Here is a 57,671-nt window from a genome sequence, read left to right on the forward strand (position 1 = left end):
CGCCGCGATCTGGCACAACTTCCAGACCGGGCAGGCGGTCAGCCGATCACTGACCGCCTATGACCACTGACCGTATTCGGAAAGACTCGTCTAGGACTCTCCCGCCTGTTCGCGGATCCGCTCGGCGATCTGCGGTGGCATCGGCTCGTGCCGCGCGTACGCCCGGTCGAAGCGGGCGGTGCCGTGCGACAGGGAGCGCAGGTCGATCGCGTACCGGCCGATCTCGAACTCGGGCACCTCCGCGCGGACCAGGGTGCGTCCGGAGCCCACCTGTTCGGTGCCGAGCACCCGGCCGCGCCGACTGGACAGGTCGCTCATCACCGAGCCCACGTAGCCGTCGGCTACCAGCACCGTCACCTCGGCCACCGGCTCCAGCAGATGGATCCGGGTCTCGGCCGCGGCCTCACGCAGTGCCAGCGCGCCCGCCGTCTGGAAGGCGGCGTCGGAGGAGTCCACCGAGTGCGCCTTGCCGTCCAGCAGCGTGACGCGCACGTCCACCAGCGGATAGCCGGCGGCCACTCCCTTGGCGGCCTGCGCCCGCACCCCCTTCTCCACGGAGGGGATGAACTGGCGCGGTACGGCGCCGCCGACCACCTTGTCCACGAACTCGATGCCCGAGCCGCCCGGAAGCGGCTCCACCTCGATCTCGCAGATGGCGTACTGGCCGTGCCCGCCGGACTGCTTGACGTGCCGGCCGCGCCCGGCGGCCTTCGTCGCGAACGTCTCCCGGAGGGAGACCTTGTGCGCGACGACGTCGACCTGGACGCCGTACCGGCTGCGCAGCCGCTCCAGGGCGACGTCCGCGTGGGCCTCGCCCAGGCACCACACGACCACCTGGTGCGTGTCCTGGTTCTGCTCCAGGCGCATCGTCGGGTCCTCGGCGACCAGGCGGGACAAACCCTGCGAGAGCTTGTCCTCGTCCGCCTTGCTGTGCGCCTGGATGGCGAGCGGCAGCAGTGGGTCGGGCATCTGCCAGGGCTCCATGAGGAGCGGGTCGTCCTTGGCCGAGAGCGTGTCCCCGGTCTCGGCTCGGCCGAGCTTGGCCACCGACACCAGGTCGCCCGCGACGGCGTGCGTCACCGGGCGCTGCTGCTTGCCGAAGGACATGGACAGGGCACCGATCTTCTCGTCGACGTCGTGGTCCTCGTGCCCCCGGTCGGCCAGGCCGTGCCCGGAGACGTGCACCGTCTCGTCGGGGCGCAGGCTGCCGGAGAACACGCGGACCAGGGAGACGCGGCCGACGTACGGGTCGGAGGAGGTCTTCACGACCTCGGCGACCAGCGGGCCGTCCGGGTCGCACGCCTTCAGCTCGCGCGGCTTGCCGTCGATCGTGGTGACCCCGGGCATGGGGTGCTCGAACGGGGTCGGGAAGCCGCCGGTGATCAGTTCCAGCAGCTCGACGGTGCCGAGGCCCTGCCTGGCGCCGTCGGCGGCGGGGGCGGCCGCGAGGACGGGGAAGAAGGTGCCGCGCGCGACGGCTCGCTCCAGGTCGTCGACGAGCGTCTTGACGTCGATCTGTTCGCCGCCCAGGTAGCGGTCCATGAGGGTCTCGTCCTCGCTCTCGGCGATGATCCCCTCGATGAGCCGGTTGCGGGCCTCCTCGATGTCCGGCAGCTGGTCCTCGCCGGGCTCGGACTCCTTGCGCTCCCCGGTCGAGTAGTCGAACAGCTTCTGCGACAGCAGCCCGACCAGCCCGGTCACGGGCGCGTGCCCGTCGGGGCCCTCCGGCCCGCGCAACGGCAGGTACAGCGGCAGCACGGCGTCGGGGTCGTCGGCGCCGAAGGCCTCCGCGCACACCCGGGTCATCTCCTCGAAGTTGGCGCGGGCGGCCTCCAGGTGGGTGATCACGATCGCCCGGGGCATGCCGACGGCCTGGCACTCCTCCCAGACCATGCGGGTGGAGCCGTCCACCCCGTCCGAGGCCGAGACGACGAAGAGGGCCGCGTCCGCGGCGCGCAGACCGGCCCTCAGCTCCCCGACGAAGTCGGCGTACCCGGGGGTGTCGAGGATGTTGATCTTGATGCCGTCCCATTCGACCGGCACCAGGGAGAGCTGTACCGAGCGTTGTTGCCGGTGCTCGATGTCGTCGTAGTCGGAGACGGTGCCGCCGTCCTCCACGCGGCCCGCCCGGTTCACCGCCCCCGCGGTCAGCGCGAGGGCCTCCACCAGAGTCGTCTTGCCCGACCCGGAGTGGCCGACCAGCACCACGTTCCGTACGGACGTGGGGTGGTCGGCCGTCAGAGCCCTGCCGGCGGCCCCAGGGTGTGTTTGCGCCTTGTCGCCCATGATCCTGCCTCCCGTGGACGGTGAGGTCACTGTGGGCGCGGACACGCGGCACCGCGTGCACTGGCGGCTCCGGCGACGCCCGCGGTCCTTCGAGCTTTCCACTCCCGTCACGCTGCGTCCATACGAAGGACCATGAAGGGCTCCTGAGGACTACGAAGGACCACAACGACTGCGAAGGTCCACAACGACTGCGAAGGGCTGCGTAACTGCGAAGGGCTGCGTGAGGACCGCGAAGGAGCGCCAAGGACGGAACGGGCACCGCGGGACGCCGATCGCGCCACGCGTGCGCCCGGCGTGCCGGTGTGCACCGGATCGTGGCACGGCTGCGGGTGCCCGCCCGTCACGCACACGCACGCGTGGCTACGATGGGCCAGCCGGTGGCCATCAGGGCCGCGGCGACACCGACCGTCGGGAAGGCCATGCTGAACAAGTACGCGCGTGCATTTTTCACGCGTGTCCTCACGCCGTTCGCCGCGTTTCTCATCCGCCGGGGCGTCAGCCCCGACACGGTCACGCTCGTCGGCACGGCCGGTGTGGTCGCGGGCGCGCTGGTCTTCTACCCCAGGGGCGAGTTCTTCTGGGGCACGATCATGATCACCCTGTTCGTCTTCTCCGACCTGGTCGACGGGAACATGGCCCGCCAGTTGGGCCGCTCCAGCCGCTGGGGCGCCTTCCTGGACTCCACGCTGGACCGGGTCGCCGACGGCGCGATCTTCGGCGGCTTCGCGCTGTGGTACGCGGGCAACGGCGACGACAACGTCCTGTGCGCCGTCTCGATCTTCTGTCTGGCGAGCGGCCAGGTGGTGTCGTACACCAAGGCACGCGGCGAGTCGATCGGGCTTCCGGTGGCCGTCAACGGGCTCGTCGAACGCGCCGAGCGGCTGGTGATCTCGCTGGTCGCGGCCGGTTTGGCGGGCCTGCACAAGTTCGGCGTGCCCGGCATCCAGTGGCTGCTGCCGATCGCCCTGTGGATCGTCGCCGTGGGCAGCCTCGTCACGCTGATCCAGCGGGTCGTCACCGTTCGCCGCGAGTCCGCCGAGGCCGAGGCCGAGGCCGCGGCCGCGGCCGCGCCGAACACGTCCCAGGGGAGTGAGGCGGCGAAGTGAGCACCGCCGACCGGCTCAGCGACGCGCTGTACGGGCTCGGCTGGAGCACCGTCAAGAAGCTCCCCGAACCCGCCGCCGTCCGTCTCGGCCGGACCATCGCCGACCTCGCCTGGAAGCGGCGCGGCAAGGGCGTGCAGCGCCTCGAGGCGAACTACGCGCGCGTGGTGCCCGGCGCCGGTCCCGAGCGCCTGGCCGAACTCTCCCGCGCGGGCATGCGCTCGTACCTGCGCTACTGGATGGAGTCGTTCCGGCTCCCGGCCTGGAGCGCCGAGCGCGTGCGGACGGGCTTCGACGCCAAGGACATCCACCGCCTGACCGACGCCCTGGCCTCCGGCCAGGGCGTGGTCCTCGCGCTGCCGCACCTGGCCAACTGGGACCTGGCCGGCGCCTGGGTCACCACCAAGCTCCACACGCCGTTCACCACGGTCGCCGAACGCCTCAAGCCCGAGACGCTGTACGACCGCTTCGTCGCCTACCGTGAGGGCCTCGGCATGGAGGTCCTGCCGCACAGCGGCGGCTCCGCCTTCGGCACCCTGGCCCGGCGGCTGCGCGACGGCGGCCTGGTCTGCCTGGTCGCCGACCGCGACCTGTCCGCCTCCGGCGTCGAGGTCGACTTCTTCGGCGAGCGGGCCCGGATGCCCGCCGGCCCCGCCCTCCTCGCCCAGCAGACGGGCGCCCTGCTGCTGCCCGTCACGCTCTGGTACGACGACTCGCCCGTCATGAAGGGACAGGTGCATCCGCCGATCGAGGTCCCCGAGTCAGGCACCCGGGCCGAGAAGACGTCTGTCATGACACAGGCGCTGGCCGACGCCTTCGCCACCGGGATCGCCGACCATCCGGAGGACTGGCACATGCTCCAGCGCTTGTGGCTCTCCGACCTCGACCCCGCGAAGGGACCCTCGTGAGAATCGGGATCGTCTGCCCGTACTCCTGGGACGTGCCCGGTGGCGTCCAGTTCCACATCCGCGACCTCGCCGAGTACTTCATCCGCCTCGGCCACGAGGTCTCCGTCCTCGCGCCCGCCGACGACGACACCCCGCTGCCGGCGTACGTCGTCTCGGCCGGCCGCGCGGTGCCGGTGCCGTACAACGGCTCGGTGGCCCGCCTCAACTTCGGCTTCCTGTCGGCCGCGCGGGTGCGGCGCTGGCTGCACGACGGCGAGTTCGACGTGGTCCACATCCACGAGCCCACGTCACCCTCGCTGGGCCTGCTGACCTGCTGGGCGGCCTCGGGTCCGATCGTGGCCACCTTCCACACCTCCAACCCGCGCTCGCGCGCCATGATCGCCGCGTACGCGATCCTGCAGGCCGCGCTGGAGAAGATCAGCGCACGGATAGCGGTCAGCGAGTACGCCCGGCGCACCCTGGTCGAGCATCTGGGCGGCGACGCGGTGGTCATCCCCAACGGGGTCGACGTCGACTTCTTCGCGAAGGCCGAGCCGAGGCCGGAGTGGCAGGGTGACACGCTCGGCTTCATCGGCCGTATCGACGAGTCCCGCAAGGGCCTGCCGGTGCTGATGAAGGCCCTCCCGAAGATCCTCGCCGACCGTCCGCAGACACGCCTGCTGATCGCGGGACGGGGCGACGAGGAGGCGGCCGTCGAGGACCTGCCGAAGGAGCTGCGCTCCCGCGTCGAGTTCCTCGGCATGATCAGCGACGAGGACAAGGCGCGCTTCCTGTGCAGCGTCGACCTGTACATCGCGCCCAACACCGGCGGCGAGAGCTTCGGCATCGTCCTGGTCGAGGCGATGTCGGCGGGCGCTCCTGTCCTCGCCTCCGACCTGGACGCCTTCGTCCAGGTCCTCGACCAGGGTGCGGCCGGCGAGGTCTTCGCCAACGAGGACGCGGACGCACTGGCGGAGGCGGCCGTACGCCTGCTGGCGGACCCGGCCCGGCGGGCCGAACTGCGGGAGCGGGGGAGCGCCCACGTCCGTCGCTTCGACTGGTCGACCGTCGGCGCGGACATCCTGTCGGTGTACGAGACGGTCACGACCGGTACGGCGGCGGTGGCAACGGACGAGAGATCGGGGCTGCGGGCGCGGTTCGGGCTGGCGCGGGACTGACCCGGTACGGGGATTCCGGCGGGTTCGGGCCCCCGATAACCTTCGCCCGTGACCGCAACCCTCATCTGGATCCTCGTCGCGCTGGTCGCCATCGGCCTGTACCTGAGCTGGACGGCCGGGCGGCTGGACCGGCTGCACGTGCGGATGGACGCCGCCCGGGCCGCGCTGGACGCTCAGCTGCTGCGCCGGGCCTCCGTGACCCAGGAGCTCGCGACCTCGGGCGTGCTGGACCCCGCCGCCTCGATCCTGCTCTACGAGGCAGCGCACGCAGCCCGGCAGGCCGAGGAGGATCAGCGGGAGGTGGCGGAGAGCGAGCTGAGCCAGGCCCTGCGCGCGGTCTTCGAGGACCCGCAGCAGGTGGAGGCCGTCAGGGAGGCCCCGGGCGGCGAGGAGGCGGCCCGTGAGCTGGCCGAGGCCGTACGCCGGGTCCCGATGGCCCGCCGCTTCCACAACGACGCCGTAGGGGCCGCCCGCAGGCTCCGGGAGCACCGCAAGGTGCGCTGGTTCCGGCTGGCCGGGCACGCCCCGTTCCCGCTGGCCTTCGAGATGGACGACGAGCCCCCCGCGGCCCTGGTGGAGCGGGTCTCCTGACGTCGGCGGGCCTCCGCGGAGCCAAAAGGATCCACCGGCTTCCCATTGGCCCTTGCTGTGGCCTGGTCCACTCGCGTTTCCTCGATGCTGCACAAACTCTCTTTCACCTTCAGCGAGGTCACCCGTGTCCACCATTGAGAACCAGGCTCCCGAGACCGGCACCGCCCGCGTGAAGCGCGGCATGGCCGAGCAGCTCAAGGGCGGCGTGATCATGGACGTCGTCACGCCGGAGCAGGCGAAGATCGCCGAGGACGCGGGCGCCGTCGCCGTCATGGCCCTGGAGCGGGTCCCGGCCGACATCCGCAAGGACGGCGGCGTGGCCCGCATGTCCGACCCGGACATGATCGAGGGCATCATCGACGCCGTCTCCATCCCGGTCATGGCCAAGTCCCGCATCGGCCACTTCGTCGAGGCCCAGGTGCTGCAGTCCCTCGGCGTGGACTACATCGACGAGTCCGAGGTCCTCACCCCGGCCGACGAGGTCAACCACTCCGACAAGTGGTCCTTCACCACTCCGTTCGTGTGCGGTGCCACCAACCTGGGCGAGGCCCTGCGCCGTATCGCCGAGGGCGCCGCGATGATCCGCTCCAAGGGCGAGGCCGGCACCGGCAACGTCGTCGAGGCCGTCCGCCACCTGCGCCAGATCAAGAACGAGATCGCCAGGCTGCGCGGCTTCGACAACCACGAGCTGTACGCCGCCGCCAAGGAGCTGCGCGCCCCGTACGAGCTGGTCAAGGAGGTCGCCGAGCTGGGCAAGCTCCCGGTGGTCCTCTTCTCCGCCGGTGGCGTCGCCACTCCGGCCGACGCCGCCCTGATGCGCCAGCTCGGCGCCGAGGGCGTGTTCGTGGGCTCCGGCATCTTCAAGTCCGGCGACCCGGCCAAGCGCGCCGCCGCCATCGTGAAGGCCACCACCTTCTACGACGACCCGAAGATCATCGCGGACGCCTCCCGCAACCTCGGCGAGGCCATGGTCGGCATCAACTGCGACACCCTTCCCGAGACCGAGCGCTACGCCAACCGCGGCTGGTAAGGCACTGGAACACATGAACACACCCGTCATTGGCGTCCTGGCCCTCCAGGGCGACGTACGGGAGCACCTCATCGCCCTGGCCGCGGCCGACGCCGTGGCCAGGGCGGTGCGGCGCCCCGAGGAGCTCGCCGAGGTCGACGGCCTCGTCATACCCGGCGGCGAGTCCACCACCATCTCCAAGCTGGCCGTCCTCTTCGGAGTGATGGACCCTCTCCGCGCGCGCGTACGCGGTGGCATGCCCGTCTACGGCACCTGCGCCGGCATGATCATGCTCGCCGACAAGATCCTCGACCCGCGCTCGGGCCAGGAGACCATCGGCGGCATCGACATGATCGTGCGCCGCAACGCCTTCGGACGGCAGAACGAGTCGTTCGAGGCAGCGGTCGACGTGCAGGGCGTCAAGGGCGATCCTGTGGAGGGCGTCTTCATCCGCGCCCCCTGGGTCGAGTCCGTGGGCGCCGGGACCGAGGTGCTCGCCGAGCACGACGGCCACATCGTCGCGGTCCGCCAGGGCAACGCGCTCGCCACGTCGTTCCACCCGGAACTGACCGGCGACCACCGCGTGCACTCCCTGTTCGTCGACATGGTGCGCGCCAACCGGACACCGGAGTCCTTGTAGGATCTCTGGAGTCGGTGCAGAGATGGGTTACGCGAAGGAGACAGGCAGATGTCCGGCCACTCTAAATGGGCCACGACGAAGCACAAGAAGGCCGTGATCGACGCCAAGCGCGGCAAGCTCTTCGCGAAGCTGATCAAGAACATCGAGGTCGCCGCGCGCATGGGCGGCGTCGACCTCGAGGGCAACCCGACGCTCTACGACGCCGTCCAGAAGGCCAAGAAGCAGTCCGTCCCGAACAAGAACATCGACTCCGCCATCAAGCGCGGTGGCGGTCTCGAGGCCGGTGGCGCGGACTACGAGACGATCATGTACGAGGGCTACGGTCCCAACGGTGTCGCGGTCCTCATCGAGTGCCTCACCGACAACCGTAACCGCGCCGCTTCCGACGTCCGTGTCGCCATGACCCGCAACGGCGGCTCCATGGCCGACCCGGGCTCCGTGTCGTACATGTTCAGCCGCAAGGGCGTCGTCATCGTCCCCAAGGGCGAGCTGTCCGAGGACGACGTGCTCGGCGCGGTCCTGGACGCCGGTGCCGAGGAGGTCAACGACCTCGGCGAGACCTTCGAGGTCATCAGCGAGGCCACCGACCTGGTCGCGGTCCGCACCGCCCTCCAGGAGGCCGGCATCGACTACGACTCCGCCGAGTCCAGCTTCGTCCCCTCCGTCCAGGTCGAGCTGGACGAGGAGGGCGCCAAGAAGATCTTCAAGCTGATCGACGCGCTCGAGGACAGCGACGACGTGCAGAACGTCTTCGCCAACTTCGACGTCAGCGACGAGATCATGGAGAAGGTCGACGCGTAGCGCCGCCGCGGTCTTCGCGGGTTCTCACGGGCCGACGGGACAACCCGTCGGCCCGTCGCCTTGCCGGGCGTCGGTGCGAGGCGCTGTCAGTGGCACCCGATAGCCTGCACGAACTGGGGAACCTCCCAGCGGTGGCTGGGGTGATCGAAGGGAGGGGCGCGTGCGGGTGCTGGGGGTGGACCCCGGACTGACGCGATGCGGTGTCGGCGTCGTCGAAGGGGTCGCGGGCCGACCGCTCACCATGCTCGGGGTGGGGGTCGTACGGACGCCCGTGGACGCCGATCTCAGCCTCCGGCTGCTCGCCGTCGAGCAGGGCATCGAGCAGTGGCTGGACGAGCACCGGCCCGAGTTCGTCACCGTGGAGCGCGTCTTCAGCCAGCACAACGTGCGCACCGTCATGGGCACCGCGCAGGCCAGCGCCGTCGCGATGCTGTGCGCCGCCCGGCGCGGCATCCCGGTCGCCCTGCACACCCCCAGCGAGGTCAAGGCGGCCGTCACCGGCAACGGCCGTGCCGACAAGGCCCAGGTCGGGGCCATGGTCACCCGCCTGCTGCGGCTCAGCGCCCCGCCGAAGCCGGCCGACGCGGCCGACGCCCTCGCCCTCGCCATCTGCCACATCTGGCGCGCCCCCGCCCAGAACCGGCTCCAGCAGGCCGTGGCCCTGCACACCGCCCACGCAACGAAAGGCCGTACGGCATGATCGCCTTCGTCAGCGGCACGGTCGCCGCGCTCGCCCCCGACGCAGCGGTCGTCGAGGTCGGCGGCGTCGGCATGGCCGTCCAGTGCACGCCCAACACGCTGTCCACGCTCCGCATCGGGCAGGCCGCCAAGCTGTATACCTCCCTGGTCGTCCGCGAGGACTCGCTGACCCTGTACGGCTTCGCGGACGACGACGAGCGCCAGACCTTCGAGTTGCTGCAGACCGCGAGTGGAGTCGGCCCCCGCCTCGCCCAGGCGATGCTCGCCGTGCACACCCCGGACGCACTGCGCCGCGCCGTCGCCACCGGTGACGAGAAGGCCCTCACGGCCGTCCCCGGCATCGGCAAGAAGGGCGCGCAGAAGCTGCTCCTCGAGCTGAAGGACCGGCTCGGCGCACCCACCGGCGCCCCCGTGGTCGGCGCCCCGGTCACCCAGGGCTGGCGCGACCAGCTGCACGCGGCCCTCCTCGGCCTCGGCTACGCCACCCGCGAGGCCGAGGAGGCCGTCGCCGCCGTGGCCCCCCAGGCCGAGGCCGCCGGCGGCACACCGCAGGTGGGCGCGCTGCTGAAGGCCGCCCTGCAGACCCTGAACCGAGCCCGCTGACCCCAACCACTGTCGAGGCACATTCATGAACTGGGACGACACGACCGACACCTCCGCCGAGGAGCGGCTCGTCGGTGCGTCCGCCGACCGGGAGGACCAGGCCGTCGAGGCCGCCCTGCGCCCCAAGGACCTCGGCGAGTTCATCGGCCAGGAGAAGGTCCGCGAGCAGCTCGACCTGGTGCTGCGCGCAGCACGCGCGCGGGGGGCCACAGCCGACCACGTGCTGCTCTCCGGCGCCCCCGGCCTGGGCAAGACGACCCTGTCGATGATCATCGCGGCGGAGATGGGCGCCCCCATCCGCATCACCTCCGGCCCCGCCATCCAGCACGCCGGGGACCTCGCGGCGATCCTCTCCTCCCTCCAGGAGGGCGAGGTCCTCTTCCTGGACGAGATCCACCGCATGTCCCGGCCCGCCGAGGAGATGCTGTACATGGCCATGGAGGACTACCGCGTCGACGTCATCGTCGGCAAGGGCCCGGGCGCCACCGCCATCCCCCTCGAACTGCCCCCCTTCACCCTGGTCGGTGCCACGACGCGCGCGGGCCTGCTGCCGCCCCCGCTGCGCGACCGCTTCGGCTTCACCGCGCACATGGAGTTCTACGAGCCCGCCGAGCTGGAGCGGGTCGTGCATCGCTCGGCGCACCTGCTGGACGTCGAGATCGAGGCGGAGGGCGCCGCCGAGATCGCCGGCCGCTCCCGGGGCACGCCGCGTATCGCCAACCGCCTGCTGCGCCGCGTGCGCGACTACGCCCAGGTCAAGGCCGACGGAGTGATCACCCGCGAGATCGCCGGGGCCGCCCTCGCCGTCTACGAGGTCGACGCGCGCGGCCTGGACCGCCTCGACCGGGCCGTCCTGGAGGCGCTGCTGAAGCTGTTCGGCGGCGGTCCGGTCGGTCTGTCGACCCTGGCGGTCGCGGTGGGGGAGGAGCGCGAGACGGTCGAGGAGGTCGCCGAGCCCTTCCTCGTGCGGGAGGGCCTGCTCGCCCGCACTCCGCGGGGCCGGGTCGCCACCCCCGCCGCATGGGCGCATCTCGGCCTGACCCCGCCGCGCTCGTCAGCCGGGGGAAACGGACAACAGGACCTGTTCGGGGCCTGATGGCTTCGTGACGGCGAGGGCATTGGCCGGGGCAGGAACCCAGGTGCCATGCTGAGCGTTGTTCCATGCGCGCGGACTCGCTTAGACTCCGCCGATGCCGTCCTTGTGGGCGGCGCCGACCCACCCCCATCCAACAGGCCGCTCACCGCGCGGTCGCGCGAAGGAAATGCCGTCCCGTGAATGCCTTTACCCTTCTCCCCTTCATTGTGCTCATCGCGGCCATGTTCCTGATGACGCGCTCGGCCAAGAAGAAGCAGCAGCAGGCCGCCAACATGCGGAACGAGATGCAGCCCGGCTCGGGCGTGCGCACGATCGGGGGGATGTACGCGACGGTCAAGGAGGTCAATGAGGACACCGTCCTCCTCGACGCCGGGCCGGGCGTCGATCTCCTCTTCGCCAAGAACGCGATCGGCGCCATCCTCTCGGACGACGAGTACAACCGCATCGTCCACGGCATCGAGCACGACCTGAAGTCCGATGCCGGCATCGTCCCGGACGACGCCTCCTCCCTCACCGAGACCGACACGACGGACGAGCCTGCCGCCGCTGCCGCCGCCTCCGACGACAAGGCCGTCGACCTCGGTAAGAAGGACGCCGCCGCGGACAAGACCGACGCGGCCGACGCCGCCGAGGCCAAGGCGGAGGAAGAGCCGAAGAAGACCGACGGCGACACCGACGCGAAGTAGTCACGTCCCGGGGTGCGCGGCGCGGCAGTGATCGCGCCCCGCGCACCCCGGGCATGTCTGTTTTCCGCACGGGAGCCCGACACCATGTCATGGCCGACCGCGCCGACCGGGCGCGGGGCGGCCCGAGAGGGAGTACGAGAAGGTGGCAGCACCTAAGAAGGGCCGGAGCGCGAGCGCCCAGAGCAAGCCAGGGCGCTCGCTGGCCCTCATTCTGATCGCCATCGTGGCGCTCACCGGAGGGATGTTCGCCTCCGGGCACACCACTCCGCGTCTCGGCATCGACCTCGCCGGTGGCACGAGCATCACGCTCAAGGCGAAGGCCGACCAGGGGGCCGCGATCAACAAGGCCAACATGGACACCGCGGTCGACATCATGAACCGCCGTGTCAACGGCCTGGGCGTCTCCGAGGCGGAGGTGCAGACCCAGGGGACCGACCACATCATCGTGAACATCCCCAAGGGCACCAACTCCAGGGAGGCCCAGCAGCAGGTCGGTACTACCGCCAAGCTGTACTTCCGTCGGGTCCTCGCCAGCGAGCCCAGCGGCGCCGCCGCGCCGAGCCCCTCGCCGAGCGCCTCCTCCAGCGGCAGCGGCTCGCCGAGCCCGTCGAGCAGCGCCTCCGCCAAGCAGAAGGCGTCCTCGCCCTCCACCGCGTCCCCGGCGGCGACGGCCTCCGCCCCCTCGCAGGGCCGCGCGGTCACCGACGCCCTGAAGGCCGACACCACGCCGTCGTCCTCCACCACCCCGGGCGCCACGTCCTCCCCGAGCCCGTCCGCGTCGTCCTCCGGTGGCAGCGCCGACACCAGCAGGCTCCAGGCGCAGTACGCCGCCCTGGACTGCTCCAAGCCCGCCGAACGCGCCAGGGCCGGCACGAGCGCCCAGCCGGGCGAGCCCACCGTGGCCTGCGGTGAGATCGGCAAGGTCTGGTACAAGTATCTGCTCGGCCCGGCCGCCGTGGACGGCACCGAGGTGAAGAAGGCCCAGGCGGTCTTCGACACCCAGGGCGCCTCCGGCTGGCAGGTCCAGATGACCTTCAACTCCAGCGGGACCAAGAAGTTCGCCGACGTCACCTCCGAGCTGGCCAAGAACCAGGAGCCGCAGAACGAGTTCGGCATCGTCCTCGACGGCCAGGTCGTCTCCAGCCCGCGCGTGCAGACGCCCATCACCGGCGGCCAGGCGGAGATCTCCGGCAGCTTCACGCAGCAGGAGGCGCAGAACCTCGGCAACATGCTGTCGTACGGTGCGCTGCCGCTGTCCTTCAAGGAGGAGACCGTCACCACCGTGACCGCCGCGCTCGGCGGTGAGCAGCTGCGTGCCGGCCTGCTCGCCGGCGCCATCGGTCTCGCGCTGGTCGTGATCTACCTGGTGATCTACTACCGCGGTCTGTCGCTCGTCGCGATGGCGTCCCTCGTGGTCTCCGCGATCCTCACCTACGTGATCATGTCGCTGCTCGGCCCGGCCATCGGCTTCGCGCTGAACCTGCCCGCCATCTGCGGTGCCATCGTGGCCATCGGTATCACCGCGGACTCGTTCATCGTGTACTTCGAACGCATCCGGGACGAGATCCGTGAGGGCCGCACCCTGCGCCCCGCCGTCGAGCGGGCCTGGCCGCGCGCCCGGCGCACCATCCTGGTCTCCGACTTCGTGTCGTTCCTCGCCGCCGCCGTGCTGTTCATCGTCACCGTCGGCAAGGTGCAGGGCTTCGCGTTCACGCTCGGCCTGACCACCGTGCTCGACGTGGTCGTCGTCTTCCTCTTCACCAAGCCGCTGATGACGCTGCTGGCCCGCCGGAAGTTCTTCGCGAACGGTCACAAGTGGTCCGGACTCGACCCGAAGAGCCTGGGAGCCAAGCCGCCGCTGCGCCGTACCCGCCGTCCCGCCGGTCCCGCCGCCGGCCCTGTCGACCCGAAGGAGGCGTGAGCGATGTCGAAACTCGGCAACCTCGGTGCCCGACTGCACCGTGGCGAGATCAGCTACGACTTCGTCGGCAAGCGCAAGATCTGGTACGGCGTCTCCATCCTGATCACCATCACGGCCATCCTCGGCCTGTCGGTGCGCGGCCTGAACATGGGCATCGAGTTCCAGGGCGGAGCGGTCTTCACCACGCCGACGAAGATGAGCACGTCGGTGGCCAAGGCGGAGGAGTACGCCAAGGACGCCTCCGGTCACGACGCGATCGTGCAGAAGCTCGGCAACGGCAGCCTGCGCATCCAGATCGCCGGCATCGACACCGACAAGTCCGACCAGATCAAGGACAAGCTGGCCAAGGACCTGAACCTCAACCCGGAGAAGCTGGCCGCCGACCTGGTCGGACCCAGCTGGGGTGAGCAGATCGCCAACAAGGCCTGGGAGGGCCTGGGGATCTTCATGGTGCTCGTGGTGATCTACCTGGCGATCGCCTTCGAGTGGCGCATGGCCGTCGCGGCCCTCGTCGCGCTGATCCACGACATCACCATCACGACCGGTATCTACGCCCTGGTCGGCTTCGAGGTCACGCCCGGCACGGTCATCGGTCTGCTGACCATCCTCGGTTACTCGCTCTACGACACGGTCGTCGTCTTCGACAGCCTCAAGGAGCAGACGAAGGGCATCACCAAGCAGACCCGCTTCACCTACAGCGACATCGCCAACCAGTCGATCAACGGCACGCTGGTGCGCTCCATCAACACCACCGTGGTCGCCCTGCTGCCGGTGGCCGGCCTGCTGTTCATCGGCGGCGGCTTCCTCGGCGCGGGCACGCTGAACGACATCTCGCTGTCGCTGTTCGTCGGCCTCGCGGCCGGTGCGTACTCCTCGATCTTCATCGCCACGCCGCTCGTCGCCGACCTCAAGGAGCGCGAGCCGGCGATGAAGGCCCTCAGGAAGCGGGTCCTGGCCAAGCGCGCCCAGGCCGCCGCCGAGGAGGACCGGGTGGAGACCCGGCCCACCGGTGACGAGCCCGACGACGCCGCTCCCGCCGTGGTGGGTCCGCGCAACCAGCCCGCGTCCCGCAGCCGGGGCCGTGGCCGACCCTCCGGGAAGCGCCGATGACCGACGTCACCGACATCCCGACGCTGCTGCTCAGCCGCATCCGTGACGTGGCGGACTACCCGGAGCCGGGCGTGATGTTCAAGGACATCACCCCGCTGCTCGCGGACCCGGCGGCGTTCGCGGCCCTGACCGACGCGCTGGCCGGGATCGCCGCGAGCACCGGCGCGACCAAGGTCGTCGGTCTGGAGGCCCGGGGCTTCATCCTGGGCGCCCCGGTCGCCGTCCGCGCCGGCCTCGGATTCATCCCGGTCCGCAAGGCGGGCAAGCTGCCCGGGGCGACGCTGCGCCAGGCCTACGACCTGGAGTACGGCTCGGCGGAGATCGAGGTGCACGCGGAGGACCTGACCTCCGGCGACCGTGTGCTGATCGTGGACGACGTGCTGGCGACCGGCGGTACCGCCGAAGCCGCCATCCACCTCATCCAGCGGGCCGGCGCCGAGGTCTCGGGTGTCGCCGTCCTCATGGAGCTGGGCTTCCTCGGCGGCCGTGCCCGCCTGGAGCAGGCGCTCGGCGGGGCGCCGCTGGAGGCGCTCCTCCAGGTGTGACGCAACCGAGCACGCGTGCGGTACGGCCGCCCCGGCACCCCCGGGGCGGCCGTCGCCGTTCCGGCCCAGGACACGTGCCGCACGCCGGGAGAACATCTCGACGTCGCCTCCCGGAATCCCTCGGCGGTCCCTCGCGTTGCACGGGTAGACGGTCCTCACTTCCGCCTGAAGGCGATGACAGGGCGCAGGATCGCTACCATGGGGTCTCCGGAACCTGACCGGGGGACCCGGATCGCGCACGAGGAGCCCTCTTGCCAGACGAGGCCCAGCACCTGACCGCCGCCAAGCCCGAGTCCGTCTCGGCAGCCGCGGCCAAGCCCGCGCCGAACGTGTCGAACGCGAAGAACGACACCCGCGGGCCGGTCGAGCACGCCCAGTCCGCACCCGTGGAGAAGGCTGCTGCCGAGGTCGCGCGTCCCAAACCGGCCCTCACTGGCGACTCCGCCCGAGCGGGGGGACCCCCATCGCCCGTGCGCCCCGCTGCAGGCCAGGCCGCCCGCACCGGCTCCTCCAACCGTGTCCGTGCCCGCCTCGCCCGCCTCGGCGTCCAGCGCGCGAACCCGTACAACCCCGTTCTGGAACCGCTGCTGCGGATAGTGCGCAGCAACGATCCGAAGATCGAGAACTCGACGCTCCGGCAGATCGAGCGCGCCTATCAGGTCGCCGAGCGCTGGCACCGCGGCCAGAAGCGCAAGAGCGGCGACCCGTACATCACGCACCCGCTCGCCGTCACCACCATCCTCGCCGAGCTGGGCATGGATCCGGCCACCCTCATGGCGGGGCTGCTGCACGACACCGTCGAGGACACCGAGTACGGCCTCGACGACCTGCGCCGCGACTTCGGTGACGTCGTCGCCCTGCTCGTCGACGGCGTCACCAAGCTGGACAAGGTCAAGTTCGGGGAGGCCGCACAGGCCGAGACCGTGCGCAAGATGGTCGTGGCGATGGCCAAGGACCCGCGCGTCCTGGTCATCAAGCTCGCCGACCGCCTGCACAACATGCGCACCATGCGCTACCTCAAGCGCGAGAAGCAGGAGAAGAAGGCGCGCGAGACGCTGGAGATCTACGCGCCGCTCGCTCACCGGCTGGGCATGAACACCATCAAGTGGGAGCTGGAGGACCTCGCGTTCGCGATCCTCTACCCCAAGATGTACGACGAGATCGTGCGGCTGGTCGCCGAGCGGGCGCCCAAGCGGGACGAGTACCTCGCCATCGTCACCGACGAGGTCCAGGCCGATCTGCGGGCCGCCCGGATCAAGGCGACCGTCACCGGACGCCCGAAGCACTACTACAGCGTCTACCAGAAGATGATCGTCCGCGGTCGCGACTTCGCGGAGATCTACGACCTGGTGGGCATCCGCGTCCTCGTCGACACGGTCCGCGACTGCTACGCGGCCCTCGGCACGGTGCACGCGCGATGGAATCCGGTCCCGGGCCGGTTCAAGGACTACATCGCGATGCCCAAGTTCAACATGTACCAGTCGCTGCACACGACGGTCATCGGCCCCAATGGCAAGCCCGTCGAGCTGCAGATCCGCACGTTCGACATGCACCGGCGCGCGGAGTACGGCATCGCCGCGCACTGGAAGTACAAGCAGGAGGCCGTCGCCGGCACCTCCAAGATCCGTACCGACGCGCCCAAGACGTCCGCCAAGGACAAGGACGCCATCAACGACATGGCGTGGCTGCGTCAGTTGCTCGACTGGCAGAAGGAGACCGAGGACCCCAGCGAGTTCCTGGAGTCCCTGCGCTTCGACCTGTCCCGCAACGAGGTCTTCGTCTTCACGCCCAAGGGCGACGTCATCGCGCTCCCGGCCGGCGCCACCCCGGTCGACTTCGCGTACGCCGTCCACACCGAGGTCGGCCACCGCACCATAGGAGCGCGGGTCAACGGCAGGCTCGTACCGCTCGAATCCACCCTGGACAACGGCGACTTGGTGGAGGTCTTCACCTCCAAGGCGCCCGGCGCCGGTCCGTCCCGCGACTGGCTCGGGTTCGTCAAGTCGCCGCGCGCCCGCAACAAGATCCGGGCCTGGTTCTCCAAGGAGCGCCGCGACGAGGCGATCGAGCAGGGCAAGGACGCCATCGTGCGCGCCATGCGCAAGCAGAACCTGCCCATCCAGCGCATCCTCACCGGCGACTCCCTCGTCACGCTCGCGCACGAGATGCGCTACTCGGACATCTCCGCGCTGTACGCGGCGATCGGTGAGGGCCATGTCTCCGCACAGAACATCGTGCAAAAGCTCGTCCAGGCCCTCGGCGGCGAGGAGGCCGCCACCGAGGAGATCGACGAGACGGTCCCGCCGTCCCGCGGTCGCAGCCGCAAGCGCCGCTCCAGCGCCGACCCCGGCGTCGTGGTCAAGGGCGTCGACGACGTGTGGGTCAAGCTGGCCCGCTGTTGCACGCCCGTCCCCGGCGATCCGATCATCGGCTTCGTGACGCGCGGTAGCGGTGTATCGGTTCACCGCAGCGACTGTGTGAACGTGGAGTCACTGTCCCGGGAGCCGGAGCGCATCCTCGACGTCGAGTGGGCGCCCACCCAGTCCTCGGTCTTCCTGGTCGCCATCCAGGTCGAGGCCCTCGACCGCTCCCGCCTGCTGTCGGACGTCACCCGCGTCCTGTCCGACCAGCACGTCAACATCCTCTCCGCGGCCGTCCAGACCTCGCGCGACCGGGTGGCCACCTCCCGCTTCACCTTCGAGATGGGCGACCCCAAGCACCTCGGCCACGTCCTGAAGGCCGTACGGGGCGTGGAGGGCGTGTACGACGTCTACCGCGTGACCTCGGCGCGCAGCCGGGCGTAGGAACGAACGCCGAAGGGCCCCGTACGCACCGTACGGGGCCCTTCGCACGCGGTAGGCGGGGATTCAGCCGCCGAACTCCTGCAGACCCTTCAGGGCCTGGTCCAGGAGCGCCTGGCGGCCCTCCAGCTCACGCTCCAGCTTGTCGGCCTTGGAGTTGTTGCCTTGGGCGCGCGCCTGCTCGATCTGGGCCGTCAGCTTGTCCACGGCGGCCTGCAGCTGACCGGTCAGACCCTCGGCACGCGCGCGTGCCTCCGGGTTGGTCCGGCGCCACTCGGCCTCCTCGGCCTCCTGGAGGGCCCGCTCGACCGCGTGCATCCGGCCCTCGACCTTCGGACGCGCGTCCCGCGGGACGTGGCCGATGGCCTCCCAGCGCTCGTTGATCGAGCGGAAGGCGGCCCGGGCGCCCTTCAGATCCGCGATCGGCAGGAGCTTCTCGGCCTCCTCGGCCAGCTCCTCCTTGAGCTTCAGGTTCTCCGTCTGCTCGGCGTCCCGCTCGGCGAAGACCGAGCTGCGGGCCGCGAAGAACACGTCCTGGGCACCGCGGAAGCGGTTCCACAGGTCGTCCTCGTGCTCGCGCTGGGCGCGGCCGGCGGCCTTCCACTCCGCCATCAGGTCGCGGTAGCGCGCCGCCGTCGGACCCCAGTCCGTCGAGCCGGACAGCGCCTCGGCCTCGGCGACCAACCGCTCCTTGGTCTTGCGCGCCTCCTCGCGCTGCGCGTCCAGCTGCGCGAAGTGCGCCTTGCGGCGCTTGGAGAACGCCGACCGGGCGTGCGAGAACCGGTGCCACAGGTCGTCGTCGGACTTGCGGTCCAGACGCGGCAGCCCCTTCCAGGTGTCCACCAGCGCCCGCAGCCGCTCACCGGCGGCCCGCCACTGGTCGGACTGCGCGAGCTGCTCGGCCTCGGCGACCAGGTCCTCCTTGGCCTTGCGGGCCTCGTCGGACTGCTTGGCGCGCTGCGCCTTGCGCTCCTCGCGCCGGGCCTCGACCGTCTTCACGAGCTTGTCGAGGCGGGTCCGCAGCGCGTCCAGGTCGCCGACCGCGTGGTGCGCCTCGACCTGCTCACGCAGGTGGTCGATCGCGGTCTGGGCGTCCTTCGCCGACAGGTCGGTGGTCTGTACTCGCTTCTCGAGGAGGCCGATCTCGACAACCAGGCCCTCGTACTTGCGCTCGAAGTAGGCCAGCGCCTCCTCAGGGGAGCCGGCCGCCCAGGAACCGACGACCTGCTCGCCATCGGCCGTACGCACGTACACGGTCCCCGTCTCGTCGACGCGGCCCCACGGGTCGCTGCTCACAGCGCCTCCTCCACATGATGCCTGCGGTGGGCCTCAGCACCCCCGGGCATCGTCCACAGTTTCGTCACGGCCAACATAGGCGACCAGCGGGTTACCTGTCCGCATCCAGCACGACCGAAATTCCGCAGTTGGCCGTCTTGATCGGTCAGGACTTGGCGACCGTCGCCTTGTTGATCACGACCGTCGCGTTCGGGGCACCGTCACCCGCACCCGTGTTCTCACCCGCGGCCGCGATCTTGTCCAGGACCTTCAGGCCGGCCGCGTCGATCGTCCCGAACGGCGTGTAACTGGGCGGCAACGGGCTGTCCTTGTAGACCAGGAAGAACTGGCTGCCACCGGTGTGCTTCTGACCGGTGTTGGCCATCGCCACGGTGCCCGCCGGGTACTTGTTGGCCTTCAGGGCCGCGTCCTTCAGGTTCTCGTCCGGGATCGTGTAGCCCGGGCCGCCGCTGCCGAGACCCGTCGGGTCGCCGCACTGCAGCACGTAGATGTCGTTCGTCGTCAGGCGGTGGCACTTGGTGTGGTCGAAGAAGCCCTTGCCCGCAAGGAAGTTGAACGAGTTCACGGTGTGCGGGGCCGCCGACGTCTTCAGCGCGACGTCGATGTCACCGCACGTCGTCGCGAGCTTCATCGTGTACTTCGCCGACGTCTCGATCGTCATCGCCGGTTCCTTCTTCCAGCTCAGCTTCTTGATCGAGCCCGCAGCCGGCTTCTGGCAGGGGTCCGGCGCCTTGCTGCTCGGGGACGCGCTCGGCGTGACGTCGGCGCCGGCGTTGGTCTTCTTGTCGTCGTCGCTGTTCTTCAGCACCCCGGTCGTGTACAGCGCGACGCTGCCGATCACGACCACGCCGAGGACCGACGCGATCACGGAGTTGCGCATGCGCGCCTTGCGTCGCGCACTGGTGCGCCGCTGCTGCTGCCGCAAGAACTTCTCCCGGGCGAGCTGACGCCGCCGCTGCTCCTGGCTGACCACCGGGTTCTCTCCTCATGCGTGTCGTGTGTCGACCGGTACGCGTGTGTCCTGTGAGCCGACAGCCGTGTGTAGCCCCGTACCGTATATGGGTTCGCTGAGGAAACGGCAGCGCCGGTAGGCTCTGGACCACGGGCTGACCGCCCGCAAGCCCTCCCGAATCGACACAACGAAGGACGATCGTGCTCATTGCCGGGTTCCCCGCCGGGGCCTGGGGGACGAACTGTTATCTCGTCGCCCCCGCCGCCGGTGAGGAGTGCGTGATCATCGACCCGGGCCACCAGGCCGCCGAAGGAGTCGAGGAAACGCTCAGGAAGCATCGGCTCAAGCCCGTCGCCGTCGTCCTCACCCACGGCCACATCGACCATGTGGCCTCGGTCGTCCCCGTGTGCGGCGCGCACGATGTACCGGCCTGGATCCACCCCGAGGACCGGTACATGATGAGTGACCCCGAGAAGGCGCTCGGCCGGTCCATCGGCATGCCGCTGATGGGCGAACTGACCGTGGGGGAGCCCGACGACGTCAAGGAGCTGGCCGACGGCGTCACCCTCGAGCTCGCCGGGCTGGAGTTCTCCGTCGCGTACGCGCCGGGCCATACCAAGGGGTCGGTGACCTTCCGGATGCCCGAGACCGTGGACATCCCCTCGGTCTTCTTCTCCGGGGATCTGCTGTTCGCCGGCTCCATCGGACGCACCGATCTGCCGGGTGGCTCCATGGAGGACATGCTCGACTCGCTGGCCCGCGTGTGCCTGCCGCTCGAGGACTCCACCGTGGTGCTGTCCGGCCACGGTCCCCAGACGACCATCGGCCAGGAGCGCGCCACCAACACTTACCTGCGGCAGGTGGCGGCCGGCCAGGGAGCCTTCCAGGCTCCCCGACGAGGAATGTGACGAGAGAGCTTCCGTGAGTACCTTTCAGGCCCCCAAGGGCACCTACGACCTGATTCCGCCCCGTTCCGCCAAATTCCTCGCGGTACGCGAGGCGATCGCGTCCCCGCTGCGCAACTCCGGCTACGGCTACGTCGAGACGCCCGGCTTCGAGAACGTGGAACTGTTCGCCCGGGGCGTCGGTGAGTCCACCGACATCGTCACCAAGGAGATGTACGCCTTCGAGACGAAGGGCGGCGACAAGCTGGCGCTGCGTCCCGAGGGCACCGCCTCCGTACTGCGAGCCGCGTTGGAGGCCAATCTGCACCGCCAGGGCAACCTGCCGGTGAAGCTCTGGTACTCGGGCTCGTACTACCGCTACGAGCAGCCGCAGGCGGGCCGCTACCGCCACTTCTCCCAGGTCGGCGCCGAGGCGATCGGCGCCGAGGACCCGGCGCTGGACGCCGAGCTGATCATCCTGGCCGACCAGGCGTACCGCTCGCTCGGTCTGCGCGACTTCCGCATCCTGCTGAACAGCCTGGGCGACCGGGAGTGCCGCCCGGTGTACCGAGCGGCACTGCAGGACTTCCTGCGCGGCCTGGACCTGGACGAGGACACGCGCCGGCGCGTCGACATCAACCCGCTCCGGGTCCTCGACGACAAACGTGAGTCGGTCCAGAAGCAGCTGACGGGCGCGCCGCTGCTGCGCGACTACCTGTGCGACGCCTGCAAGGCGTACCACGAGGAGGTCCGCGAGCTGATCACCGTGGCGGGCGTGGCCTTCGAGGACGACCCGAAGCTGGTGCGCGGCCTGGACTACTACACCCGCACCACGTTCGAGTTCGTGCACGACGGTCTGGGCTCCCAGTCCGCGGTGGGCGGCGGCGGCCGCTACGACGGCCTGTCCGAGTTGATCGGCGGTCCCGCGCTGCCGTCCGTGGGCTGGGCCCTCGGCGTCGACCGCACGGTCCTCGCCCTGGAGGCCGAGGGGGTCGAGCTGCAGATCCCGTCCTCGACCAGCGTGTACGCGGTGCCCCTCGGCGAGGAGGCCCGGCGGGTCCTGTTCGCGAAGGTCACCGAGCTGCGCAAGGTCGGTATCGCGGCGGACTTCTCCTACGGCGGCAAGGGCCTGAAGGGCGCCATGAAGAACGCCAATCGCAGCGGGGCCCGCTACGCCCTCGTCGCCGGTGAACGCGACCTCGCCGAGGGTGTCGTGCAGCTCAAGGACATGGAGTCCGGCGAACAGACGGCGATCGGCGTCAACGAGATCGTGGCCGAGCTGGAGTCGCGGCTCGGATAGCCGCACGCGCGCGTGGGCGCCGGATGCCCCGAGGGGCGTCCGGCGCCTTTGTCGTGCGCCGGTACAAAAGGCTGTCCGGAACCGAGCACGCGGTGCTCGTCGTACGTACATCCTTATGCGGAGCGAACGGTGCCCACCCGCGCGCGTGCGGCACAATGACCCGTGCCCGAAGATGGTCCAACTCTCAAGTGACGGAATCGGCGTGATGAGCAAGACGACAGTCAAAGACGTCTCCACGGAGCCCGGTCCCGAGCGTGCCGCCGACGCACCCCGCGCGGTGGGCGGCAGCCGCGCGTTCGCCCTGCTGCTGGTGATCACCGGCGCGGCCGGACTGCTAGCGGCCTGGGTCATCACGCTCGACAAGTTCAAGATCCTCGAGGCGAAGGTCGCCGGCAAGACCTTCACCCCCGGGTGCAGCCTGAACCCGATCGTCTCCTGCGGCAGCGTCATGGAGAGCAAGCAGGCCGCCGCCTTCGGCTTTCCGAACCCCATGCTCGGCCTGGTGTGCTACGGCATCGTCATCTGCGTCGGCATGAGCCTGCTGGCCCGCGCCCGCTTCCCGCGCTGGTACTGGCTGACCTTCACCTTCGGCACGCTCTTCGGCGTCGCCTTCTGCACCTGGCTGCAGTTCCAGTCCCTGTACCGGATCAACGCGCTGTGCCTGTGGTGCTCGCTGGCCTGGGTCGCCACGATCACGATGTTCTGGTACGTCACCTCGTTCACCGTCCGCAACGACTTCCTGCCGTCCCCGCGGTGGCTGAAGTCCTTCTTCGGCGAGTTCACCTGGGTGCTGCCGGTCCTGCACGTCGGGATCATCGGCATGCTGGTCCTGACCCGCTGGTGGGACTTCTGGACCAGCTGACGGCCCGGGCCTCCCCGGCCGCCCGGACCTGATTGTCAGTGCGGTGTTCTAGGGTTTCAGCGTGGAACCCGACCTCTTCACCGCCGCAGCGGAAGAACGCCAGGAGAAGGACCCGGCAGCCAGCCCCCTGGCCGTGCGGATGCGCCCGCGCACGCTCGACGAGGTCGTGGGCCAGCAGCATCTGCTGAAGCCCGGCTCGCCCCTGCGCCGGCTGGTCGGCGAGGGCAACGGTGGCCCCGCCGGACCGTCCTCGGTGATCCTCTGGGGCCCGCCAGGCACCGGCAAGACGACGCTGGCCTACGTCGTCTCCAAGGCCACCGACAAGCGGTTCGTGGAGCTGTCCGCGATCACCGCGGGCGTCAAGGAGGTCCGTGCGGTCATCGACGGCGCCCGCCGCGCCGCCGGCGGCTTCGGCAAGGAGACCGTCCTCTTCCTGGACGAGATCCACCGCTTCAGCAAGGCCCAGCAGGACTCCCTGCTCCCCGCGGTCGAGAACCGCTGGGTCACCCTGATCGCGGCGACCACGGAGAACCCGTACTTCTCGGTGATCTCCCCGCTGCTGTCGCGCTCCCTGCTGCTCACCCTCGAACCCCTCACCGACGACGACATCCGGGCACTCCTGAGGCGCGCCCTCACCGACGATCGCGGGCTGAGGGACGCCGTCGCCCTCCCCGAGGACACGGAAACCCACCTCCTGCGCATCGCCGGCGGCGACGCCCGCCGCGCCCTGACCGCCCTGGAAGCGGCCGCCGGGGCGGCCCTCGACCAGGGTGCGACCGAGGTGGGTCTGGAGACCCTGGAGCGGACCGTCGACCGGGCCGCGGTGAAGTACGACCGTGACGGTGACCAGCACTACGACGTCGCCAGCGCCCTCATCAAGTCGATCCGCGGCTCGGACGTCGACGCGGCCCTGCACTACCTGGCCCGCATGATCGAGGCCGGCGAGGACCCCCGGTTCATCGCCCGGCGTCTGATGATCTCCGCCAGCGAGGACATCGGCCTGGCCGACCCGAACGCCCTGCCGATCGCGGTGGCCGCCGCCCAGGCCGTCGCCATGATCGGTTTTCCCGAGGCCGCCCTCACTCTCAGCCACGCCACCATCGCGCTCGCGCTCGCCCCCAAGTCCAACGCCGCGACCACCGCGATCGGCGCCGCGATGGAGGACGTACGCAGGGGCCTGGCCGGACCGGTCCCGCCACACCTGCGCGACGGGCACTACAAGGGCGCCGCCAAGCTCGGCCACGCGCAGGGGTACGTCTACCCGCACGACCTGCCCGAGGGCATCGCCCAGCAGCAGTACGCCCCGGACGCCATCAAGGACCGCGAGTACTACACGCCGACGCGGCACGGCGCCGAGGCGCGGTACGCGGACGCGGTGGAGTGGACCAGGCAACACCTCGGTCGCAAGCGGTCCTGAGCACCCTGTAGACTGCCCCGAAGTGCTGAGTCCCGAGTCCGGACCTCCGCAAGGAGAACCGGCACCACCAGAGCGGGACATCCAGCCGGAACCCCACGACCGCGAGGACGCGGGGATCCAGGAGCGTCGCGCACCGTCGAACGGTGTCGCGGGCAGCCCACCACCACCCGGAGCTCCGGGAACGGTCGGTGGGCCACTCGCGTGCTGCACGTATGTGCCCAGACCAGGGAGCGGCTGCCCGGCCCGTCCTTCCGGACAGGCGGGGTTTCCCAGGCTGCGGATGCGACCTCCCCTAACCCTGGTGAAGCCGTATTCGCATAAGAAACACGAGGTGTCGGTTCCATGGCGAACCAGTCCCGCCCCAAGGTCAAGAAGTCGCGTGCCCTCGGCATCGCGCTGACCCCGAAGGCCGTCAAGTACTTCGAGGCCCGCCCCTACCCGCCGGGTGAGCACGGCCGCGGCCGCAAGCAGAACTCGGACTACAAGGTCCGTCTGCTCGAGAAGCAGCGCCTGCGCGCGCAGTACGACGTGTCCGAGCGCCAGCTCGTCCGCGCCTACGAGCGTGCCTCCAAGGTCCAGGGCAAGAGCGGTGAGGCCCTGATCATCGAGCTCGAGCGCCGTCTCGACGCGCTGGTCCTGCGTTCGGGCATCGCCCGCACGATCTACCAGGCCCGCCAGATGGTCGTCCACGGCCACATCCAGGTCAACGGCCAGAAGGTCGACAAGCCGTCCTTCCGTGTCCGCCCGGACGACGTCGTGCAGGTCCGCGACCGCTCCAAGGACAAGACGCTCTTCCAGATCGCCCGTGAGGGTGGCTTCGCCCCCGACGGCGAGACCCCGCGCTACCTGCAGGTGAACCTCAAGGCCCTGGCGTTCCGCCTGGACCGTGAGCCCAACCGCAAGGAGATCCCGGTGATCTGCGACGAGCAGCTCGTCGTCGAGTACTACGCCCGCTGACCCCAGCCCCGGCGCAGCACCTCAGCCCGCCGTCTCCCCGCCCTTCCGGGTGGGCGAGGCGGCGGGTTCGCGTTTCCCCGCCTCACCGCGGGCGTGCGAGACCGGCCCGCGGGGCGCCGGCAGCCCCCGCAGCGGCCTAACGCCGCCGTGCCCCAGCGCCCGGGTCACGGCCGCCTCCCGGGCGAGCCGCGCCCCCTCACGCACACACTCCTCGTACCGCCCGTCGCCGAGGGCCTGCCGGGCCGTCGCCTCGCACAGCTCGTGCGGGGCGTTGAAGTACGCCGAGCCGAACAGCGGCAGGCCCACCAAGGGCCACAGCCGCCCCGCGGCGCCCTGCAGGACCGCCGCCTCCTCCGGATCGCCCTGGCTCGCCGTGACCAGGGCCAGCAGCTCGATCGACAGTACCGAGCCCAGCAGGTCGTGGAAGGCGTGCGCGGTGTCCAGGCAGTCCTCGAGCAGTTTCCGCGCGCCCGCCGTGTCCCCGTCCCGCCAGGCCGCGTAGGCCAGCACGTACTGCGCGTACGAGCGGGCCCACCGCTCCCCGTGGTCCTCGCACACCCGGCGGACGTCCTCGCACAGCCGCACCGCCTCCGGCAGGTCCCCCTGGAACGCCCGCGCCATCGCCAGCTCCACCTGGCCCATCAGGACGTTGCTGTTCAGCTCGCCGATCTCCTGGTAGCGGTCCAGCGCCGACCGCAGCAGCGTTTCTGCGCGTGCCATGTCGTCCGTGACCAGGGCCAGGCAGCCGGCGCGGTGCTCCGCGTACGCAACCGCCGCCTCGTCCGCGACCCGCTCCGCCTGCTCCCGGCACTCCCGCAGCGCGGCCAGCGCCGGCACGGCGTCGCCCTGCAGGATCGCCACGTAGCCGAGCACCCAGAGCGCCTTCAGCCGGGACCGCTCGTACTCCGAGTCCAGCTCCACGCTGCGCTCCAGCCACCGCCGGCCCTCCGACAGCCGCCCGCAGCCGGCCCAGCAGAACCACAGCGAGCCCGCCAGGTACTGGCCCAGATGTGCCTCGTCCGGCTCGGACAGGCAGAACTCCAGGGCCGCCCGCAGGTTCGGCAGCTCGGCCTCGACCCGCGCGGCCACCTCGCGCTGCCGGGGCGAGAACCACTCCAGCTCGCACCAGGTCGCCAGGCCCAGATACCAGTCCCGGTGCCGCCGCCGCAGCCGGGCCGCGTCCCCGGTCGCCCCCAACCAGTCGGCGCCATAGGCCCGGACGGTGTCGAGCATCCGGTAGCGGGGGCCGGTCGGGCTCTCCTCGCGGGTCAGCACCGACTGGGCGAGCAGCTCCGCGAGCACGTCCAGGACGTCCTCGGTCGGCAGCCCGTCGCCGCTGCACACGTACTCGGCCGCCTCCAGGTCGAAGGTCTGCGCGAACACCGAGAGCCGCGCCCACAGCAACCGCTCGGCCGGCGTGCACAGCTCATGGCTCCAGCCGATCGCCGTGCGCAGCGTCTGATGGCGGGGCAGGGCGTCCCGGCCCCCGCCGGTCAGCAGCCGGAACCGGTCGTCGAGACGCTGCAGCAGCTGGGCCGGCGACAGCGCCCGCAGCCGCCCCGCGGCCAGCTCCACGGCCAGCGGGAGGCCCTCCAGCCGACCGCACAGCTCCCGCACCGCCGGGCAGTCGTCCACCCGCAGCCCGTGCTGCCCTGCCCGGTCCGCGAACAGCTCCACCGCCTCGTCCTCGCCCAGCGGGGCCAGCGGGAACAGCCGCTCGCCCGCCAGTCCCAGCGGCCGCCGTCCCACCGCCAGCACCCGCAGCTCCGGCAGCCTGCGGAGCAGTTCGGCCACCAGCTCGGCGCAGGCCTCCACCAGGTGCTCGAAGCCGTCCAGCACCAGCAGGACGCGCCGGGCGGCGAGGTGGGCCACCAGGGTCTGGACGGGCGTGCGCGTGGTGTGATCGGTCAGCCCCAGCGCCTCGACCACCGCGTACTGCACGAACTGCGGATCGCGCACCGGCGACAGCTCCACCTGCCACACCCCGTCCCGGGGCGCCGACCGTGCCGCCGCACGGGCCGCCAGGCGGGACTTGCCCACGCCGCCGGCCCCCGTCACGGTGACCAGCCGGGCCGCCTCCATCGCCCTGGCCAGTTCGGCCAGTTCGGCCGAGCGGCCGACGAAGGTGGTGGGTTCAAGGGGGAGATTGCCGCGCGTTGAGGGGCCGGGGCACTGAGGACCTCGCATGGGACACGGAGCGTACTGAACCGTGTTCATTCCGTACAATCGCTTCCCGCAACTCCACGGGCCGCCGACCGTAATCCGGTACGGAGCCCCACGCCCGGCGCGATAGGCTCGGTGCACTGCTTTTTCATGGTTCCGATGTTCAGAGCATGTTTCAGGGAGCGGGTGCGCACAGTGTCCGGTGGAGAGGTGGCCGGGATCCTGGTGGCCGTCTTCTGGGCGATCCTGGTCTCCTTCCTCGCGGTCGCACTGGCGAGGCTGGCCCAGACGCTCAAGGCGACCACCAAGCTCGTGGCGGACGTGACCGATCAGGCCGTACCGCTGCTCGCCGACGCCTCGGCGGCCGTGCGCTCCGCGCAGACCCAGATCGACCGGGTCGACGCCATCGCCTCCGACGTCCAGGAGGTCACGTCGAACGCCTCCGCCCTGTCGACCACCGTCGCCTCCACCTTCGGAGGCCCGCTGGTCAAGGTCGCGGCCTTCGGCTACGGCGTCCGCCGGGCCCTGGGCGGCCGCAAGGAGGACGTGCCGGCGAAGTCGCCCCGGCGTACCGTGATCGTGGGCCGCACGGTCCCTGCCGCACGACGCAAGCGAAACCTCCGCGGGAAGAGGGACTGAGACCGAGCGATGTTCCGCCGTACGTTCTGGTTCACCTCGGGTGTCGCCGCCGGTGTGTGGGCCACCACCAAGGTCAACCGCAAGCTGAAGCAGCTGACCCCCGAAAACCTCGCCGTCACCGCGGCCAACAAGGCCCTGGAGACCGGTCAGCGCCTGAAGGACCGCGCGGTCGGGTTCGCGCTCGACGTCCGCGACAACATGGCGCAGCGCGAGGCCGAACTGGGGGAGGCGCTGGGTATCAACGCGGACCCCGGACTCCACGCGGACCCCGGACTCCCCGCGCCCCGGCGGCACGCCGCCATCGAGAAGGACCGCAGCAACCCGAAGTACATCGAGAACACGACGTACTCGTACAACCGGAATGAGGACCACTGATGGAGTCGGCCGAGATTCGCCGCCGCTGGCTGAGCTTCTTCGAGGAGCGCGGGCACACCGTCGTCCCTTCGGCGTCGCTCATCGCGGACGACCCGACTCTGCTCCTCGTCCCCGCCGGCATGGTTCCCTTCAAGCCCTACTTCCTGGGTGAGGTCAAGCCGCCGTTCCCGCGCGCCACCAGCGTGCAGAAGTGCGTGCGCACGCCCGACATCGAAGAGGTCGGCAAGACCACGCGCCACGGCACGTTCTTCCAGATGTGCGGCAACTTCTCCTTCGGCGACTACTTCAAGGAAGGCGCCATCAAGCTCGCCTGGGAGCTGCTCACCAGCCCCCAGGACAAGGGCGGTTACGGCCTCGACCCCGAGCGCCTGTGGATCACCGTCTACAAGGACGACGACGAGGCCGAGCAGATCTGGCACGAGGTCATCGGTGTGCCCAAGGAGCGCATCCAGCGCCTGGGCATGAAGGACAACTTCTGGTCCATGGGCGTCCCCGGCCCCTGCGGCCCCTGTTCCGAGATCAACTACGACCGCGGCCCCGAGTTCGGCGTCGAGGGCGGCCCCGCCGTCAACGACGAGCGGTACGTGGAGATCTGGAACCTCGTCTTCATGCAGTACGAGCGTGGCGAGGGCACCGGCAAGGACAACTTCGAGATCCTCGGGGACCTGCCGAGCAAGAACATCGACACGGGTCTCGGCCTCGAGCGGCTCGCCATGATTCTGCAGGGCGTGCAGAACATGTACGAGATCGACACCTCCATGGCCGTCATCGACAAGGCCACCGAGCTGACCGGTGTGGCCTACGGCGACGCCCACGACTCGGACGTGTCCCTCCGCGTGGTCACCGACCACATGCGCACCGCCACCATGCTCATCGGCGACGGCGTCACCCCCGGCAACGAGGGCCGCGGCTACGTCCTGCGCCGGATCATGCGCCGCGCCATCCGCAACATGCGCCTGCTCGGCGCCACCGGTCCGGTCGTCAGGGACCTGATCGACGTCGTGATCGGCATGATGGGCCGGCAGTACCCGGAGCTGGTCAGCGACCGCGAGCGCATCGAGAAGGTCGCCGTCGCCGAGGAGAACGCCTTCCTGAAGACGCTGAAGGCCGGCACCAACATCCTCGACACCGCCGTCACCGAGACCAAGCAGGCCGGTGGCACGATCCTGCCCGGCGACAAGGCCTTCCTGCTCCACGACACCTGGGGCTTCCCGATCGACCTCACCCTGGAGATGGCCGCCGAGCAGGGCCTCTCCGTGGACGAGGAGGGCTTCCGCCGCCTGATGAAGGAGCAGCGGGAGCGCGCCAAGGCCGACGCCCAGGCCAAGAAGACCGGCCACGCCGACATGGGCGCCTACCGCGAGATCGCCGATTCCGCCGGTGCCACCGACTTCATCGGCTACAGCGACACCGAGGGCGAGACCACGATCGTCGGCATCCTCGTCGACGGAGTCTCCTCCCCGGCCGCCATCGAAGGCGACGAGGTCGAGATCGTCCTGGACCGCACCCCGTTCTACGCCGAGGGCGGCGGCCAGATCGGCGACACCGGCCGCATCAGGGCCGACTCCGGCGCGATCATCGAGGTCCGCGACTGCCAGAAGCCGGTCCCGGGCGTCTACGTCCACAAGGGCGTCGTCCAGGTCGGCGAGGTGACGGTCGGAGCCAAGGCCCACGCCTCCATCGACGCCCGCCGCCGCAAGGCCATCGCCCGCGCCCACTCGGCCACGCACCTGACCCACCAGGCCCTGCGTGACGCCCTCGGCCCGACGGCCGCCCAGGCCGGTTCCGAGAACCAGCCCGGCCGCTTCCGCTTCGACTTCGGCTCGCCGTCCGCCGTCCCGACGGCCGTGATGACCGACGTCGAGCAGAAGATCAACGAGGTGCTCGCCCGCGACCTGGACGTGCAGGCCGAGGTCATGGGCATCGACGAGGCCAGGAAGCAGGGCGCCATCGCCGAGTTCGGCGAGAAGTACGGCGAGCGCGTCCGCGTGGTCACCATCGGTGACTTCTCCAAGGAGCTGTGCGGCGGCACGCACGTGCACAACACCGCCCAGCTGGGTCTGGTGAAGCTGCTCGGCGAGTCCTCCATCGGCTCCGGTGTCCGCCGTATCGAGGCCCTCGTCGGTATGGACGCCTACCACTTCCTCGCCCGCGAACACACGGTCGTCAACCAGCTGACCGAGCTGCTCAAGGGCCGCTCGGAGGAGCTGCCGGAGAAGATCTCCTCGATGCTCGGCAAGCTGAAGGACGCCGAGAAGGAGATCGAGAAGTTCCGCGCCGAGAAGGTGCTGCAGGCCGCCGCCGGTCTCGCCGAGTCCGCCAAGGACGTCCGCGGTGTCGCCGTCGTCACCGGTCAGGTGCCGGACGGCACCACGCCGGACGACCTGCGCAGGCTGGTCCTCGACGTGCGCGGTCGCATCCAGGGCGGCCGGGCCGCCGTGGTCGCCCTCTTCACGGTCAACAACGGCAAGCCGCTGACGGTCATCGCCACCAACGAGGCCGCGCGCGAACGCGGTCTCAAGGCCGGTGACCTGGTCCGCACGGCCGCCAAGACCCTCGGCGGCGGCGGGGGCGGCAAGCCGGACGTCGCCCAGGGCGGCGGCCAGAACCCGGCCGCCGTGGGCGATGCCGTCGACGCCGTCGAGCGACTCGTCGCCGAGACCGCCAAGTAAGGAAACGGTCGGAAATGCGCAGAGGCCGCCGCCTCTCGATCGACGTCGGAGACGCCCGGATCGGGGTCGCCTCGTGCGACCCCGACGGGATCCTCGCCACCCCGGTGGAGACCGTCCCCGGCCGGGACATCCCCGCCGCCCACCGCCGGTTGCGTCAACTGGTGGAGGAGTACGAACCGATCGAGGTCGTCGTCGGACTCCCTCGCTCCCTCAAGGGGGGCGAGGGCCCGGCCGCGCTGAAGGTCCGCACCTTCGCCCAGGAGCTCGCCCAGGGCATCAAGCCCGTGCCGGTCCGGTTGGTGGACGAGCGGATGACGACCGTGACGGCCAGTCAGGGGCTGCGCGCCTCGGGGGTGAAGTCCAAGAAGGGCCGCGCCGTGATCGACCAGGCCGCCGCCGTCATCATTCTGCAGCAGGCCTTGGAATCCGAACGGGTGTCAGGTAAAGCACCCGGCGAGGGCGTCGAAGTGGTCATCTGATCGCGATACGGTAACGTTCCGCGCGATGCGGCGGTGTTCGAACAGCCGCCGCACAGCAAAAGAGGCGGAACGGAAGCCGGGGCACCGGCCGCGCGACCGTCGGCCTCGCGGCTCTAGGGGATCGATGACTGAGTATGGCCGGGGCCCTGGCTCCGAACCGTGGCATCCGGAGGACCCGTTGTACGGGGACGGCGGATGGGAAGGGCAGCAGGCGCACGTCGGCCATCAGTCTGCCTACGGCGGCCAGCCGCAGCAGCAGTACCCGCAGCAGCCGCAGTACGGCGACTGGACCCAGGAGCAGCAGCCCGGATACGACCAGCAGCAGTACCAGTACTACGACGAACAGGGTCATCAGCACCAGGGCCAGCAGTACGCCGGCCAGGACCAGCAGTACACGGTGCCCACGCAGCAGCAGTACCACCAGGGCGGCTGGGACGCGACGGGCACCCACGGCCATGTGCCGTACGCGGCCGACCCCGGCGACCCGTACGGCCAGCAGCCCGTGGCCTACGGCGGGGAGCAGCCCGACTTCTACGGCACCGAGGACGCCTACCCTCCGCCGCAGCCGCCCGGCCGCAGGCGGCCCGAGCCGGCACCGGGGCCGGACCCCGGCGCGGACGAGGAGGAGCACGCCTTCTTCGCGGGAGGCGGCGGCGACGAGGACGCCGAGGACGAGGCCGTCAGCCGTAGCGGCCGTGGCGAGCGGCGCGGTAAGAAACCCGTCAAGAGCAAGAAGCGGCGCACCGGCTGCGCCTGCATGGTGGTCGTCCTGGTCTTCGGCGGCGGCCTCGGCACAGTCGGTTACTTCGGCTACAAGTTCTACCAAAATCGTTTCGGCGCCGCGCCGGACTACGCGGGCGACGGCATCAACGAGACGGTCACCGTCGAAATCCCCAAGGGTGCGGGCGGCTGGGAGATCGGCCGCCGGCTGAAGGCGGCCGGGGTCGTCAAGAGCGCCGACGCCTTCGTGCACGCACAGGGACAGAACTCCAAGGGCGACCAGATCCAGGCCGGCGCCTATCTCCTGAAGAAGGAGATGTCCGCCGCCAGTGCCGTGCAGCTGATGCTAGACCCGAGGAGCCAGAGCAATGTGCTCGTCAAACCGGGCGAGCGCAATGCCGAGGTCTATCAGGCCATCGACAAACAGCTCGGCATCGCCTCCGGCACCACCAGGAAGGTCGCCAAGGGGCAGTACAAGACCCTCGGTCTGCCGAGCTGGGGGCGGAGCATCAGCGCGGTCCGGGACCCGCTGGAGGGCTTCCTCTTCCCGGGCACCTATCCGGCCGCGAAGGGCATGAAGCCCGACGCGATCCTGAAACAGATGGTCGCCCAGGCCAAGGAGAAATACGCGGCCTACGGCCTCACGACGAAGGCCCGGGCACTGGGCCTGGACAACGCGTTCCAGCTCGTCACGGTCGCGAGCCTGGTCCAGGCGGAGGGCAAGACCCACGACGACTTCCGCAAGATGGCGGAGGTGGTCTACAACCGTCTCAAGCCCTCCAACACGGAGACCAACCAGCTGCTGCAGTTCGACTCGACCTACAACTACCTCAAGGGCACGAGCAACATCCACATCTCCGAAAAGGAGATCAACAGCAACCGGAACCCGTACAACACCTACACCAACAAGGGACTTCCGCCCGGCCCGATCGGCAATCCCGGCGAGGACGCGTTGAGGGCGGCACTGAATCCGACGCACGACGGCTGGATCTATTTCGTGGCGACCGACGGTACGACCAATACCGAATTCGCCAAGACTTACGAAGAATTCAAGCAGCTCAAGGACAAATTCAATGCCACCTCGGGCAACTGACGCCCGCCGGGCCGCCGTGCTGGGTAAGCCCATCGCCCACTCCCTCTCCCCGGTGCTGCACCGGGCGGCCTACGACGCACTCGGGCTCACCGACTGGTCGTACGACCGCTTCGAGATCGACGAGGCCGCCCTGCCCGGCTTCCTCGAGAAGCTCGGGCCGCAGTGGGCGGGGCTGTCGCTGACCATGCCGCTGAAGCGGGCGGTCATCCCGCTGGTGGACGAGGTCAGCGAGACGGCCGCCTCGGTCGACGCCGTCAACACCGTGATCTTCACCGAGGACGGCCGCCGCGTCGGCGACAACACCGACATCCCGGGCATGGTGGCCGCCCTGCGCGAGCACGGCATCGAGGAGGTCGAGTCCGCGGCGATCCTCGGCGCCGGCGCCACCGCCTCCTCCGCCCTCGCCGCCCTCGCCCGGATCTGCACCGGCGAGGTGGTCGCCTACGTCCGCAGCGAGGCCCGGGCCGCCGAGATGCGCCAATGGGGCGAACGGCTGGAGGTGGACGTCCGCACGGCGGACTGGACGGAGGCGGAGCGTGCCCTGCGCGCCCCCCTGGTGATCGCCACCACCCCCGCCGGGACCACCGACGCCCTCGCCGCCGCCGTACCCGAGCGCCCCACCACCCTCTTCGACGTGCTCTACGACCCCTGGCCCACCGAGCTGGCGGCCCGCTGGTCCATGTTCGGCGGCGCCGTGGTCAGCGGCCTCGACCTGCTGGTCCACCAGGCCGTGCTGCAGGTCGAGCGGATGACCGGCCGCTCCCCGGCCCCGCTGGAGGCCATGCGCCGCGCCGGCGAGAAGGCGCTCGCCGCGCGCTGACGCGCCGGCCGGCCCGGCCTCCGGCCCGCCCCTGCGTCCCGCCTGCTGGACCGGCGGCCGGGTCCCGCCCCCGGACGTGGGAGGATCGGAGGTGGCGCACCGGGGTCGCGCACCCGCTCGCGCCGTCGCCGTGCGCGAGATCACGCGTACGCCGGGCAGTACCGGGCGCGAACACTGAGGAGCACCGTTGAGCAGGCTGCGTTGGCTGACCGCGGGGGAGTCCCACGGTCCCGCACTTGTCGCGACGTTGGAGGGGCTTCCCGCCGGCGTGCCGATCACCACGGAGATGGTGGCGGACCACCTGGCGCGGCGGCGGCTCGGCTATGGCCGCGGTGCGCGGATGAAGTTCGAGCGTGACGAGGTCACCTTCCTGGGTGGTGTGCGACACGGCCTGACCCTCGGCTCCCCGGTCGCGATCATGGTCGGCAACACCGAGTGGCCGAAGTGGGAGCAGGTCATGGCGGCCGACCCCGTCGACCCCGAGATCCTCGCCGGGCTCGCCCGCAACGCCCCGCTCACCAGGCCCCGCCCGGGTCACGCCGACCTCGCCGGCATGCAGAAGTACGGCTTCGACGAGGCCCGCCCGATCCTGGAGCGCGCCTCCGCGCGTGAGACCGCCGCCCGTGTGGCGCTGGGCGCCGTCGCCCGCTCCTACCTGAAGGAGACGGCCGGCATCGAGATCGTCTCCCACGTCGTGGAGCTGGCCGCCGCCAAGGCCCCCTACGGCGTCTACCCGACCCCGGCCGACGTCGAGCAGCTGGACGCCGACCCGGTGCGCTGCCTGGACGCGGACGCGTCGAAGGCGATGGTCGCGGAGATCGACCAGGCCCACAAGGACGGCGACACGCTCGGCGGCGTGGTCGAGGTGCTGGCCTACGGCGTCCCGGTCGGCCTCGGCTCGCACGTGCACTGGGACCGCCGGCTGGACGCCCGGCTCGCCGCCGCCCTCATGGGCATCCAGGCGATCAAGGGCGTGGAGGTCGGCGACGGCTTCGACCTCGCCCGGGTGCCCGGCTCCAAGGCGCACGACGAGATCGTCACCACCGCCGAGGGCATCAAGCGGGCCACCGGCCGCTCCGGCGGTACGGAGGGCGGTCTGACCACCGGCGAGCTGCTGCGTGTCCGCGCCGCGATGAAGCCGATCGCGACCGTTCCGCGGGCCCTGCAGACGATCGACGTCTCCACCGGTGAGGCGGCCCAGGCGCACCACCAGCGCTCGGACGTCTGCGCGGTGCCCGCGGCCGGCATCGTCGCGGAGGCCATGGTGGCGCTCGTCCTCGCGGACGCCGTCGCGGAGAAGTTCGGCGGCGACTCCGTGCCCGAGACCCGCCGCAACGTGCAGTCGTACCTCGACAACCTCACCATCCGGTGAGCGCCGTGCCTGCGGTCGTACTCGTCGGCCCGATGGGCGTGGGCAAGTCCACGGTCGGGCGGCTGCTGGCCGAGCGGCTGGGGGTCGGTTACCGCGACACCGACGACGACATCGTCGCCGCCGAGGGCCGCACCATCGCCGAGATCTTCGTGGACGACGGCGAGCCCGCCTTCCGCGTGATCGAGAAGCGCGCGGTGCACACCGCTCTCGCCGAGAACGAGGGCGTCCTGGCGCTCGGCGGGGGCGCCGTCCTCGACGCGGACACCCGCGCGCTGCTCGCCGGGCACCGGGTGGTCTACCTGTCCATGGACGTCGAGGAGGCCGTCAAGCGCACCGGCCTGAACGCGGCCCGCCCGCTGCTCGCCGTCAACCCGCGCAAGCAGTGGCGCGAGCTGATGGAGGCCCGCCGTCACCTGTACGAGGAGGTCGCCACCGCCGTCGTGCCGACCGACGGCCGCACCCCCGAAGAGGTCACCCAAGCAGCGCTGGACGCACTGGAGTTGAAGGAAGCATGAGCGAGGCAGTCACCCGGATCCAGGTCGCCGGCACCGCGGGCACCGACCCGTACGAGGTGCTGGTCGGCCGGCAACTCCTGGGCGAGCTGGGCGGGCTGATCGGGCAGCGGGCCAAGCGGGTCGCGGTGATCCACCCGGAGGCCCTGGCCGAGACCGGTGAGGCGCTGCGCGCCGACCTGGCCGAGCAGGGGTACGAGGCCGTCGCCATCCAGGTGCCCAACGCCGAGGAGGCCAAGACCGCCGAGGTCGCCGCCTACTGCTGGAAGGCGCTGGGCCAGTCCGGCTTCACCCGCACCGACGTCATCGTCGGCGTCGGCGGCGGCGCGAGCACCGACCTCGCCGGATTCGTGGCCGCCACCTGGCTCCGCGGGGTGCGCTGGATCGCGATCCCGACCACCGTGCTGGCCATGGTGGACGCGGCGGTCGGTGGCAAGACCGGCATCAACACCGCCGAGGGCAAGAACCTGGTGGGCGCCTTCCACCCGCCGGCCGGTGTCCTGTGCGACCTCGCCGCCCTGGACTCGCTCCCGGTCAACGACTACGTCTCCGGCCTCGCGGAGGTCATCAAGGCCGGCTTCATCTCCGACCCGGCGATCCTGGACCTGATCGAGGCCGACCCCGAGGCCGCCCGCACTCCGGCGGGCCCGCACACGGCCGAGCTGATCGAGCGCTCGATCCGGGTGAAGGCCGACGTCGTCTCCTCGGACCTGAAGGAGTCGGGCCTGCGGGAGATCCTGAACTACGGCCACACGCTGGGCCACGCCATCGAGAAGAACGAGCGCTACAAGTGGCGGCACGGCGCGGCGGTCGCGGTCGGCATGCACTTCGCCGCCGAACTGGGCCGTCTCGCGGGCCGGTTGGACGACGCCACGGCGGACCGTCACCGCACCATCCTCGAATCCGTCGGGCTGCCGCTGCACTACCGCTACGACCAGTGGCCCAAGCTCCTGGAGGCGATGAAGGTCGACAAGAAGTCCCGTGGCGACCTGCTCCGCTTCATCGTCCTGGACGGACTGGCCAAGCCCACCGTCCTGGAGGGCCCCGACCCCGCCGTCCTCCTCGCCGCCTACGGAGAAGTGGGCCAGTAAGTACCCCGCTGTTCCTTCCGCCCGATTCCCCTCCCGGGCCGGGCACTTCGGACCGCCCCCGGTCGTTTCACCAAACGACGGCCGGGGGCGGTACCGTTCGGTGAGGAGCGGGCTCCGCACCCGCCTGCCAGCGCCAAATGTGTGTACGAGACGGAGTGGCAACGGATGCAGCACGCAGTGGGGTCTCCGCTGCCGCCGCCCCACCAGCCGGGGCAGGGACCGCACGCCGGCTGGGCGTCGGCCGCACACCACCCGGGAGCCCAGCATGGTCCCGCACCCGTGCCCCCACCGCCACCGGGCTACCCGGGAGCCGGAGCGGGATCCGCGCCTCCCTCCGCCCCCGCGCCGCCGGCACCCCCGCCGCCGCCGGCCGCGCAGCACGTCCCCGCCCCGCCGCCACCCGACACCACCGGTCACGTACCCTTGCCGCCGGGCGGCCCGGTCGGCGTGCCCACCGCACCACCGGCCGCGGCCACCGTCCCGGACCCGGCGGCCACCACCCTCGCCGTGCTCCTGATCGGCCCCGCGGGCGCGGGCAAGACGAGCGTGGCCAAGTACTGGGCGGACCACCGGCGGGTGCCCACCGCCCACATCAGCCTGGACGACGTACGCGAATGGGTCCGCTCCGGCTACGCGAACCCGCAGTCGGGGTGGAACGACAACTCCGAGGCCCAGTACCGCCTGGCCCGCCGCACCTGCGGCTTCGCCGCCCGGAACTTCCTGGCCAACGGCATCTCCTGCGTCCTGGACGACGCCGTCTTCCCGGACCGTCCCGTCGTCGGCCTCGGCGGCTGGAAGCGCCACGTCGGCCCCGGCCTGCTCCCCGTCGTCCTCCTCCCGGGCCTGGACATCGTCCTCGAGCGCAACGCCGAGCGCACCGGCAACCGCCGACTCACCGACGAGGAGGTCGCCCGCATCCACGGCCGCATGGCCGGCTGGTACGGCTCGGGCCTCCCGATCATCGACAACTCCCAGCTGGACATCCCGGCGACGGCGCGCGTGCTCGACGAGGTCCTGGCCAGAGCCATGGCGAGCCCACCGAGCTGGTAGCCGGGGGGGACCGTCTCCACCCCTGGGGGTGCGGGGCACGCCCCACTCGGCCCTCACCAACCGGCACAATTCGCCCAGAACTCCTACGCTCATCTCATGTCAGAGGTGTACGCGACCCGCCGATCCCGAGTGAGGGAGCGCTGCAACGCGGCCGGCACCGCGGCAGCGCTCATCTCCTGCCCTGCCAACGTGCGCTATCTCGCGGCCGCAGCCCCGCAGGGCTCCGTCCTGCTCCTCGGCAAAGGCGAGGACCTCCTGGTGTGCGCCGATCCGCCCGAAGACCGTCCCTGCGAAGGCCGGCCGGACGAGAGTCTGCGGCTGCACATCCTGTCCTCACCCGGAGGCGATCCGGCGGTCGCGGCGGCCGGCCTCGCCGCGGCCCAGGACGCCGACTCCCTCGCCGTCGAGGAACACCACCTCACGGTCAGCCGCCACAAAGCCCTGGCCTCCGTCGCCCCCAGACTGCGCCTGGCCGGCCTCGGCGGGGCCGTGGAGCAGCTCAGGGTCGTCAAGGACGAGGAGGAGATCTCCTGCCTCCGCATCGGCGCCGAGATCGCCGACCAGGCCCTCGGCGAGTTGCTGGAGTCGATCCTGGTCGGCCGCACCGAACGGCACCTCGCGCTGGAGCTGGAGCGGCGTCTGGTCGACCACGGCGCCGACGGCCCCGCCTTCCCGACCTCCGTGGCCACCGGCCCCCACTCCGGCCGCCGTGGCCACCGGCCCACCGACCGCCGGGTGGAGGAGGGCGACTTCCTCTCCGTCTGCCTGGGCGCCACCTACCGCGGCTACCGTTGCGAGATCGGCCGTACCTTCGTCATCGGCACCTCGCCCGCCGACTGGCAGATCGAGCTGTACGACCTCGTCTTCGCAGCCCAGCGCGCCGGACGCGAGTCCCTGGCGCCCGGTGCCGCCTACCGTGACGTCGACCGCGCGGCCCGCCAGGTGCTGGACTCCGCGGGCTATGCGGAGGCCCTGCCACCGCTGAGCGGACACGGCGTCGGACTCGAAATCGACGAGGACCCGCAGTTGGCTCCCGCAGCCATGGGTAAACTGGACGCTTGCGTGCCGGTCACCGTCGAACCGGGGGTCCACCTCCCGGGCCGGGGCGGCGTCCGGATCGATGACACGCTCGTCGTACGCCCCGAGGCGGACGGCGGACCCGAGCTACTCACCATCACGACCAAGGAGCTGCTCGCGCTCTAGCCTCGCGCTGTGCGCATGCCCCGGGGTCGTACGTCAGTCCAGGAGATTCCGCAACCGTGGCTTCCACGAACGACCTCAAGAACGGCATGGTGCTCAAGCTCGAAGGCGGCCAGCTCTGGTCCGTCGTCGAGTTCCAGCACGTCAAGCCCGGCAAGGGCCCGGCCTTCGTGCGCACCAAGCTCAAGAACGTGCTCTCCGGCAAGGTCGTCGACAAGACCTTCAACGCCGGTGTCAAGGTCGAGACGGCCACTGTCGACAAGCGCGACATGCAGTTCTCGTACATGGACGGCGAGTACTTCGTCTTCATGGACATGGAGACCTACGACCAGCTGCACATCGACCGCAAGGCCGTCGGTGACGCCGCCAACTTCCTGGTCGAGGGCTTCACGGCCACCGTCGCCCAGCACGAGGGCGAGGTTCTCTTCGTCGACCTGCCCGCCGCCGTCGAGCTGACCATCGCCGAGACCGAGCCGGGCGTCCAGGGCGACCGCTCCACCGGTGGCACCAAGCCCGCCACCCTGGAGACCGGCCACCAGATCCAGGTCCCGCTCTTCATCACCACCGGTGAGAAGATCAAGGTCGACACCCGTACGAGCGACTACCTCGGCCGGGTGAACAGCTAACCGTGGCTGCCCGCAACACGGCCCGCAAGCGCGCCTTCCAGATCCTCTTCGAGGGCGACCAGCGAGACGCCGACGTCCTGACGGTCCTCGCGGACTGGATCCGGCTCTCCCGGGCCGACACCCGGCAGCCCCCGGTGAGCGAGTACACGATGCAGCTGGTCGAGGGCTACGCGGAGCACGCGACGCGCATCGACGAGCTGATCGCCCAGTACGCGGTGGGGTGGACGCTCGACCGGATGCCGGTCGTCGACCGCAACATCCTGCGCCTGGGCGCCTACGAGCTCATCTGGGTGGACGAGACCCCGGACGCCGTCGTCCTGGACGAGATGGTGCAGATGGCGAAGGAGTTCTCCACGGACGAGTCGCCCTCGTTCGTCAACGGCCTGCTCGGCCGACTCAAGGAGCTGAAGCCTTCGCTGCGCCGGGACGAGGCGTAAGCGGTACGACAATCGCCTGAGGGCCCGCAGCGCGACTGCTGCGGGCCCTCGGGCGTATCCGTACCTCCGTGCCCCGTGAGGCGCGCAGAAAGCCGCCGGGGTGGCCGGAACCGTATTGTTCCGGCCACCCCGGCGGCACGTTTCTGCTGAGGTGTCGAGCGGCTCAGGCCTCTTCGTGCGTGGCGACCGCGCGGCGCGCGTCGGCGTCCAGGACACCCCAGCTGATCAGCTGCTCGGTGAGGACGGAGGGGGACTGGTCGTAAATGACGGCGAGTGTGCGCAGGTCGTCCTGGCGGATCGACAGCACCTTGCCGTTGTAGTCGCCGCGCTGCGACTGGATCGTCGCCGCGTACCGCTGCAGCGGGCCCGCCTTCTCGGCCGGCACGGTGGCCAGCCGCTCCAGGTCCAGGACCAGCTTCGGCGGCGGCTCGGCGGCGCCGCCCGGCGTGGTGCCCGGCAGGAGCTCCTGCACGGGGACGCCATAGAAATCGGCCAGCTCGGCCAGACGCTGCACGGTCACGGCACGGTCGCCGCGCTCGTACGAACCGACGACCACGGCCTTCCAGCGCCCCTGGGACTTCTCCTCGACACCGTGGAGGGAAAGGCCCTGCTGGGTGCGGATGGCCCGGAGCTTGGCCCCGAGCTGTTTGGCGTATTCGCTGGACATATGGCTCCCCGGACACTGTGTCGACGCGGTCGGCTGTGCTTCCGCCGCGCGGCTGGTAACTCACTGTGAGGTTACGCAGCGTGACTCTCATGCGTCAAGCCGAACGGTCCACACCGACTCTTCCGTCGTGGGGAGGGTCGACTACGCCAGCCGGGTGATCGAGGCCTCCCGCGGACCTGATACGGTGGATGGCGCAAATCCGACGTCCTTTAAGGTCCGTCCCGTGAGGCGGAGAAGGAGGTCCGTTTCGTATGGACACGCACGCGAACTCGTACGCGTCCGATGCGCGGCCCGTTCTCGAAGGCCCCGACATCGCGCGAGTACTGACCCGTATCGCCCACGAGATCGTCGAGCGCGCCAAGGGCGCCGACGACGTGGTGCTCCTCGGCATTCCGACCCGGGGGGTCTTCCTCGCCCAGCGGCTCGCCGCCAAGCTGGAGCAGATCACCGACCGCAAGGTCCCCGTCGGCTCGCTCGACATCACCATGTACCGCGACGACCTGCGCATGCACCCGCCGCGTGCGCTGGCCCGCACCGAGATTCCCGGTGACGGCATCGACGGCAAGCTGGTCGTCCTCGTCGACGACGTGCTCTTCTCCGGCCGCACCATCCGCGCCGCCCTCGACGCCCTGAACGACATCGGGCGCCCGCGCGCGGTGCAGCTCGCGGTCCTGGTCGACCGTGGCCACCGCGAACTCCCCATCCGCGCCGACTACGTCGGCAAGAACCTCCCCACGTCGCTGCGGGAGACGGTCAAGGTCCAGCTCGCCGAGGAGGACGGTCGCGACACCGTGCTGCTCGGTGTGAAGCCGGCCGACCAGTAGCAAGTCAGGCGCGCACGGCCGCTTCGGCGTGCCGACACGCAGACCGGTTTGCCTCAATCCTCCCGAATGAACTGCCTTACGGAGCCTGACAGATGCAGCGTCATCTCATCTCGGCCGCCGACCTCACCCGCGACGACGCCGTCCTGATCCTCGACACCGCCGAGGAGATGGCCCGGGTTGCCGACCGGCCGATCAAGAAGCTGCCGACCCTGCGCGGCCGCACGATCGTCAACCTCTTCTTCGAGGACTCCACCCGCACCCGGATCTCCTTCGAGGCCGCCGAGAAGCGCCTCTCCGCGGACGTCATCAACTTCTCCGCCAAGGGCTCCAGCGTGTCCAAGGGAGAGTCCTTGAAGGACACCGCCCAGACGCTGGAGGCGATGGGCGTGGACGCCGTCGTCATCCGGCACGGCGCCTCCGGAGCCCCGTACCGCCTCGCCAACTCGGGCTGGATCGACGCCGCCGTCATCAACGCCGGCGACGGCACCCACCAGCACCCCACCCAGGCCCTGCTGGACGCCTTCACCATGCGCCGCCGCCTGGTCGGCCGGGACGCCGGCCTCGGCCAGGACCTGTCCGGCAAGCGGATCACCCTCGTCGGCGACGTCCTGCACAGCCGGGTCGCCCGCTCCAACGTCGACCTGCTGCACACCCTCGGCGCCGAGGTCACCCTCGTCGCCCCGCCCACCCTGGTGCCGGTCGGCGTCGGGACCTGGCCGTGCGAGGTGTCGTACGACCTCGACAGCACCCTGCCGAAGTCCGACGCGGTGATGATGCTGCGCGTCCAGCGCGAGCGCATGAACGCCGCCTTCTTCCCGACCGAGCGCGAGTACTCGCGGCGCTACGGCCTCGACGGCGACCGCATGGCGAAGATGCCCGAGCACGCCATCGTGATGCACCCCGGCCCGATGGTCCGCGGTATGGAGATCACCGCCGAGGTCGCCGACTCCGAGCGCTGCACCGTCGTCGAGCAGGTCGCCAACGGCGTCTCCATCCGGATGGCCGTCTTGTACCTGCTGCTCGGCGGCAACGAACCCGCCGTCACCCACGCCCGCCCGCCCGTCCCCCACCACCAGCCTTCCGACGAGCGCTCCGCGCGCACCTCTTTCGCCGAGGAGAAGTAAGACCCATGAGCAAGATCCTGATCCGTGGTGCGAAGGTGCTCGGCGGTGAGCCGCAGGACGTGCTGATCGACGGCGAGACGATCGCCGCGGTGGGCGCGGACCTCAGCGCCGAGGGTGCCGAGATCGTCGAGGCCGCCGGCAAGGTGCTGCTGCCGGGCCTGGTCGACCTGCACACCCACCTGCGCGAGCCGGGCCGCGAGGACTCCGAGACCGTGCTGACCGGTACCCGGGCCGCGGCGAGCGGCGGCTACACCGCCGTGTTCGCCATGGCCAACACCTTCCCGGTCGCCGACACCGCCGGCGTGGTCGAGCAGGTCTACCGGCTCGGCCAGGAGCACGGCTACTGCGACGTCCAGCCCATCGGCGCCGTCACCGTCGGCCTGGAGGGCAGGAAGCTCGCCGAACTGGGCGCGATGCACGAGTCGGCCGCCGGGGTCACCGTCTTCTCCGACGACGGCAAGTGCGTGGACGACGCCGTGATCATGCGCCGCGCGCTGGAGTACGTGAAGGCGTTCGGCGGTGTCGTCGCCCAGCACGCGCAGGAACCGCGGCTGACCGAGGGTGCCCAGATGAACGAGGGCATCGTCTCCGCCGAGCTGGGCCTGGGCGGCTGGCCGGCCGTCGCCGAGGAGTCGGTCATCGCCCGGGACGTGCTGCTCGCCGAGCACGTCGGCTCCCGCGTGCACATCTGCCACCTGTCGACCGCCGGCAGCGTCGAGATCGTCCGCTGGGCCAAGTCCCGCGGCATCGACGTCACCGCCGAGGTGACCCCGCACCACCTGCTCCTCACCGACGAGCTGGTGCGCACCTACAACCCCGTCTACAAGGTCAACCCCCCGCTGCGCACCGAGCGCGACGTGCACGCCCTGCGCGAGGCGCTCGCCGACGGCACGATCGACATCGTCGCCACCGACCACGCCCCGCACCCGCACGAGGACAAGGACTGCGAGTGGGCCGCGGCCGCCATGGGCATGGTCGGCCTGGAGACCGCGCTGTCGGTGGTCCAGGAGACCATGGTCGACACCGGCCTGCTGGACTGGGCCGGTGTCGCCGAGCGCATGTCCTTCAAGCCCGCGCGGATCGGCCGGGCGGGGGGTCACGGCCGGCCCGTCTCGGTGGGTGAGCCCGCCAACCTCACGCTGGTGGACACGGCATACCGTGGGCAGGTGGACCCCGCCGGCTTCGCCTCGCGCAGCCGCAACACCCCGTACGAGGGACGCGAGCTGCCGGGCCGTGTCACCCACACGTGGCTGCGGGGCAAGGCGACGCTCGTCGACGGGAAGCTCACGTGACACCTGTAATCCTGCTGGCCGAGGCGAAGAAGTCGGCCGAGGTCACCGACTGGGGGGCCCGCATCGGCTGGCTCGTCGGCCTCGCCCTCTTCGTCGCGCTCCTCTACTGGCTGATGCGCGAGGGCTGGAAGTGGCGCGGCACGCTCCAGGGCGGCCTGCCCGAGCCGCCCAGCGCGCCGCAGGAGACCGGGCCGGTGAAACTGAGCATGAGCGGCCGCTACCACGGCTCGACCACCGCCGGGCAGTGGCTGGACCGCATCGTGGCCCACGGCCTCGGCACCCGCAGCCGGGCCGAGCTCACCCTGACCGACGCGGGCCTGGAGGTCGAACGCCCCGGGGCGAGCGACTTCTTCGTCCCCACCGCCGCGCTGCGCGGCGCCCGGCTCGACAAGGGCATCGCGGGCAAGGTCCTCACCGAGGGCGGACTGCTGGTGGTGACCTGGGCGCTCGGGGACAAGCTGATCGACTCCGGCTTCCGCTCCGACCACGCGGCCGAGCACACCGAGTGGGTCGACACCCTGAACCAGATGACCAACGACACGGAAGGCGCACGATGACGACCTCCACCAGGGGAAGCTCCTCCCAGAGGAACAAGGCGCTTCCCGCCGTACTCGTCCTGGAGGACGGCCGCACCTTCCGCGGCCGTGCCTACGGGGCCGTGGGGGAGACCTTCGGCGAGGCCGTGTTCTCCACCGGTATGACCGGCTACCAGGAGACCCTCACGGACCCGTCGTACGACCGCCAGATCGTCGTCGCGACCGCCCCGCAGATCGGCAACACCGGCTGGAACGACGAGGACGACGAGTCGGGGCGCATCTGGGTCTCCGGCTACGTCGTGCGCGACCCCGCGCGCGTGCCGTCCAACTGGCGGGCCAAGCGCGCCCTGGACGACGAGCTGGTCGCGCAGGGCGTGGTCGGCATCTCCGGCATCGACACCCGCGCCCTCACCCGCCACCTGCGCGAGCGCGGCTCGATGCGCGCCGGCATCTTCTCCGGTGAGGCGATCGCCCCCGAGGCCGAGCTGGTCGGGCGCGTGCAGGCCCAGCCGCACATGAAGGGCGCGAGCCTCTACGAGGAGGTCGCGACCAAGGAGGCGTACGTCGTCCCGGCGATCGGTGAGAAGCGGTTCACCGTCGCCGCCGTCGACCTCGGCATCAAGGGCATGACCCCGCACCGCATGGCCGAGCGCGGCATCGAGGTGCACGTCCTGCCCGCCACCGCGACGGCCGACGAGATCTACGCCGTCGACCCGGACGGGGTGTTCTTCTCCAACGGTCCCGGTGACCCCGCCACCGCCGACGGCCCGGTCGCGCTGATGCAGGCCGTCCTGGAGCGCAGGACGCCCCTGTTCGGCATCTGCTTCGGCAACCAGATCCTCGGCCGCGCCCTCGGCTTCGGCACCTACAAGCTGAAGTACGGCCACCGGGGCATCAACCAGCCCGTCCAGGACCGTACGACCGGCAAGGTCGAGGTCACCGCGCACAACCACGGCTTCGCCGTGGACGCGCCGCTCGACAAGGTCAGCGAGACCACGTTCGGCCGCGCCGAGGTCTCGCACGTCTGCCTGAACGACAACGTCGTGGAGGGGCTGCAGCTGCTCGACCAGCCGGCCTTCTCCGTCCAGTACCACCCCGAAGCCGCAGCGGGCCCGCACGACGCCGCCTACCTGTTCGACCGCTTCGTATCCCTGATGGAGGGCCAGCGTGCCTAAGCGCACCGATATCCAGTCCGTCCTGGTCATCGGCTCCGGCCCGATCGTCATCGGCCAGGCCGCCGAGTTCGACTACTCCGGCACCCAGGCGTGCCGCGTGCTCAAGTCCGAGGGCCTGCGCGTGGTCCTCGTCAACTCCAACCCGGCGACGATCATGACCGACCCGGAGATCGCCGACGCCACCTACGTCGAGCCGATCACCCCGGAGTTCGTCGAGAAGATCATCGCCAAGGAGCGCCCCGACGCGCTGCTGCCCACCCTGGGCGGCCAGACGGCCCTGAACACCGCCATCGCGCTGCACGACAACGGCGTCCTGGAGAAGTACGGCGTCGAGCTGATCGGCGCCAAGCCCGAGGCCATCCACAAGGGCGAGGACCGCGACCTGTTCAAGGACGTCGTGGAGGAGGTCCGCCGCAAGACCGGGCACGGCGAGTCCGCCAGCTCGGTCATCTGCCACACCATGGACGACGTCCTCAAGGGCGTCGAGACGCTCGGCGGCTACCCGGTCGTCGTCCGTCCCTCCTTCACCATGGGCGGCGCCGGCTCCGGCTTCGCCCACGACGAGGAGGAGCTGCGCCGCATCGCAGGCCAGGGCCTCACCCTCTCGCCGACCACCGAGGTGCTCCTGGAGGAGTCCATCCTCGGCTGGAAGGAGTACGAGCTGGAGCTGATGCGCGACAAGCACGACAACGTCGTGGTCGTCTGCTCCATCGAGAACTTCGACCCCATGGGCGTGCACACCGGCGACTCGATCACCGTCGCCCCGGCGATGACGCTGACCGACCGCGAGTACCAGGTGCTGCGCGACGTCGGCATCGCGATCATCCGCGAGGTCGGCGTCGACACCGGCGGCTGCAACATCCAGTTCGCGGTGAACCCCGAGGACGGTCGCGTGATCGTCATCGAGATGAACCCGCGCGTGTCCCGCTCCTCGGCGCTGGCCTCCAAGGCGACCGGCTTCCCGATCGCCAAGATCGCCGCCAAGCTCGCCGTCGGCTACACCCTGGACGAGATCCCGAACGACATCACGCAGGAGACCCCGGCCTCCTTCGAGCCCACGCTCGACTACGTGGTCGTCAAGGCCCCGCGGTTCGCCTTCGAGAAGTTCCCGCAGGCCGACTCCACGCTGACGACCACCATGAAGTCGGTCGGCGAGGCCATGGCCATCGGCCGCAACTTCACCGAGGCCTTCCAGAAGGCGCTGCGCTCGCTGGAGAGGAAGGGCAGCCAGTTCACCTTCGTCGGCGAGCCCGGCGACAAGGAAGCGCTGCTGCACGAGGCCGTACGCCCCACCGACGGCCGCATCAACACCGTCATGCAGGCCATCCGCGCGGGCGCCACGCCCGAGGAGGTCTTCGAGTACACGAAGATCGACCCGTGGTTCGTGGACCAGCTCTTCCTGATCAAGGAGGTCGCGGACGAGCTGGCCGAGGCGCCCGAGCTGACCCGCGACCTGCTCGCCGAGGCCAAGCGGCACGGTTTCTCCGACCAGCAGATCGGTGAGATCCGCGGCCTGCGCGAGGACGTCGTCCGCGAGGTCCGGCACGCCCTCGGTATCCGCCCGGTCTACAAGACGGTCGACACCTGCGCCGCCGAGTTCGCCGCGAAGACCCCGTACTTCTACTCCGCCTACGACGAGGAGTCCGAGGTCGCCCCCCGCGAGAAGCCCGCGGTGATCATCCTGGGCTCCGGCCCGAACCGCATCGGCCAGGGCATCGAGTTCGACTACTCCTGCGTGCACGCCTCCTTCGCGCTGTCCGACGCCGGGTACGAGACCGTGATGGTCAACTGCAACCCGGAGACCGTCTCCACGGACTACGACACCTCCGACCGCCTGTACTTCGAGCCGCTGACGCTCGAGGACGTGCTGGAGATCGTCCACGCGGAGTCCCTCGCGGGCCCGATCGCGGGCGTGATCGTGCAGCTGGGCGGCCAGACCCCGCTGGGCCTCGCGCAGGCCCTGAAGGACAACGGCGTGCCGATCGTCGGCACCCCGCCCGAGGCGATCCACGCCGCCGAGGACCGCGGCGCCTTCGGCCGCGTCCTGCAGGAGGCCGGCCTGCCGGCGCCGAAGCACGGCACGGCCACCACCTTCGAGGCGGCCAAGGCCATCGCCGACGAGATCGGTTACCCGGTCCTCGTCCGGCCCTCCTACGTCCTCGGCGGCCGCGGCATGGAGATCGTCTACGACGAGACCCGCCTCGCCTCGTACATCGCCGAGTCGACCGAGATCAGCCCGTCCCGGCCGGTCCTCGTCGACCGCTTCCTGGACGACGCCATCGAGATCGACGTCGACGCCCTGTACGACGGCGACGAGCTGTACCTCGGGGGCGTGATGGAGCACATCGAGGAGGCCGGCATCCACTCCGGCGACTCGGCGTGCGCCCTGCCCCCGATCACCCTCGGCGGCTTCGACATCAAGCGGCTGCGCGCCTCCACCGAGGCCATCGCCAAGGGTGTCGGCGTGCGCGGCCTGATCAACATCCAGTTCGCGATGGCGGGCGACATCCTCTACGTCCTGGAGGCCAACCCGCGCGCCTCCCGTACGGTCCCGTTCACCTCCAAGGCGACCGCGGTGCCGCTCGCCAAGGCGGCCGCCCGCATCTCGCTGGGCGCGAGCATCGCCGAGCTGCGCGCCGAGGGGCTGCTGCCGCAGAACGGCGACGGCGGCGAGCTGCCGCTGGACGCGCCGATCTCCGTCAAGGAGGCCGTCATGCCGTGGTCGCGGTTCCGCGACATCCACGGCCGCGGCGTCGACACCGTCCTCGGCCCGGAGATGCGCTCCACCGGCGAGGTCATGGGCATCGACTCCGTCTTCGGCACGGCGTACGCCAAGTCGCAGGCGGGCGCCTACGGCCCGCTGCCCACCAAGGGCCGCGCGTTCATCTCGGTCGCCAACCGCGACAAGCGCTCGATGATCTTCCCGGCGCGCGAGCTGGTCGCCCACGGCTTCGAGCTGCTCGCCACCTCCGGCACGGCCGAGGTCCTCAAGCGCAACGGCATCAACGCCACGGTCGTGCGCAAGCAGTCCGAGGGCACCGGTCCGAACGGCGAGCGGACCATCGTCCAGCTCATCCACGACGGCGAGGTCGACCTCATCGTCAACACCCCGTACGGCACCGGCGGCCGCCTCGACGGCTACGACATCCGTACGGCCGCGGTGGCCCGCTCCGTGCCGTGCCTGACCACCGTCCAGGCGCTCGCGGCGGCCGTCCAGGGCATCGACGCCCTCAACCACGGTGACGTGGGCGTCCGCTCCCTCCAGGAACACGCGGAACACCTGACCGCGGCCCGCGACTAGCAGCCCTGAGGGGGACACCGGAAACGGTGTCCCCCTCTTCATGAGGACACCATGTACAAGATCTTTTTCAACCTGTTCTTCAAGCGCATGGACCCCGAGAAGGCTCACCACCTGGCCTTCCGCTGGATCCGCCTCGCCGTCCGCATCCCCGTGCTGCGCACGTTCGTCGCGGCCGCCCTCGCGCCCCGCTACAAGGAGCTGCGCACGGAGGCCTTCGGGCTGCGGATGCACGGCCCCTTCGGGCTCGCGGCCGGTTTCGACAAGAACGCCGTCGCCATCGACGGCATGTCGATGCTGGGCTTCGACCACGTCGAGATCGGCACGGTCACCGGCGAACCGCAGCCCGGCAACCCCAGGAAGCGGCTGTTCCGGCTCGTCGCGGACCGGGCGCTGATCAACCGCATGGGCTTCAACAACGACGGCTCCCTCGCCGTCGCCGCCCGCCTCGCGACCCGTGAGCCGGTCTTCAGGACCGTCGTCGGTGTCAACATCGGCAAGACCAAGGTCGTCCCGGAGGCGGAGGCCATCGGCGACTACGTGAAGTCGGCCGAGCGCCTGGCGCCGTACGCCGACTACCTGGTCGTGAACGTCTCCTCGCCGAACACTCCCGGCCTGCGCAACCTCCAGGCGACTCAGGCGCTGCGCCCGCTGCTGAGCGCCGTACGCGAGGCCGCCGACCGTACGGTCGCGAACCGGCGCGTCCCGCTCCTGGTGAAGATCGCTCCCGACCTCGCGGACGAGGACATCGACGCCGTCGCCGACCTGGCCATGGAGCTCGGCCTGGACGGCATCATCGCCACCAACACCACCATCGCGCGCGAGGGCCTCGGTCTGCGCTCCGAACCGTCGCTGGTGAAGGAGACCGGCGGACTGTCCGGCGCGCCCCTGAAGGCCCGCTCCCTGGAGGTTCTGCGCCGCCTGTACGCGCGCGTGGGCGACCGGATCACCCTGGTGGGCGTCGGCGGCATCGAGACCGCCGAGGACGCCTGGACGCGCATCCTGGCCGGTGCCACGCTGGTTCAGGGGTACAGCGCCTTCGTCTACCAGGGGCCCTTCTGGTCCCGCGCCATCCACAAGGGTCTCGCCGCGCGTCTGCGCACCAGCCCGTACGCCACCCTCGCCGACGCGGTCGGCGCCGACGTAAGGAAGACGGCATGACGGTTCTGGAGCCCTTCGGTGCCCGTCTGCGCCGCACGATGGACGAGCGCGGTCCACTGTGCGTCGGCATCGACCCGCACGCCTCCCTGCTCGCCGAGTGGGGACTGAACGACGACGTGGCCGGTCTGGAGCGGTTCAGCCGCACGGTCGTCGAGGCGGTGGCCGACCGGGTCGCCGTCATGAAACCGCAGAGCGCCTTCTTCGAGCGGTTCGGCTCGCGCGGCATCGCCGTCCTGGAGAAGTCGGTGCAGGAGGCACGCGCGGCCGGCACCCTGGTCGTGATGGACGCCAAGCGCGGCGACATCGGCTCGACCATGGCCGGGTACGCCGAGGCCTACCTGCACAAGGACGCCCCGCTGTTCTCCGACGCCCTCACCGTCTCGCCCTACCTCGGCTACGGCTCGCTCAGCCCGGCCGTCGCCCTGGCCCGGGAGAGCGGGGCCGGCCTGTTCGTGCTGGCCCTCACCTCGAACCCGGAGGGCCCCGAGGTCCAGCACGCGGTGCGCGCCGACGGGCGCACCGTGGGCGCGACCGTGCTGGCCCACCTGGCCGCCGAGAACGCGGGCGAGGAGCCGTTGGGCTCCTTCGGGGCGGTCGTCGGCGCCACGGTGGGCGATCTGTCCTCCTACGACCTCGCCATCAACGGTCCGCTCCTCGCGCCGGGTGTCGGGGCGCAGGGGGCGACCGCGGCCGACCTCCCCAAGGTCTTCGGGTCGGCGCTGCGCAACGTCGTCCCGAACGTCAGCCGGGGTGTGCTGCGGAAGGGTCCCGACGTCGGGGCGCTGCGCTCGGCCGCGGAGCGCTTCGCGGAGGAGATCCGGGCCGCCGTCGCCGGCGGTTGAGTTCCCCGGCACGCGTCCCGACGGGCGGCGCCGGGGCGCCTTGAGTGTGAATACATCCTCAAATCGAGGGCAATATGTCTGAAATGTCCAGCCTGACAGCGGCTGACCAGTACTTTTCCGCCGTTCTCGCTGACTCTGGCGGACTTGCCCGCTAGTCTCCGAGCAGTGGGAACACCTCCCACGCTGTTAACGCAGTGGGGGAGAACGGGCAGCGTGTTGCTCGTGGCTCCCCAGGTGTGGGGCGACTAGGTTCCTCACCGGTCCGTATCCGACAGTTCGACATCCGAGGTGACGTAGGCGTGGCTCTTCCGCCCCTTACCCCTGAACAGCGCGCAGCCGCGCTCGAAAAGGCCGCCGCGGCTCGCCGGGAGCGGGCCGAGGTCAAGAATCGACTCAAGCACTCCGGCGCCTCCCTGCACGAGGTCATCAAGCAGGGCCAGGAGAACGACGTCATCGGCAAGATGAAGGTCTCCGCCCTGCTCGAGTCGCTGCCCGGCGTGGGCAAGGTCCGCGCCAAGCAGATCATGGAGCGTCTGGGCATCTCCGAGAGCCGCCGCGTGCGCGGTCTCGGTTCCAACCAGATCGCTTCCCTGGAGCGTGAGTTCGGCAGCACCGGCTCCTGAGCCCGGCTGCTGCCGGACCGGGAGTCCCGGGCACTCCGGGATTGCTGGAATAATTGCTGCATGAGTGAACGTCCGCGGCTGACCGTGCTCTCCGGCCCCTCGGGGGTCGGCAAGAGCACGGTCGTCGCCCATATGCGCAAGGAACACCCCGAGGTCTGGCTCTCGGTGTCGGCCACGACCCGCAAGCCGCGCCCCGGCGAGCAGCACGGAGTCCACTACTTCTTCGTCGCCGACGACGAGATGGACAAGCTGATCGCCAACGGTGAGCTGCTGGAATGGGCCGAGTTCGCCGGCAACCGCTACGGCACGCCCCGCGCGGCCGTGCTGGAGCGGCTGGAGAACGGTGAGCCCGTCCTGCTGGAGATCGACCTCCAGGGCGCCCGGCAGGTCCGCGAGTCCATGGCCGACGCCCAGCTGGTGTTCCTGGCTCCGCCCTCCTGGGAGGAGCTGGTGCGCAGGCTCACCGGCCGGGGGACCGAGCCGCCCGAGGTCATCGAGCGCCGCCTGGAGGTGGCCAGGACCGAGCTGGCGGCCGAGCCGGAGTTCGACGTGACCTTGGTCAACACCTCCGTCGAGGACGTGGCCGACGAGCTGCTAGCCTTGATGGACGTCGTGTGATCGTGACCGCTCTGTGCGAGCCGGTCACACCGACTGATTCTTTCCCACCCATCGGAAGGTAGAGCGTGTCCTCTTCCATCACCGCGCCCGAGGGCATCATCAACCCGCCGATCGACGAGCTTCTCGAGGCCACGGACTCGAAGTACAGCCTCGTGATCTACGCGGCCAAGCGTGCCCGCCAGATCAACGCGTACTACTCGCAGCTCGGCGAGGGCCTCCTCGAGTACGTCGGTCCGCTCGTCGACACCCACGTCCACGAGAAGCCGCTCTCGATCGCCCTGCGCGAGATCAACGCCGGTCTGCTGACCTCCGAGGCCATCGAGGGCCCGGCGCAGTAGTACCGTCAGATCGCAGTAGCTTTATCCACAGGCCCGGCAGTCACGCTGCCGGGCCTGTGGTGTGTGATGGTCTCGTACGTTGCTTCGTGCGTCGCCGCGTACGTTGCCGAGCCGGGGAGAGATGGTGGACAAGCCGAGGGTCGTTCTGGGGGTCAGCGGGGGCATCGCCGCGTACAAGGCCTGCGAGCTGCTGAGAAGGTTCACGGAGTCGGGCCACGACGTGCGCGTGGTGCCCACCGCCTCCGCGCTGCACTTCGTGGGCGCCGCCACCTGGTCGGCCCTGTCCGGCAACCCGGTCTCCACGGAGGTCTGGGACGACGTCCACGAGGTCCCGCACGTCCGTATCGGCCAGCACGCCGATCTCGTCGTGGTGGCCCCGGCGACCGCCGACATGCTCGCCAAGGCCGCCCACGGCCTCGCCGACGACCTGCTGACCAACACGCTCCTCACCGCCCGCTGTCCGGTGGTCTTCGCCCCGGCGATGCACACCGAGATGTGGGAGCACCCCGCCACCCAGGAGAACGTGGCCACGCTGCGCCGCCGCGGTGCCGTCGTCGTCGAGCCCGCCGTCGGCCGCCTCACCGGTGTCGACACCGGCAAGGGCCGGCTGCCCGACCCGGGGGAGATCTTCGAGGTGTGCCGCCGGGTGCTGACCCGGGGCGTCGCCGAGCCCGATCTCGCGGGCCGCCATGTCGTCGTCTCGGCCGGCGGCACCCGCGAGCCCCTCGACCCCGTCCGCTTCCTCGGCAACCGCTCCTCCGGCAAGCAGGGCTACGCCCTCGCCCGTACGGCCGCGGCACGCGGCGCCCGGGTCACCCTGATCGCCGCCAACACCGGCCTGCCCGATCCGGCCGGTGTCGACGTCGTCCCCGTGGGCACCGCCGTTCAACTGCGCGAATCGGTGCTGAAGGCCGCCGCGGACGCCGACGCGGTGGTCATGGCCGCCGCCGTCGCCGACTTCCGTCCCGAGACCTACGCCACCGGCAAGATCAAGAAGAAGGACGGCCAGGACCCCGAACCGATCGTCCTGGTGCGGAATCCGGACATCCTCGCGGAGATCTCGGCCGACCGAGCACGCCCCGGACAGGTGGTCGTCGGCTTCGCCGCCGAGACCGACGACGTCCTGGCCAACGGGCGCGCCAAGCTGCACCGCAAGGGCTGCGACCTGCTCGTGGTGAACGAGGTGGGCGAGCGCAAGACCTTCGGTTCCGAGGAGAACGAGGCCCTGGTGCTGGGCGCCGACGGCAGCGAGACCCCGGTACCGCACGGCCCCAAGGAGGCCCTCGCGGACACCGTCTGGGACCTCGTGGCGGCCCGGCTGGGGTGACCGGGCCACGCCGTCCGGCCGAATTGTTTCGGCCGTTCGACGTCTTTTTTCCACACGACAATGTCGCGTGGCGCACCTGGCCAAGGTCGCTCGGCTTGTGCAGAATGCCCGTGCCGCAGGTCACAGCACTCCCGAGAGGCGAGACAGGTGGGCCGACGGCCGAGTGCGACCGATAAACTGTTCTCGGACTACGCCGGGCGCAGCCCCCCGCGTAGTCCGCCAATGATCAGCCAGCAGCCGCTGCAACCCCAGGGAGCGTTGTGTCCCGTCGCCTGTTCACCTCGGAGTCCGTGACCGAGGGTCACCCCGACAAGATCGCTGACCAGATCAGCGACACCATTCTCGACGCGCTTCTGCGCGAGGACCCGACCTCCCGGGTCGCCGTCGAGACGCTGATCACCACCGGCCTGGTGCACGTGGCCGGCGAGGTGACGACCAAGGCCTACGCGGACATCGCGACCCTGGTCCGCAGCAAGATCCTCGAGATCGGCTACGACTCCTCGAAGAAGGGCTTCGACGGCGCCTCCTGCGGCGTGTCCGTGTCGATCGGCGCGCAGTCCCCGGACATCGCCCAGGGTGTCGACACGGCCTACGAGTCCCGGGTCGAGGGCGACGACGACGAGCTGGACCGGCAGGGCGCCGGCGACCAGGGCCTGATGTTCGGCTACGCGTCCGACGAGACCCCGACCCTGATGCCGCTGCCGATCTTCCTGGCGCACCGCCTGTCCAAGCGGCTGTCCGAGGTCCGCAAGAACGGCACCATCCCCTACCTGCGCCCGGACGGCAAGACGCAGGTCACCATCGAGTACGACGGCGACAAGGCCGTCCGCCTCGACACGGTCGTGGTCTCCAGCCAGCACGCCTCGGACATCGACCTGGAGTCGCTGCTGGCCCCCGACATCCGCGAGTTCGTCGTGGAGCCGGAGCTGAAGGCGCTGCTGGACGACGGCATCAAGCTGGACACCGAGGGCTACCGCCTGCTGGTCAACCCGACCGGCCGCTTCGAGATCGGCGGTCCGATGGGTGACGCCGGCCTCACCGGCCGCAAGATCATCATCGACACCTACGGCGGCATGGCCCGCCACGGCGGCGGCGCGTTCTCCGGCAAGGACCCGTCCAAGGTCGACCGCTCCGCCGCGTACGCGATGCGCTGGGTCGCCAAGAACGTGGTGGCGGCGGGCCTGGCCTCCCGCTGCGAGGTCCAGATCGCCTACGCCATCGGCAAGGCCGAGCCGGTCGGTCTGTTCGTGGAGACCTTCGGTACGGCCAAGATCGACGCCGAGAAGATCGAGAAGGCGATCGACGAGGTCTTCGACCTCCGTCCGGCCGCCATCATCCGCGACCTCGACCTGCTCCGCCCGATCTACGCCCAGACGGCCGCGTACGGCCACTTCGGCCGCGAGCTGCCCGACTTCACCTGGGAGCGCACGGACCGCGTGGACGCCCTGCGCAAGGCCGCGGGCCTGTAGGTCCGGGCACGGATCCTCACCGAGGCCCGGCTTCCCTTCGGGGGCCGGGCCTCGGCGTGTGTCCGGTCACCGGGCGGCGCCGGCGGGATCCGGCGCAGCCTGCGGTCGATCTCCGCGCTCCCGACCGCCGGCTCGTGTCCCTCGCGCACGCCGTGTCCGTCCAGCTCGAACCAGCTCGAAACGTGTCGGCGAGGCTGGGGAGGGGCCGGTCCAGGACACCCGTGCCCGGAGCGAGGGCGTTCCAGGGTTCCCGCCGGCGCGTCCTGCTGCCGGCCGTCGACGGACCGGTACGGCGCCCGACGCAGAGGCGCCGAGTGGCACCCCGCTGCCGGCCCGGATCCCGGGAGGGCGCGGCCGTCCGGCTCGTTTGTCGGTGCCGTTTGGTAAGAATGCAAGCGTGAGCAGCGAGAACGGGCCGGGGGACGGCGGGGCCGAAGGGGCGCCGCCGGAGCAGCTTGCGCTCATCCGGGAGAGTGTGCGCGGGGCCAAGGTGCCTCGGGCCAAGCCCCGGACCTGGCGCGGGGCCGCACTCGCCAAGGAGCTGCCGGTGGCGCGCGTGCTCGTCGACAAGGGTGTGCTGCATCTCGACCGGTATTTCGACTACGCGGTGCCCGAGGAACTGGACGCCGACGCCCAGCCCGGGGTCAGGGTGCGGGTGCGGTTCGGGGCCGGACGGCATCGGGTGCGGGACGGGCGGCGCGAGGGCGGCGGGCTCATCGACGGCTTTCTCGTCGAGCGGCGCGCCGATTCCGACTACTCGGGGCCGCTGGCCGCGCTCGCCCAGGTGGTGTCGCCGGAGCCCGTGCTGAGCCAGGAGCTGCTGGGTCTCGCACGGGCCGTGGCCGACCGGTACGCGGGCAGCCTCGCCGATGTGCTGCAGCTGGCCGTGCCGCCGCGCAGCGCGCGGGCCGAGCGACGGCCGTCGCCCGAGCCCCTGCCGGCGCCGGCCGCGCCCGACGCCGGGCCCTGGGCGCGGTACGAGCACGGGGGTGCCTTCCTGGAGTCGCTGGCCTCCGGGGGAGCGCCCAGGGCGGTGTGGAGCGCCCTGCCGGGGCCGCTGTGGAGCGAGGAGCTGGCGCGGGCCGTCGCGGCGACGCTCGCCTCGGGACGCGGCGCGCTCGTCGTCGTACCGGACGGGCGGGCCGCCGCGCGGGTCGACGCCGCGCTGACCACGCTGCTCGGCGAGGGCCGGCACGCGCTGCTCACTGCCGACGCCGGGCCCGAGAAGCGGTACGCGCAGTGGCTCGCGGTGCGGCGGGGGGCCGTACGGGCCGTGGTCGGAACACGGGCGGCGATGTTCGCACCCGTGCGGGATCTGGGGCTCGTTGCCATCTGGGACGACGGGGATGACAGCCACAGCGAGCAGCACGCCCCCCAGCCGCATGCGCGCGATGTGCTGCTGTTGCGCGCCGCCCTGGACAAGTGTGCCTTCCTGCTGGGGAGTTGGAGCTGCACGGTGGAAGCCGCGCAGCTCGTGGAGAGCGGCTGGGCCAGGCCCCTGGCC

General features: G+C 70.7%; 52 protein-coding genes (1 of these 52 running past the window's edge). 47 read left to right on the forward strand and 5 right to left on the reverse strand.

All coding sequences use genetic code 11. From position 1 onward, the window contains the following. Positions 1 to 90: 90 nt before the first annotated feature. Positions 91 to 2,286, reverse strand: coding sequence for an elongation factor G-like protein EF-G2 (locus ACFZDC_RS28785; protein ID WP_391328513.1), 2,196 nt, complete (start codon positions 2,284 to 2,286; stop codon positions 91 to 93). A gap of 365 nt (positions 2,287 to 2,651) precedes the next feature. Between ACFZDC_RS28785 and pgsA the strand changes: the two genes are divergently transcribed. From pgsA to ACFZDC_RS28860, 15 genes are all read left to right on the forward strand, one after another. Then, entirely contained in the window at positions 2,652 to 3,392 is a 741-nt protein-coding gene (pgsA, locus tag ACFZDC_RS28790; RefSeq protein ID WP_391328778.1) for a phosphatidylinositol phosphate synthase, read from the forward strand. Further along, complete coding sequence (locus ACFZDC_RS28795) at positions 3,389 to 4,297, forward strand: phosphatidylinositol mannoside acyltransferase (protein WP_391328514.1); 909 nt, start codon at positions 3,389 to 3,391, stop codon at positions 4,295 to 4,297. Before pgsA ends, ACFZDC_RS28795 begins: the two co-directional genes overlap by 4 nt. Then, positions 4,294 to 5,454 (forward strand): glycosyltransferase, encoded by a 1,161-nt coding sequence (locus ACFZDC_RS28800; RefSeq protein ID WP_391328517.1) that lies wholly within the window; start codon positions 4,294 to 4,296, stop codon positions 5,452 to 5,454. The genes ACFZDC_RS28795 and ACFZDC_RS28800 overlap by 4 nt, the downstream gene beginning before the upstream one ends. A gap of 48 nt (positions 5,455 to 5,502) precedes the next feature. Continuing rightward, positions 5,503 to 6,045: a hypothetical protein gene (locus ACFZDC_RS28805; RefSeq protein WP_391328519.1), complete on the forward strand. Its 543-nt coding sequence runs from the start codon at positions 5,503 to 5,505 to the stop codon at positions 6,043 to 6,045. A 124-nt stretch (positions 6,046 to 6,169) separates the two neighbouring features. After that, positions 6,170 to 7,075: a pyridoxal 5'-phosphate synthase lyase subunit PdxS gene (pdxS, locus tag ACFZDC_RS28810; protein WP_225821966.1), complete on the forward strand. Its 906-nt coding sequence runs from the start codon at positions 6,170 to 6,172 to the stop codon at positions 7,073 to 7,075. 13 nt (positions 7,076 to 7,088) lie between these two features. Beyond that, positions 7,089 to 7,694: a pyridoxal 5'-phosphate synthase glutaminase subunit PdxT gene (pdxT, locus tag ACFZDC_RS28815; protein WP_391328521.1), complete on the forward strand. Its 606-nt coding sequence runs from the start codon at positions 7,089 to 7,091 to the stop codon at positions 7,692 to 7,694. Between the two features lie 48 nt (positions 7,695 to 7,742). Next, on the forward strand, positions 7,743 to 8,495 hold the full coding sequence (locus tag ACFZDC_RS28820) for a YebC/PmpR family DNA-binding transcriptional regulator (protein ID WP_391328523.1): 753 nt from the start codon (positions 7,743 to 7,745) through the stop codon (positions 8,493 to 8,495). 160 nt (positions 8,496 to 8,655) lie between these two features. Then, positions 8,656 to 9,195: a crossover junction endodeoxyribonuclease RuvC gene (gene ruvC / locus ACFZDC_RS28825; protein WP_391328524.1), complete on the forward strand. Its 540-nt coding sequence runs from the start codon at positions 8,656 to 8,658 to the stop codon at positions 9,193 to 9,195. After that, a complete protein-coding gene (gene ruvA / locus ACFZDC_RS28830; protein ID WP_391328526.1) occupies positions 9,192 to 9,797 on the forward strand; it encodes a Holliday junction branch migration protein RuvA in 606 nt (201 codons plus the stop codon). The genes ruvC and ruvA overlap by 4 nt, the downstream gene beginning before the upstream one ends. 25 nt (positions 9,798 to 9,822) lie before the next feature. Then, complete coding sequence (ruvB, locus tag ACFZDC_RS28835; protein ID WP_391328528.1) at positions 9,823 to 10,893, forward strand: Holliday junction branch migration DNA helicase RuvB; 1,071 nt, start codon at positions 9,823 to 9,825, stop codon at positions 10,891 to 10,893. A 176-nt stretch (positions 10,894 to 11,069) separates the two neighbouring features. Continuing rightward, complete coding sequence (gene yajC, locus ACFZDC_RS28840) at positions 11,070 to 11,579, forward strand: preprotein translocase subunit YajC (RefSeq protein WP_391328530.1); 510 nt, start codon at positions 11,070 to 11,072, stop codon at positions 11,577 to 11,579. 142 nt (positions 11,580 to 11,721) lie between these two features. Continuing rightward, positions 11,722 to 13,500: a protein translocase subunit SecD gene (secD, locus tag ACFZDC_RS28845; RefSeq protein ID WP_391328532.1), complete on the forward strand. Its 1,779-nt coding sequence runs from the start codon at positions 11,722 to 11,724 to the stop codon at positions 13,498 to 13,500. A gap of 3 nt (positions 13,501 to 13,503) precedes the next feature. Then, positions 13,504 to 14,610, forward strand: a complete 1,107-nt coding sequence (secF, locus tag ACFZDC_RS28850; protein ID WP_391328534.1) for a protein translocase subunit SecF — start codon at positions 13,504 to 13,506, stop codon at positions 14,608 to 14,610. Further along, positions 14,607 to 15,155, forward strand: coding sequence for an adenine phosphoribosyltransferase (locus ACFZDC_RS28855; protein WP_391328536.1), 549 nt, complete (start codon positions 14,607 to 14,609; stop codon positions 15,153 to 15,155). The genes secF and ACFZDC_RS28855 overlap by 4 nt, the downstream gene beginning before the upstream one ends. Positions 15,156 to 15,406: 251 nt before the next feature. Continuing rightward, positions 15,407 to 17,959, forward strand: a complete 2,553-nt coding sequence (locus ACFZDC_RS28860) for a RelA/SpoT family protein (protein WP_391328538.1) — start codon at positions 15,407 to 15,409, stop codon at positions 17,957 to 17,959. 63 nt (positions 17,960 to 18,022) lie between these two features. Here the strand turns inward: ACFZDC_RS28860 and ACFZDC_RS28865 are convergent, their stop codons facing one another. Both ACFZDC_RS28865 and ACFZDC_RS28870 read right to left on the reverse strand, forming a co-directional pair. After that, the gene (locus ACFZDC_RS28865) at positions 18,023 to 19,252 is read right to left on the reverse strand and encodes a DUF349 domain-containing protein (RefSeq protein ID WP_391328540.1); all 1,230 of its coding nucleotides are present in this window, start codon (positions 19,250 to 19,252) and stop codon (positions 18,023 to 18,025) included. Between the two features lie 145 nt (positions 19,253 to 19,397). After that, complete coding sequence (locus ACFZDC_RS28870) at positions 19,398 to 20,225, reverse strand: peptidylprolyl isomerase (RefSeq protein WP_391328542.1); 828 nt, start codon at positions 20,223 to 20,225, stop codon at positions 19,398 to 19,400. A gap of 179 nt (positions 20,226 to 20,404) precedes the next feature. Here ACFZDC_RS28870 and ACFZDC_RS28875 point away from each other — a divergent pair, with 179 nt between their 5' ends. The 5 genes from ACFZDC_RS28875 to rpsD all read left to right on the forward strand — a co-directional run bounded on the left by ACFZDC_RS28875 (position 20,405) and on the right by rpsD (position 25,624). Next, positions 20,405 to 21,112 (forward strand): MBL fold metallo-hydrolase, encoded by a 708-nt coding sequence (locus tag ACFZDC_RS28875; RefSeq protein ID WP_391328544.1) that lies wholly within the window; start codon positions 20,405 to 20,407, stop codon positions 21,110 to 21,112. A 13-nt stretch (positions 21,113 to 21,125) separates the two neighbouring features. Further along, complete coding sequence (gene hisS / locus ACFZDC_RS28880) at positions 21,126 to 22,388, forward strand: histidine--tRNA ligase (RefSeq protein ID WP_391328546.1); 1,263 nt, start codon at positions 21,126 to 21,128, stop codon at positions 22,386 to 22,388. A gap of 205 nt (positions 22,389 to 22,593) precedes the next feature. Further along, the gene (locus ACFZDC_RS28885) at positions 22,594 to 23,250 is read left to right on the forward strand and encodes a vitamin K epoxide reductase family protein (protein WP_391328548.1); all 657 of its coding nucleotides are present in this window, start codon (positions 22,594 to 22,596) and stop codon (positions 23,248 to 23,250) included. A gap of 61 nt (positions 23,251 to 23,311) precedes the next feature. Beyond that, positions 23,312 to 24,667, forward strand: coding sequence for an AAA family ATPase (locus tag ACFZDC_RS28890; RefSeq protein ID WP_391328550.1), 1,356 nt, complete (start codon positions 23,312 to 23,314; stop codon positions 24,665 to 24,667). 342 nt (positions 24,668 to 25,009) lie between these two features. Continuing rightward, positions 25,010 to 25,624 (forward strand): 30S ribosomal protein S4, encoded by a 615-nt coding sequence (rpsD, locus tag ACFZDC_RS28895; RefSeq protein WP_391328552.1) that lies wholly within the window; start codon positions 25,010 to 25,012, stop codon positions 25,622 to 25,624. Positions 25,625 to 25,645: 21 nt separating this feature from the next. Here the strand turns inward: rpsD and ACFZDC_RS28900 are convergent, their stop codons facing one another. Beyond that, positions 25,646 to 27,811, reverse strand: coding sequence for an AAA family ATPase (locus tag ACFZDC_RS28900; RefSeq protein ID WP_391328554.1), 2,166 nt, complete (start codon positions 27,809 to 27,811; stop codon positions 25,646 to 25,648). A 171-nt stretch (positions 27,812 to 27,982) separates the two neighbouring features. Between ACFZDC_RS28900 and ACFZDC_RS28905 the strand changes: the two genes are divergently transcribed. From ACFZDC_RS28905 to nusB, 13 genes are all read left to right on the forward strand, one after another. Then, the gene (locus tag ACFZDC_RS28905; protein ID WP_391328780.1) at positions 27,983 to 28,426 is read left to right on the forward strand and encodes a DUF948 domain-containing protein; all 444 of its coding nucleotides are present in this window, start codon (positions 27,983 to 27,985) and stop codon (positions 28,424 to 28,426) included. A 9-nt stretch (positions 28,427 to 28,435) separates the two neighbouring features. Continuing rightward, positions 28,436 to 28,801: a hypothetical protein gene (locus tag ACFZDC_RS28910; protein ID WP_391328556.1), complete on the forward strand. Its 366-nt coding sequence runs from the start codon at positions 28,436 to 28,438 to the stop codon at positions 28,799 to 28,801. Then, complete coding sequence (gene alaS / locus ACFZDC_RS28915) at positions 28,801 to 31,473, forward strand: alanine--tRNA ligase (RefSeq protein WP_391328558.1); 2,673 nt, start codon at positions 28,801 to 28,803, stop codon at positions 31,471 to 31,473. The genes ACFZDC_RS28910 and alaS overlap by 1 nt, the downstream gene beginning before the upstream one ends. Before the next feature lie 14 nt (positions 31,474 to 31,487). After that, positions 31,488 to 31,952, forward strand: coding sequence for a Holliday junction resolvase RuvX (ruvX, locus tag ACFZDC_RS28920; protein ID WP_391328560.1), 465 nt, complete (start codon positions 31,488 to 31,490; stop codon positions 31,950 to 31,952). 124 nt (positions 31,953 to 32,076) lie between these two features. Then, positions 32,077 to 33,765 carry an endolytic transglycosylase MltG gene (gene mltG, locus ACFZDC_RS28925; protein ID WP_391328562.1) on the forward strand — a complete coding sequence of 563 codons (1,689 nt, stop codon included), beginning with the start codon at positions 32,077 to 32,079 and terminating at the stop codon, positions 33,763 to 33,765. Continuing rightward, a complete protein-coding gene (locus tag ACFZDC_RS28930) occupies positions 33,746 to 34,585 on the forward strand; it encodes a shikimate dehydrogenase (RefSeq protein ID WP_391328564.1) in 840 nt (279 codons plus the stop codon). The genes mltG and ACFZDC_RS28930 overlap by 20 nt, the downstream gene beginning before the upstream one ends. Positions 34,586 to 34,772: 187 nt before the next feature. Beyond that, the gene (aroC, locus tag ACFZDC_RS28935) at positions 34,773 to 35,957 is read left to right on the forward strand and encodes a chorismate synthase (protein WP_391328566.1); all 1,185 of its coding nucleotides are present in this window, start codon (positions 34,773 to 34,775) and stop codon (positions 35,955 to 35,957) included. A 32-nt stretch (positions 35,958 to 35,989) separates the two neighbouring features. Continuing rightward, a complete protein-coding gene (locus ACFZDC_RS28940) occupies positions 35,990 to 36,472 on the forward strand; it encodes a shikimate kinase (RefSeq protein ID WP_391328782.1) in 483 nt (160 codons plus the stop codon). Further along, complete coding sequence (gene aroB / locus ACFZDC_RS28945) at positions 36,469 to 37,560, forward strand: 3-dehydroquinate synthase (protein WP_391328568.1); 1,092 nt, start codon at positions 36,469 to 36,471, stop codon at positions 37,558 to 37,560. Before ACFZDC_RS28940 ends, aroB begins: the two co-directional genes overlap by 4 nt. A gap of 165 nt (positions 37,561 to 37,725) precedes the next feature. Then, positions 37,726 to 38,610: a Pro-rich N-terminal domain-containing protein gene (locus ACFZDC_RS28950; RefSeq protein ID WP_391328570.1), complete on the forward strand. Its 885-nt coding sequence runs from the start codon at positions 37,726 to 37,728 to the stop codon at positions 38,608 to 38,610. 96 nt (positions 38,611 to 38,706) lie between these two features. Continuing rightward, positions 38,707 to 39,813 (forward strand): M24 family metallopeptidase, encoded by a 1,107-nt coding sequence (locus ACFZDC_RS28955; RefSeq protein WP_391328572.1) that lies wholly within the window; start codon positions 38,707 to 38,709, stop codon positions 39,811 to 39,813. A gap of 56 nt (positions 39,814 to 39,869) precedes the next feature. After that, positions 39,870 to 40,436, forward strand: coding sequence for an elongation factor P (gene efp, locus ACFZDC_RS28960; protein ID WP_363216411.1), 567 nt, complete (start codon positions 39,870 to 39,872; stop codon positions 40,434 to 40,436). Positions 40,437 to 40,438: 2 nt separating this feature from the next. Next, positions 40,439 to 40,873, forward strand: coding sequence for a transcription antitermination factor NusB (gene nusB / locus ACFZDC_RS28965; protein ID WP_391328574.1), 435 nt, complete (start codon positions 40,439 to 40,441; stop codon positions 40,871 to 40,873). A 163-nt stretch (positions 40,874 to 41,036) separates the two neighbouring features. Here nusB and bldD read toward each other — a convergent pair whose 3' ends face one another. Beyond that, on the reverse strand, positions 41,037 to 41,540 hold the full coding sequence (gene bldD / locus ACFZDC_RS28970; protein WP_014671524.1) for a transcriptional regulator BldD: 504 nt from the start codon (positions 41,538 to 41,540) through the stop codon (positions 41,037 to 41,039). A 251-nt stretch (positions 41,541 to 41,791) separates the two neighbouring features. On the opposite strand from bldD, the gene pyrR reads away from it, so the two are divergent. From pyrR to ACFZDC_RS29040, 14 genes are all read left to right on the forward strand, one after another. After that, positions 41,792 to 42,364 carry a bifunctional pyr operon transcriptional regulator/uracil phosphoribosyltransferase PyrR gene (gene pyrR, locus ACFZDC_RS28975; RefSeq protein ID WP_391328577.1) on the forward strand — a complete coding sequence of 191 codons (573 nt, stop codon included), beginning with the start codon at positions 41,792 to 41,794 and terminating at the stop codon, positions 42,362 to 42,364. 92 nt (positions 42,365 to 42,456) lie between these two features. Next, positions 42,457 to 43,488, forward strand: a complete 1,032-nt coding sequence (locus ACFZDC_RS28980; RefSeq protein WP_391328578.1) for an aspartate carbamoyltransferase catalytic subunit — start codon at positions 42,457 to 42,459, stop codon at positions 43,486 to 43,488. A 5-nt stretch (positions 43,489 to 43,493) separates the two neighbouring features. Next, entirely contained in the window at positions 43,494 to 44,780 is a 1,287-nt protein-coding gene (locus ACFZDC_RS28985; RefSeq protein ID WP_391328579.1) for a dihydroorotase, read from the forward strand. After that, complete coding sequence (locus tag ACFZDC_RS28990; RefSeq protein ID WP_391328582.1) at positions 44,777 to 45,337, forward strand: hypothetical protein; 561 nt, start codon at positions 44,777 to 44,779, stop codon at positions 45,335 to 45,337. The genes ACFZDC_RS28985 and ACFZDC_RS28990 overlap by 4 nt, the downstream gene beginning before the upstream one ends. Beyond that, positions 45,334 to 46,491, forward strand: a complete 1,158-nt coding sequence (carA, locus tag ACFZDC_RS28995; protein ID WP_391328584.1) for a glutamine-hydrolyzing carbamoyl-phosphate synthase small subunit — start codon at positions 45,334 to 45,336, stop codon at positions 46,489 to 46,491. Before ACFZDC_RS28990 ends, carA begins: the two co-directional genes overlap by 4 nt. Beyond that, on the forward strand, positions 46,484 to 49,792 hold the full coding sequence (carB, locus tag ACFZDC_RS29000; RefSeq protein WP_391328586.1) for a carbamoyl-phosphate synthase large subunit: 3,309 nt from the start codon (positions 46,484 to 46,486) through the stop codon (positions 49,790 to 49,792). The genes carA and carB overlap by 8 nt, the downstream gene beginning before the upstream one ends. Positions 49,793 to 49,843: 51 nt before the next feature. Continuing rightward, a complete protein-coding gene (locus tag ACFZDC_RS29005) occupies positions 49,844 to 50,950 on the forward strand; it encodes a quinone-dependent dihydroorotate dehydrogenase (protein WP_391328588.1) in 1,107 nt (368 codons plus the stop codon). Further along, positions 50,947 to 51,792, forward strand: coding sequence for an orotidine-5'-phosphate decarboxylase (gene pyrF / locus ACFZDC_RS29010; RefSeq protein ID WP_391328590.1), 846 nt, complete (start codon positions 50,947 to 50,949; stop codon positions 51,790 to 51,792). The genes ACFZDC_RS29005 and pyrF overlap by 4 nt, the downstream gene beginning before the upstream one ends. Positions 51,793 to 52,091: 299 nt before the next feature. Next, positions 52,092 to 52,415 carry an integration host factor gene (locus ACFZDC_RS29015; protein ID WP_003977346.1) on the forward strand — a complete coding sequence of 108 codons (324 nt, stop codon included), beginning with the start codon at positions 52,092 to 52,094 and terminating at the stop codon, positions 52,413 to 52,415. A gap of 60 nt (positions 52,416 to 52,475) precedes the next feature. Next, complete coding sequence (gene gmk / locus ACFZDC_RS29020) at positions 52,476 to 53,033, forward strand: guanylate kinase (protein ID WP_391328591.1); 558 nt, start codon at positions 52,476 to 52,478, stop codon at positions 53,031 to 53,033. A gap of 65 nt (positions 53,034 to 53,098) precedes the next feature. After that, positions 53,099 to 53,371, forward strand: a complete 273-nt coding sequence (gene rpoZ, locus ACFZDC_RS29025; RefSeq protein WP_005319902.1) for a DNA-directed RNA polymerase subunit omega — start codon at positions 53,099 to 53,101, stop codon at positions 53,369 to 53,371. Between the two features lie 124 nt (positions 53,372 to 53,495). Beyond that, on the forward strand, positions 53,496 to 54,698 hold the full coding sequence (gene coaBC, locus ACFZDC_RS29030; RefSeq protein ID WP_391328784.1) for a bifunctional phosphopantothenoylcysteine decarboxylase/phosphopantothenate--cysteine ligase CoaBC: 1,203 nt from the start codon (positions 53,496 to 53,498) through the stop codon (positions 54,696 to 54,698). A 260-nt stretch (positions 54,699 to 54,958) separates the two neighbouring features. Further along, positions 54,959 to 56,167 (forward strand): methionine adenosyltransferase, encoded by a 1,209-nt coding sequence (gene metK, locus ACFZDC_RS29035; RefSeq protein ID WP_391328593.1) that lies wholly within the window; start codon positions 54,959 to 54,961, stop codon positions 56,165 to 56,167. 397 nt (positions 56,168 to 56,564) lie between these two features. Beyond that, positions 56,565 to 57,671 carry the 5' portion of a primosomal protein N' gene (locus ACFZDC_RS29040; RefSeq protein WP_391328595.1) on the forward strand. It continues 1,041 nt past the right edge of the window, so the window shows 1,107 of its 2,148 coding nt (coding positions 1-1,107); the start codon lies at positions 56,565 to 56,567; the stop codon falls past the right edge of the window.

It is taken from the genome of Streptomyces sp. NPDC007905 (assembly GCF_042959345.1).
GTDB lineage: Bacteria > Actinomycetota > Actinomycetes > Streptomycetales > Streptomycetaceae > Streptomyces.

What these genes read in the sequence shown, in the direction of transcription:
- ACFZDC_RS28900 (WP_391328554.1), bottom strand. Translation starts at nt 27,811, where the DNA reads ATGCGAGGTCCTCAGTGCCCCGGCCCCTCAACGCGCGGCAATCTCCCC.
- ACFZDC_RS28820 (WP_391328523.1), top strand. Translation starts at nt 7,743, where the DNA reads ATGTCCGGCCACTCTAAATGGGCCACGACGAAGCACAAGAAGGCCGTG.
- ruvA (WP_391328526.1), top strand. Translation starts at nt 9,192, where the DNA reads ATGATCGCCTTCGTCAGCGGCACGGTCGCCGCGCTCGCCCCCGACGCA.
- alaS (WP_391328558.1), top strand. Translation starts at nt 28,801, where the DNA reads ATGGAGTCGGCCGAGATTCGCCGCCGCTGGCTGAGCTTCTTCGAGGAG.
- ACFZDC_RS28940 (WP_391328782.1), top strand. Translation starts at nt 35,990, where the DNA reads ATGGGCGTGGGCAAGTCCACGGTCGGGCGGCTGCTGGCCGAGCGGCTG.
- ACFZDC_RS28930 (WP_391328564.1), top strand. Translation starts at nt 33,746, where the DNA reads ATGCCACCTCGGGCAACTGACGCCCGCCGGGCCGCCGTGCTGGGTAAG.
- pgsA (WP_391328778.1), top strand. Translation starts at nt 2,652, where the DNA reads ATGGGCCAGCCGGTGGCCATCAGGGCCGCGGCGACACCGACCGTCGGG.
- pdxT (WP_391328521.1), top strand. Translation starts at nt 7,089, where the DNA reads ATGAACACACCCGTCATTGGCGTCCTGGCCCTCCAGGGCGACGTACGG.
- ACFZDC_RS28855 (WP_391328536.1), top strand. Translation starts at nt 14,607, where the DNA reads ATGACCGACGTCACCGACATCCCGACGCTGCTGCTCAGCCGCATCCGT.
- ruvX (WP_391328560.1), top strand. Translation starts at nt 31,488, where the DNA reads ATGCGCAGAGGCCGCCGCCTCTCGATCGACGTCGGAGACGCCCGGATC.
- mltG (WP_391328562.1), top strand. Translation starts at nt 32,077, where the DNA reads ATGACTGAGTATGGCCGGGGCCCTGGCTCCGAACCGTGGCATCCGGAG.
- pyrR (WP_391328577.1), top strand. Translation starts at nt 41,792, where the DNA reads ATGGACACGCACGCGAACTCGTACGCGTCCGATGCGCGGCCCGTTCTC.
- ACFZDC_RS28885 (WP_391328548.1), top strand. Translation starts at nt 22,594, where the DNA reads ATGAGCAAGACGACAGTCAAAGACGTCTCCACGGAGCCCGGTCCCGAG.
- carA (WP_391328584.1), top strand. Translation starts at nt 45,334, where the DNA reads ATGACGACCTCCACCAGGGGAAGCTCCTCCCAGAGGAACAAGGCGCTT.
- secF (WP_391328534.1), top strand. Translation starts at nt 13,504, where the DNA reads ATGTCGAAACTCGGCAACCTCGGTGCCCGACTGCACCGTGGCGAGATC.
- ACFZDC_RS28985 (WP_391328579.1), top strand. Translation starts at nt 43,494, where the DNA reads ATGAGCAAGATCCTGATCCGTGGTGCGAAGGTGCTCGGCGGTGAGCCG.
- ACFZDC_RS28950 (WP_391328570.1), top strand. Translation starts at nt 37,726, where the DNA reads ATGCAGCACGCAGTGGGGTCTCCGCTGCCGCCGCCCCACCAGCCGGGG.
- ACFZDC_RS28980 (WP_391328578.1), top strand. Translation starts at nt 42,457, where the DNA reads ATGCAGCGTCATCTCATCTCGGCCGCCGACCTCACCCGCGACGACGCC.
- gmk (WP_391328591.1), top strand. Translation starts at nt 52,476, where the DNA reads ATGAGTGAACGTCCGCGGCTGACCGTGCTCTCCGGCCCCTCGGGGGTC.
- rpsD (WP_391328552.1), top strand. Translation starts at nt 25,010, where the DNA reads ATGGCGAACCAGTCCCGCCCCAAGGTCAAGAAGTCGCGTGCCCTCGGC.
- pyrF (WP_391328590.1), top strand. Translation starts at nt 50,947, where the DNA reads ATGACGGTTCTGGAGCCCTTCGGTGCCCGTCTGCGCCGCACGATGGAC.
- ACFZDC_RS28955 (WP_391328572.1), top strand. Translation starts at nt 38,707, where the DNA reads ATGTCAGAGGTGTACGCGACCCGCCGATCCCGAGTGAGGGAGCGCTGC.
- bldD (WP_014671524.1), bottom strand. Translation starts at nt 41,540, where the DNA reads ATGTCCAGCGAATACGCCAAACAGCTCGGGGCCAAGCTCCGGGCCATC.
- ACFZDC_RS28910 (WP_391328556.1), top strand. Translation starts at nt 28,436, where the DNA reads ATGTTCCGCCGTACGTTCTGGTTCACCTCGGGTGTCGCCGCCGGTGTG.
- aroB (WP_391328568.1), top strand. Translation starts at nt 36,469, where the DNA reads ATGAGCGAGGCAGTCACCCGGATCCAGGTCGCCGGCACCGCGGGCACC.
- ACFZDC_RS28785 (WP_391328513.1), bottom strand. Translation starts at nt 2,286, where the DNA reads ATGGGCGACAAGGCGCAAACACACCCTGGGGCCGCCGGCAGGGCTCTG.
- ACFZDC_RS29005 (WP_391328588.1), top strand. Translation starts at nt 49,844, where the DNA reads ATGTACAAGATCTTTTTCAACCTGTTCTTCAAGCGCATGGACCCCGAG.
- ruvB (WP_391328528.1), top strand. Translation starts at nt 9,823, where the DNA reads ATGAACTGGGACGACACGACCGACACCTCCGCCGAGGAGCGGCTCGTC.